Source organism: Herbaspirillum lusitanum, from assembly GCF_046025995.1.
In the GTDB taxonomy this organism is placed as follows: domain Bacteria; phylum Pseudomonadota; class Gammaproteobacteria; order Burkholderiales; family Burkholderiaceae_D; genus Herbaspirillum; species Herbaspirillum lusitanum_A.
On the sequence record NZ_JAQQFM010000010.1, the window covers coordinates 57,672 to 115,342 of the forward strand.

The 57,671-nt window shown below is 61.9% G+C and carries 46 protein-coding genes and 4 pseudogenes (2 of these 50 cut by a window edge); 25 read left to right on the forward strand and 25 right to left on the reverse strand.

The features are described from left to right. Positions 1–594 carry the end of a putative bifunctional diguanylate cyclase/phosphodiesterase gene (locus PQR62_RS21160; RefSeq protein WP_408160016.1) on the forward strand. 1,425 nt of this gene lie to the left of the window's left edge, so 594 of the gene's 2,019 nt are visible here — the last part of the coding sequence; its start codon lies beyond the left edge, outside the window; it ends in the stop codon at positions 592–594. Between the two features lie 162 nt (positions 595–756). On the opposite strand, the gene PQR62_RS21165 is transcribed toward PQR62_RS21160, so the two are convergent. Further along, complete coding sequence (locus PQR62_RS21165) at positions 757–1,743, reverse strand: aldo/keto reductase (RefSeq protein WP_408160124.1); 987 nt, start codon at positions 1,741–1,743, stop codon at positions 757–759. A 328-nt stretch (positions 1,744–2,071) separates the two neighbouring features. Between PQR62_RS21165 and PQR62_RS21170 the strand changes: the two genes are divergently transcribed. Continuing rightward, positions 2,072–2,983, forward strand: a complete 912-nt coding sequence (locus PQR62_RS21170) for a LysR family transcriptional regulator (RefSeq protein ID WP_408160017.1) — start codon at positions 2,072–2,074, stop codon at positions 2,981–2,983. A gap of 100 nt (positions 2,984–3,083) precedes the next feature. Here the strand turns inward: PQR62_RS21170 and PQR62_RS21175 are convergent, their stop codons facing one another. Together PQR62_RS21175 and PQR62_RS21180 are read right to left on the reverse strand one after the other, a co-directional pair. Then, positions 3,084–3,437, reverse strand: coding sequence for a hypothetical protein (locus tag PQR62_RS21175; RefSeq protein WP_408160018.1), 354 nt, complete (start codon positions 3,435–3,437; stop codon positions 3,084–3,086). 79 nt (positions 3,438–3,516) lie between these two features. Continuing rightward, positions 3,517–3,792, reverse strand: a complete 276-nt coding sequence (locus PQR62_RS21180; RefSeq protein ID WP_408160019.1) for a helix-turn-helix domain-containing protein — start codon at positions 3,790–3,792, stop codon at positions 3,517–3,519. Positions 3,793–4,015: 223 nt separating this feature from the next. Between PQR62_RS21180 and PQR62_RS21185 the strand changes: the two genes are divergently transcribed. Then, positions 4,016–4,339, forward strand: coding sequence for a hypothetical protein (locus PQR62_RS21185; protein WP_408160020.1), 324 nt, complete (start codon positions 4,016–4,018; stop codon positions 4,337–4,339). A gap of 83 nt (positions 4,340–4,422) precedes the next feature. Here the strand turns inward: PQR62_RS21185 and PQR62_RS21190 are convergent, their stop codons facing one another. Then, complete coding sequence (locus PQR62_RS21190) at positions 4,423–5,820, reverse strand: aminotransferase-like domain-containing protein (protein WP_408160021.1); 1,398 nt, start codon at positions 5,818–5,820, stop codon at positions 4,423–4,425. 250 nt (positions 5,821–6,070) lie between these two features. On the opposite strand from PQR62_RS21190, the gene argE reads away from it, so the two are divergent. The 5 genes from argE to PQR62_RS21215 all read left to right on the forward strand — a co-directional run bounded on the left by argE (position 6,071) and on the right by PQR62_RS21215 (position 12,243). Next, entirely contained in the window at positions 6,071–7,321 is a 1,251-nt protein-coding gene (argE, locus tag PQR62_RS21195; RefSeq protein ID WP_408160022.1) for an acetylornithine deacetylase, read from the forward strand. Further along, positions 7,318–8,700: an MmgE/PrpD family protein gene (locus tag PQR62_RS21200; RefSeq protein WP_408160023.1), complete on the forward strand. Its 1,383-nt coding sequence runs from the start codon at positions 7,318–7,320 to the stop codon at positions 8,698–8,700. Before argE ends, PQR62_RS21200 begins: the two co-directional genes overlap by 4 nt. A gap of 126 nt (positions 8,701–8,826) precedes the next feature. After that, the gene (locus PQR62_RS21205; RefSeq protein WP_408160024.1) at positions 8,827–10,077 is read left to right on the forward strand and encodes an MFS transporter; all 1,251 of its coding nucleotides are present in this window, start codon (positions 8,827–8,829) and stop codon (positions 10,075–10,077) included. Between the two features lie 530 nt (positions 10,078–10,607). After that, complete coding sequence (locus tag PQR62_RS21210) at positions 10,608–11,021, forward strand: ribbon-helix-helix domain-containing protein (RefSeq protein WP_408160025.1); 414 nt, start codon at positions 10,608–10,610, stop codon at positions 11,019–11,021. Between the two features lie 22 nt (positions 11,022–11,043). Next, positions 11,044–12,243, forward strand: a complete 1,200-nt coding sequence (locus PQR62_RS21215; protein ID WP_408160026.1) for an extracellular catalytic domain type 1 short-chain-length polyhydroxyalkanoate depolymerase — start codon at positions 11,044–11,046, stop codon at positions 12,241–12,243. A gap of 24 nt (positions 12,244–12,267) precedes the next feature. Here PQR62_RS21215 and PQR62_RS21220 read toward each other — a convergent pair whose 3' ends face one another. Together PQR62_RS21220 and argC are read right to left on the reverse strand one after the other, a co-directional pair. Next, complete coding sequence (locus tag PQR62_RS21220) at positions 12,268–12,576, reverse strand: hypothetical protein (protein ID WP_408160027.1); 309 nt, start codon at positions 12,574–12,576, stop codon at positions 12,268–12,270. Positions 12,577–12,865: 289 nt separating this feature from the next. Beyond that, positions 12,866–13,867 carry an N-acetyl-gamma-glutamyl-phosphate reductase gene (gene argC / locus PQR62_RS21225; RefSeq protein ID WP_408160028.1) on the reverse strand — a complete coding sequence of 334 codons (1,002 nt, stop codon included), beginning with the start codon at positions 13,865–13,867 and terminating at the stop codon, positions 12,866–12,868. Positions 13,868–14,118: 251 nt separating this feature from the next. Between argC and PQR62_RS21230 the strand changes: the two genes are divergently transcribed. Next, entirely contained in the window at positions 14,119–15,006 is an 888-nt protein-coding gene (locus tag PQR62_RS21230; protein ID WP_408160029.1) for a LysR family transcriptional regulator, read from the forward strand. 119 nt (positions 15,007–15,125) lie between these two features. On the opposite strand, the gene PQR62_RS21235 is transcribed toward PQR62_RS21230, so the two are convergent. Further along, on the reverse strand, positions 15,126–17,255 hold the full coding sequence (locus tag PQR62_RS21235; protein ID WP_408160030.1) for a TonB-dependent receptor family protein: 2,130 nt from the start codon (positions 17,253–17,255) through the stop codon (positions 15,126–15,128). Between the two features lie 606 nt (positions 17,256–17,861). Next, positions 17,862–18,371 carry a fasciclin domain-containing protein gene (locus PQR62_RS21240; protein WP_408160125.1) on the reverse strand — a complete coding sequence of 170 codons (510 nt, stop codon included), beginning with the start codon at positions 18,369–18,371 and terminating at the stop codon, positions 17,862–17,864. Positions 18,372–18,739: 368 nt separating this feature from the next. Between PQR62_RS21240 and PQR62_RS21245 the strand changes: the two genes are divergently transcribed. The 5 genes from PQR62_RS21245 to PQR62_RS21265 all read left to right on the forward strand — a co-directional run bounded on the left by PQR62_RS21245 (position 18,740) and on the right by PQR62_RS21265 (position 24,380). Continuing rightward, positions 18,740–19,972, forward strand: coding sequence for an FAD-dependent oxidoreductase (locus PQR62_RS21245; protein WP_408160031.1), 1,233 nt, complete (start codon positions 18,740–18,742; stop codon positions 19,970–19,972). 129 nt (positions 19,973–20,101) lie between these two features. Then, the gene (locus tag PQR62_RS21250; protein WP_408160032.1) at positions 20,102–20,983 is read left to right on the forward strand and encodes a LysR family transcriptional regulator; all 882 of its coding nucleotides are present in this window, start codon (positions 20,102–20,104) and stop codon (positions 20,981–20,983) included. A gap of 234 nt (positions 20,984–21,217) precedes the next feature. After that, positions 21,218–22,534 (forward strand): MFS transporter, encoded by a 1,317-nt coding sequence (locus tag PQR62_RS21255; RefSeq protein ID WP_408160033.1) that lies wholly within the window; start codon positions 21,218–21,220, stop codon positions 22,532–22,534. Positions 22,535–22,628: 94 nt separating this feature from the next. After that, complete coding sequence (locus PQR62_RS21260) at positions 22,629–23,663, forward strand: amidohydrolase family protein (RefSeq protein ID WP_408160034.1); 1,035 nt, start codon at positions 22,629–22,631, stop codon at positions 23,661–23,663. A 42-nt stretch (positions 23,664–23,705) separates the two neighbouring features. After that, positions 23,706–24,380: an RraA family protein gene (locus PQR62_RS21265; protein WP_408160035.1), complete on the forward strand. Its 675-nt coding sequence runs from the start codon at positions 23,706–23,708 to the stop codon at positions 24,378–24,380. Positions 24,381–24,400: 20 nt separating this feature from the next. Here PQR62_RS21265 and PQR62_RS21270 read toward each other — a convergent pair whose 3' ends face one another. Then, on the reverse strand, positions 24,401–25,306 hold the full coding sequence (locus PQR62_RS21270; protein ID WP_408160036.1) for a LysR substrate-binding domain-containing protein: 906 nt from the start codon (positions 25,304–25,306) through the stop codon (positions 24,401–24,403). A gap of 149 nt (positions 25,307–25,455) precedes the next feature. Between PQR62_RS21270 and bla the strand changes: the two genes are divergently transcribed. Continuing rightward, entirely contained in the window at positions 25,456–26,361 is a 906-nt protein-coding gene (gene bla / locus PQR62_RS21275) for a class A beta-lactamase (RefSeq protein WP_408160038.1), read from the forward strand. A 29-nt stretch (positions 26,362–26,390) separates the two neighbouring features. On the opposite strand, the gene PQR62_RS21280 is transcribed toward bla, so the two are convergent. The 4 genes and pseudogenes from PQR62_RS21280 to PQR62_RS21295 all read right to left on the reverse strand — a co-directional run. Further along, entirely contained in the window at positions 26,391–27,716 is a 1,326-nt protein-coding gene (locus PQR62_RS21280) for an NAD(P)/FAD-dependent oxidoreductase (protein WP_408160039.1), read from the reverse strand. 52 nt (positions 27,717–27,768) lie between these two features. Then, entirely contained in the window at positions 27,769–28,497 is a 729-nt protein-coding gene (locus PQR62_RS21285; protein ID WP_408160040.1) for an amino acid ABC transporter ATP-binding protein, read from the reverse strand. Continuing rightward, positions 28,494–29,150 carry an ectoine/hydroxyectoine ABC transporter permease subunit EhuD gene (ehuD, locus tag PQR62_RS21290; protein ID WP_408160041.1) on the reverse strand — a complete coding sequence of 219 codons (657 nt, stop codon included), beginning with the start codon at positions 29,148–29,150 and terminating at the stop codon, positions 28,494–28,496. Before ehuD ends, PQR62_RS21285 begins: the two co-directional genes overlap by 4 nt. 177 nt (positions 29,151–29,327) lie before the next feature. Continuing rightward, positions 29,328–29,564: pseudogene (locus PQR62_RS21295) on the reverse strand (substrate-binding periplasmic protein); the annotation flags it as partial. On the opposite strand from PQR62_RS21295, the pseudogene PQR62_RS21300 reads away from it, so the two are divergent. Both PQR62_RS21300 and PQR62_RS21305 read left to right on the forward strand, forming a co-directional pair. Further along, a pseudogene (locus tag PQR62_RS21300) lies at positions 29,564–29,947 on the forward strand (Hcp family type VI secretion system effector); the annotation flags it as partial. The pseudogenes PQR62_RS21295 and PQR62_RS21300 sit on opposite strands and share 1 nt — an antisense overlap. Positions 29,948–30,246: 299 nt before the next feature. Continuing rightward, positions 30,247–30,531 (forward strand): annotated as a pseudogene (locus tag PQR62_RS21305) (DUF6396 domain-containing protein); the annotation flags it as partial. Between the two features lie 180 nt (positions 30,532–30,711). Here PQR62_RS21305 and glsA read toward each other — a convergent pair. Further along, positions 30,712–31,458: pseudogene (glsA, locus tag PQR62_RS21310) on the reverse strand (glutaminase A); the annotation flags it as partial. Positions 31,459–31,540: 82 nt separating this feature from the next. Continuing rightward, a complete protein-coding gene (locus tag PQR62_RS21315; RefSeq protein ID WP_408160042.1) occupies positions 31,541–32,164 on the reverse strand; it encodes an ABC transporter ATP-binding protein in 624 nt (207 codons plus the stop codon). Between the two features lie 348 nt (positions 32,165–32,512). Between PQR62_RS21315 and PQR62_RS21320 the strand changes: the two genes are divergently transcribed. The 7 genes from PQR62_RS21320 to PQR62_RS21350 all read left to right on the forward strand — a co-directional run bounded on the left by PQR62_RS21320 (position 32,513) and on the right by PQR62_RS21350 (position 41,466). Further along, on the forward strand, positions 32,513–33,451 hold the full coding sequence (locus tag PQR62_RS21320) for a LysR substrate-binding domain-containing protein (protein WP_408160043.1): 939 nt from the start codon (positions 32,513–32,515) through the stop codon (positions 33,449–33,451). 65 nt (positions 33,452–33,516) lie between these two features. Beyond that, the gene (locus PQR62_RS21325) at positions 33,517–34,437 is read left to right on the forward strand and encodes an ornithine cyclodeaminase family protein (RefSeq protein ID WP_408160044.1); all 921 of its coding nucleotides are present in this window, start codon (positions 33,517–33,519) and stop codon (positions 34,435–34,437) included. Between the two features lie 172 nt (positions 34,438–34,609). After that, positions 34,610–36,109: an FAD/NAD(P)-binding protein gene (locus PQR62_RS21330; RefSeq protein WP_408160045.1), complete on the forward strand. Its 1,500-nt coding sequence runs from the start codon at positions 34,610–34,612 to the stop codon at positions 36,107–36,109. A 489-nt stretch (positions 36,110–36,598) separates the two neighbouring features. After that, positions 36,599–37,657, forward strand: coding sequence for a porin (locus PQR62_RS21335; RefSeq protein WP_408160046.1), 1,059 nt, complete (start codon positions 36,599–36,601; stop codon positions 37,655–37,657). Positions 37,658–37,667: 10 nt separating this feature from the next. Further along, positions 37,668–38,768 carry an ABC transporter ATP-binding protein gene (locus PQR62_RS21340; protein ID WP_408160047.1) on the forward strand — a complete coding sequence of 367 codons (1,101 nt, stop codon included), beginning with the start codon at positions 37,668–37,670 and terminating at the stop codon, positions 38,766–38,768. Between the two features lie 61 nt (positions 38,769–38,829). Then, positions 38,830–39,804, forward strand: coding sequence for an ABC transporter substrate-binding protein (locus PQR62_RS21345; RefSeq protein WP_408160048.1), 975 nt, complete (start codon positions 38,830–38,832; stop codon positions 39,802–39,804). Positions 39,805–39,807: 3 nt separating this feature from the next. Continuing rightward, entirely contained in the window at positions 39,808–41,466 is a 1,659-nt protein-coding gene (locus tag PQR62_RS21350; protein ID WP_408160049.1) for an ABC transporter permease, read from the forward strand. A gap of 76 nt (positions 41,467–41,542) precedes the next feature. Here PQR62_RS21350 and PQR62_RS21355 read toward each other — a convergent pair whose 3' ends face one another. The 6 genes from PQR62_RS21355 to PQR62_RS21380 all read right to left on the reverse strand — a co-directional run bounded on the left by PQR62_RS21355 (position 41,543) and on the right by PQR62_RS21380 (position 51,798). Further along, entirely contained in the window at positions 41,543–42,376 is an 834-nt protein-coding gene (locus PQR62_RS21355; RefSeq protein WP_408160050.1) for an alpha-amylase family protein, read from the reverse strand. Positions 42,377–42,482: 106 nt separating this feature from the next. Then, positions 42,483–45,188 (reverse strand): NfrA family protein, encoded by a 2,706-nt coding sequence (locus PQR62_RS21360; RefSeq protein ID WP_408160051.1) that lies wholly within the window; start codon positions 45,186–45,188, stop codon positions 42,483–42,485. Between the two features lie 11 nt (positions 45,189–45,199). After that, a complete protein-coding gene (locus tag PQR62_RS21365) occupies positions 45,200–47,380 on the reverse strand; it encodes a glycosyl transferase family protein (protein WP_408160052.1) in 2,181 nt (726 codons plus the stop codon). Between the two features lie 17 nt (positions 47,381–47,397). Continuing rightward, on the reverse strand, positions 47,398–49,638 hold the full coding sequence (locus tag PQR62_RS21370; RefSeq protein ID WP_408160053.1) for a cellulose synthase: 2,241 nt from the start codon (positions 49,636–49,638) through the stop codon (positions 47,398–47,400). Between the two features lie 250 nt (positions 49,639–49,888). Continuing rightward, a complete protein-coding gene (gene wecB / locus PQR62_RS21375; RefSeq protein ID WP_408160054.1) occupies positions 49,889–51,076 on the reverse strand; it encodes a non-hydrolyzing UDP-N-acetylglucosamine 2-epimerase in 1,188 nt (395 codons plus the stop codon). 401 nt (positions 51,077–51,477) lie between these two features. Next, positions 51,478–51,798 (reverse strand): winged helix-turn-helix transcriptional regulator, encoded by a 321-nt coding sequence (locus PQR62_RS21380; protein ID WP_408160055.1) that lies wholly within the window; start codon positions 51,796–51,798, stop codon positions 51,478–51,480. Positions 51,799–52,008: 210 nt separating this feature from the next. Here PQR62_RS21380 and gstA point away from each other — a divergent pair, with 210 nt between their 5' ends. Continuing rightward, a complete protein-coding gene (gene gstA / locus PQR62_RS21385) occupies positions 52,009–52,611 on the forward strand; it encodes a glutathione transferase GstA (RefSeq protein ID WP_408160056.1) in 603 nt (200 codons plus the stop codon). A 180-nt stretch (positions 52,612–52,791) separates the two neighbouring features. Here the strand turns inward: gstA and PQR62_RS21390 are convergent, their stop codons facing one another. The 4 genes from PQR62_RS21390 to PQR62_RS21405 form a co-directional block, all read right to left on the reverse strand. After that, the gene (locus PQR62_RS21390; RefSeq protein WP_408160057.1) at positions 52,792–53,457 is read right to left on the reverse strand and encodes a DUF2325 domain-containing protein; all 666 of its coding nucleotides are present in this window, start codon (positions 53,455–53,457) and stop codon (positions 52,792–52,794) included. Then, on the reverse strand, positions 53,454–54,413 hold the full coding sequence (locus PQR62_RS21395; RefSeq protein ID WP_408160058.1) for a class I SAM-dependent methyltransferase: 960 nt from the start codon (positions 54,411–54,413) through the stop codon (positions 53,454–53,456). Before PQR62_RS21395 ends, PQR62_RS21390 begins: the two co-directional genes overlap by 4 nt. A gap of 328 nt (positions 54,414–54,741) precedes the next feature. After that, on the reverse strand, positions 54,742–55,353 hold the full coding sequence (locus PQR62_RS21400; protein ID WP_408160059.1) for a superoxide dismutase: 612 nt from the start codon (positions 55,351–55,353) through the stop codon (positions 54,742–54,744). Positions 55,354–55,573: 220 nt separating this feature from the next. Next, a protein-coding gene (locus PQR62_RS21405; RefSeq protein WP_408160060.1) for a TonB-dependent siderophore receptor crosses the window boundary here: on the reverse strand, positions 55,574–57,671 show its 3' portion. The gene runs 335 nt beyond the window's last position; 2,098 of the gene's 2,433 nt are visible here — the last part of the coding sequence; the start codon falls outside the window, past its right edge — the gene reads right to left on this strand; its stop codon occupies positions 55,574–55,576.

Here is a 57,671-nt window from a genome sequence, read left to right on the forward strand (position 1 = left end):
GAAGATCTCCTGCGCTTCATCCTGGATAAGGTGGTGGAGCTGATTCGCTTCCTGCACACCGCGCGACTCACCGATCTGCGGGTGGCGATGAACATTTCCCCGCGCGAACTGGAACGGATCGTGATCAATGATCTGGTGAGCTTGAAACTGAAGGAATTCAATCTGCCGCCGGAGATGCTCGAGATCGAAATCACGGAAGAGACCGCGATCGACCTGCAAGTGGCCACGCAAACGCTGGCGGCCTTGTCGGAGATGGGTGTCAGCATTGCCATCGACGATTTCGGCGTGGGCTATTCGTCCCTGGGGTTTTTGCGCCAGATGCGCGTATCGCGGGTCAAGATTGATCGCAGCTTCGTGACCGATCTGGCCTACAAGCTCGAGAACCAGGCGCTGGTGCAGGCCATCCTGCATCTTTCCGAATCGTTCCGCTTCCAGGTGGTGGCCGAAGGGGTGGAAAGCATCGACGATTTGCAGATGCTGCAGGAAATGAATTGCCCGGCCATGCAGGGCTACTATTTTTCGCCGCCTTTGCCCATCGCAGGCGCCATGGCCTGGATGAAAGGCCAGTCTGCTGCAGAGCAGGCACCGGCCTGACAGCGCCATCGTCGAGCATTGATGGCGCTGGCCGATGCCCTGGACCGGACGGTGCCAATAGACGTCTTGTTCATCAGCGATAGTGCGGTCATCGGCGCCACTACAACGTGATTGAACAAGAGTCCGCCGGGCAGAGGTTCCGACGCTGGAATTAATTCAGGATCAGATCGTGTAGTCGATCTGGCTCATATGCGCTTCGCCCATGCGGTCGCCAAATACCGGGTATTTGCCGAGCCTTGTGTCGATCTCCAGGATGTCCGCGGCCGTCAATTGCAGGCGTTTTGCGCCGAGGTTTTCAAGCAGATGGGCTTCGGTACGCGTACCTGGAATGGGAACGATATTCGGCCCTTTCGCCAAAAGCCATGCCAGCGCCACCTGCGAAGGTGTCGCCTCCTTTTGTGCTGCATAGACCTTCAGCCACTCGATGATCGGCATGTTCAATTTCAAAAAGTCTTTCGAGAAGCGCGGAAATCCCGCCCGGAAATCGTTCTTCGTATCGAACGTCGTGTTGGTATCGATTTTTCCGGTCAAGAAGCCTGCGCCCACCGGCGACCATGGTACGAAGCCGATTCCCAGTTCACCGCAGGTGGCCAGCACACCGTTCAATTCGACGTTACGGGTCCACAAAGAGTATTCCGACTGCACCGCAGCCACCGCTTGTACGGCATGCGCCCGACGGATGGTCTTGGCGCTTGCTTCGGACAGGCCGAAATGCAATACCTTGCCCTGTTTGATCAACTCCTTGAGCACGCCGGCGACTTCTTCGATCGGCACCGCCGGGTCGACGCGATGCTGGTAGTAGAGATCGATATGGTCGGTTCGCAGGCGTTTTAGCGACGCCTCGACCACCTTGCGGATATGGTCCGGCCGGCTGTTCAAGGCAATCGTGCCGTCAATCGCGAAACCAAACTTGGTCGCAATCTGCACCTTGTCTCTGAATGGCGCGAGTGCTTCACCGACGAATTCCTCGCTGACGTACGGGCCGTAGACCTCAGCAGTATCGAAGAACGTCACACCGTTTTCGTATGCCGTCCGGATCGTCTTGATTGCCTGCTCTTTTGGTACGGGCGTGTTGTAGTTACCTGCGAAGTTCATGCAACCGGCACCGATTTCGGACACCTTCATGCTTCCCAATGTGCGTTGTTTCATCTCTTTTCCTTGTGGAGGTTGAATAGTCTGCTGGCCTTCGGCGTAAGCGGCAGTTGCGCCGATCAGAGGAGCGACGGCGGCGGCTGCGCCAAGCAGAACCGAATGCTTCATGAAGGATCGCCGCCCGTGGTTCTCGAATGAAGAGCGCCAGAGTGATCGCGGCGCCCGGCCGGCATATTCGTTGTCTGTTGCCATGGTTCTAGCCCTTATCAAGTGGGGATGCGAATGTCAAAGTGGCTTCTGCGAAGCACCTGGCGACAATCTAACAGCGACTAATACATATGATTAGATGGGATAATTGTCTTGCGCTTATAGGCAGGAGTTATAAATGACAAAAGAAAGCATGGATGACCTGGTCGCCTTCGTGGCGGTAGCGAGGCAACGGAGCTTCACGCGCGCGGCGGCACAACTCGGGATCTCCCAACCAGCCTTGAGCGCAAAGATCACGGCGCTGGAGGCCAGACTTGGTGTGCGCCTGTTGACACGCTCAACACGCAGCGTTTCCACTACCGAGGCAGGAGAGCGTCTATACCGGTCGATTAGCCCGCACTTCGACGGTATCGCGTCAGGCTTGGATGACTTAAGTGAGCTACGCGACAAGCCGGCCGGAAATCTGCGGATTACCTCGGTTGAACATGCTTCGCAGACGATCCTGTTGCCGGCGCTGGCAGCGCTGCTCCCTGAATATCCTGATATCACGGTGGAGATCGTCAACGACTATGGTCTGGTCGACATCGTGGCCGAACGATTCGATGCCGGAGTGCGCCTCGGCGAACAGGTGGCGCAAGACATGATTGCCGTGCGTATTGGCCCGGACTTCAAGCAATGCGTGGTCGGGGCGCCGGCGTATTTCAAGAGGTACGGCAAGCCCAAGACGCCGCATGAGCTGACCAAACATCTCTGCATCGCATTGCGGCTCCCGACATCCGGAGGCGTCTGGTCGTGGCCATTTGAAAAAGAGGGACGCGAATTGAAGCTAAGGCCCGGCGAACAGCTGGCATTCAACACAATTACGCTGCAACTGGACAGTGCCCTGGCGGGCCTTGGGCTAGGCTACTTGCCTGAAGATGTCATCAAGGATCACGTGGCCGCCGGCCGGCTGGTCCACGTGTTGAAGGACTGGTCGGCGCCCATGTCGGGCTACCACCTATATTTTCCAAGCCGGCGCCAGCAGACGGCGGCTTTTTCGTTGCTGATCTCGGCCATGGGTTTTCGAGGCAGAAAACGTGGTGTCGGGTAAGAAGCGCCACTCGTCGAATACTGGTGTGCCGCCATGAGCGCAGCCCTTGCTGGCGGCGGTGGTGTTCATAGTTCACCGCGTATTCAGGCGGGTGTAGATCTCAGTCCCACTTTCCGCTTTCTTCCAGCAGCACTTTCTTGCCCTGCATGATGAGAAGGCCGCCGCCTTCTTCCACCCGGTAATAGGTGCTGCCGTTCCTGAACTCATAGCCCAGAAAGCGACAAGGCGTCACACCGTCGGCGCACATGCTGTGGATGGTCTTGCCGCGCAGCCTGATGCTTTTTCCGGTCTTCTTGCTGGTGCCGGTGTAAGAGACCTTGTCGCACGTCACTTCGCCCTCGGCGCAGTTTTCCTGGATGTCGATGACGAAGGACGGCGTGGTCAGTGTATCGGCGCCGGCTGTATCAACAGCAAGCAGCAGCAATGGCAGGAAGATGCGGAGAGAGCGTGTCATGTCGTCGTCGGTAGTCCGCAATGAAATGGGATGAGATGTCGGCGGGCCTGTAATGCCCTTGACTGCGTCGTGACCCTGATCAGTCCTGCAGACGGTCGGTGACCGAAGCAAACAGATCCGGATTGATCAGGTCGCCCAGACTGATCTCAAGCGCGAGGGCCAGCGCTTCCATGTTGTCGATGGAAATGTTGCGGCCGCCTCGTTCTACTTCACTCAAATACGTGCGACTTATATCCGCCCGAAAAGCAAGCTCCTCTTGCGAAATTTCCTTTAGTCTGCGAGCTCTTCGAAGGTTTTGCCCAAATATTTCGCGGGCGCTCAGAGATGGCTTTGTCTTTTTCATCGCTGAGAGCATCGGGCGTCTTAGAAAGACGGTCTATAAGCTAGATTTATCTACAAGGCAACTTTAAGAGACATTTTATCAAACTTATCCCATACCCTATTGTGGAATCGCATGCTACCTATCGAGGTTTGGCCGATGGCGGAGAATGTTTGCAATGGGGCACACACAGAGCGAGTTGAATCAGCGCCTGAGCGCAAGGTTGGCAGAGGTCAATCAGCTTCATCAAGCGAACTTCATGCAGGGATGCGCCTCCGGTTTTGCCGCCAGAGGCGACCATACGCTGTTCGATCCGGCCGCGCGCAAGATGCTGTTTCTCAAACTCGATGCGCGCATCTGGTGGGTCTTCAATTTCGACATGATAGGCCGCTGGCGTTTGCGCTCCAGGTATGTGCCGGCGAATGCCGGATCTGTACATCAGCCGCCCCGGGAAGAGTTCTACCTGCAGTTCCAGTTGCGCGCCGAGCGCCTGCCCTCGATCAGGATGGCGGTGGCGGATCGCCGCTCGGGGGAGGTGTGGGCGCATCGCCTGCCGGCAATCCTCGGACGCGCCTGCGACTAAGCCAGGCGCGGCCCATATTCCATGACCGGATGCGGCACCGCTGCTGCCGGTTTCCTCTGATCCGACAGCGGATGCCATGGCGCTCAACAAATCGATTTGAAAAACTTCAACAACGCCGGATCGGTTCCGTAACTGACGTTGAGCCGGAACCAGGGCGTCTCTTGCATGCCGCTGCGGAACACCTTGCCGGGCGCGACCACAATGCCGGCCTCGCCTGCCAGTTTCCAGATGTCGGAAGAGTTCTCAAAATCCGGATGACGGATCCAGACGAACTTGCCGCCCAGCGGCCGGCAAAAGAATTGGAAGCCAAGCGGCTTCAAGGCTTCTTCAGTCTCAGCCATGCTGTTGCTCAAACGCAGGCGCAACCGTTCGACCGAACGGCGATACAGGCCCTCGGTCAAGGCATGAAACACGAACCTCTCCGCCAGCTGCGCGCTGGTGATGCTGGTGATCATCTTCACATTGGCGAGATCCCTGATTTCCGTCGGCGAGGCGGCGACATATCCCACGCGCGCAGACACCGACAGCGTCTTGGAGAAGCTGCCGACGTACAGCACGCGTGCCAGCTGGTCGAGCGCGGCGATGCGTGGCACCGGCTCAGACAACATATCGGCGTAGACGTCGTTTTCCACGATGCGGAAGTCGTATTGTTCCGCCAGCCTTAGAAGCCGATAGGCATTGCCGGCCGAGATGGTCGATCCGGTTGGCGTCTGCAGCACCGACTGCGTGAACATCACACTGGGCCTGTGTTGCCGGGCCAGCTGTTCCAGCATATCGAGATCCGGTCCGTCGTGATTTCTTCGCACCGGCAACGGTTCTATGCCTTGCAACTGCAGATTGCTGAACAGATTGAAATAGCCGGGATCGTCGACCAGTGCTTTGTCGCCGGGCCGCAGCAGGTAACGGATGATGAGGTCGATTGACTGCGACGCGCCGTTGGTCAGCAGAACCTGATCGAGTTGGGTGTGAATGCCCAGATTGCCCAGCCGCGATTGCAACAGACTGCGCAAGGGCAGGTAACCGTAGGGATCGCCATACTGAAGCAGCCCGGAATCGATTTTGGACGACACGGATTTGAGACTGGCCTTGATCATGTCGGCATCCATCCAGTCCGACGGCAGTTTGCCGGAGGTCACGTTGAGCAAACCGTCTTCATTGATCAGATGAGAGCGCAGTTGCCACAAGTGATCGAAGGCTTTGGCAAAGCTTTGCGTGGGATTTCGTTTCTGTTCCGGCTGGTGCGGATTTCTGATGAAGAATCCGCTGCGCGGCCGAGACTCAAAATAACCCAGAGCGACCAGCCGTTCGTAAGCTTCAGCCACGGTATGTACGCTGACGGCATGCTGTTGCGCAAACAGACGTATCGACGTCATTTTGGTGCCCGCATGCAGCGTTCGTTTGTCGACCAGCTTGCGCAGCTGTTCCACGATCTGCTCCACGAGCGACAAGCGTGCGCTTGTCGATACTTGAATCAATGGCATCAATCTTCCCTCAATCTGTACTGTCGAATGACCTGAGCAGTGAAGCGAAAAAAATGAAAATCTGCCCATCGTCGCCGCTCTTCGCGCCCTCTACCATGTGTTCATTCTACTGAACCATCGGCTTTCTGCTCCATGCCAGCGCATCCAGGTTCTGACCTATCTGTCAGAACCAACTGCCAATCTGTCGGAGATCTGTAATGCTAGCCAGGTGTTTTCAGGATTGCAATATTCCATTTTTCAGGAACAGATCATGAATGCCGGAGCAACGAGTTTCAGAAACGCCCCTTCCGCAGACACGCTGCTGATGCTGTCCAGACTGATCGGTTTCAACACCGTGAGCCGCGAATCCAATCTCGGTCTGATCGAATGGGCGCGCGATTATCTGCAGTCCCTGGGCGCTTCCGTGCGGCTGACCTACGACCGCAGCAGCAAGAAAGCCAATCTGTTCGCAACCTACGGCGAAGGGCCTCATTTTGGCACCGTGTTCTCCGGGCACACGGATGTGGTGCCGGCGGACGATCAGGCCTGGGACAGCGATCCCTTCATTGCCACCGCTGTGGGCGATCGCATTCGTGGACGCGGCACCTGCGATATGAAGGGCTTCCTGGCGGTGTGCCTGTCGCGGCTGCCGCAGTTTTCGCCGGCGCAGCTGCACACGCCGCTCCATTTTTCGTTTTCCTATGATGAGGAACTGGGCTGCCTTGGGGTACGCGGCCTGCTCGATGATCTGCGCACACACGGCATCGCGCCGGTCGCCTGTATCGTGGGCGAGCCGACCATGATGCAGCCAGTGCTGGCGCACAAGGGAAAGCATGCTTATCGCTGCCGTGTGCACGGTCATGCCGCGCATTCTTCATCGCCGCAGCTGGCGATCAACGCGGTCGACTTTACTGCCGAACTGATCGTCAGGATCCGCCAGATTGCCGAGCGCGTGCGCGCCAGCGGGCCATGGGACGATGCGTTCGATGTGCCTTACTCGACCATAGTGACTACCCTGATCCAGGGCGGAAAAGTGATCAACACCATTCCGGACCGGTGCGAATTTGTGTTCGAACATCGTTTCTTGCCGGGCGTCGATCCGCAGCGTGTGATGGACGAGTTGCGCAGCTACATCAACGAAGAGCTGCTGCCGCGCATGAAGGTGGAATCAGCCTATGCCGGAAGCGCCGACGGACGCGTGGAGTTCGAGGTGCTTTCCGCCTACCCCGGGCTGGATACAGGCTCGTCCGACTTGATCGCGCAGCGCGCCATCCGCATCCTGGGCGGCGAGCGCGCGCGCAAGGTGGGATTTGGCACCGAGGCCGGCCTGTTCAGCGCGGCCGGCATTCCGGCACTGGTCTGTGGCCCCGGGGATATCGCCCATGCGCACAAACCTAATGAGTTCGTCACCTTGGCGCAGCTGGCACGCTGCGAGGATTTTTTTGATGCCTATGTGAGGGCGACCAGCATGCATCCGGACAGTGGCGGCCCTGCGGCTTGCGCAATGCGAGGTGCCGCATGAGCTACGGGAACAGCCTGAGTCGCCGTCTTGCCGGCTGGTGCGCCAACTATGACATGCACTTTCCCGAGGCTGCCATCGTTCGCGCCGAAACCGCCATCATCGACGTGGTCGGCTGCCTGCTGGGCGGGCGCAATGAGGCTGCCGTGGTCAATGTCGGCAAATTCCTGCGCGACGCGGACAGTGCGGGGCATGCCGGCGCCGTGACGCAAGGCGCCGGGGTTGGCGCGCCGTGGGCGGCACTGGTTAACGGTTGTGCGGCGCACGCGCTGGACTTCGACGACAATTTCTTTCCGGCGATTACACATGCCAGTGCCTCACTGATTCCGGCGCTATTTGCGCTGGCCGAAGAAACCGGCGCCAGCGCGTCCGCCATCGTGCATGCCTACATCGTCGGGCTGGAAGTTGAGGCGCAGATCGGCAAGCTGGTCAATCCCGCGCACTATGAATCCGGTTGGCATGCGACGTCGACCATCGGCGCAATCGGCACCGCCAGCGCTTGCGCGGTGCTTCTGAGGCTGGACGCACAGGGCGTATTAAATGCGATCAGCATAGGCAGCAGCCTGGCGGGCGGCAGCAAGAACCAATTCGGTTCCATGGTCAAGCCGCTGCATGCGGGGTTTGCGGCCATGCACGGCATATTGGCTGCGCGGCTGGCGGCAGCCGGCGTCGCAGGCGTGGCGGAGACGTTGCAAGGGAAATGGTCATTCGCCGAGCTGTATGCCGGCGCATCGGCCGGCGAGGGCTTTGTGCCGGTATTGTTTCCCGAGGCGCCGCTGGCCATCGACGAATACGGGCTGGTGGCCAAACTCTATCCTTCATGCATGTCGTCGCATCTGGGTATCGATGCGCTGCTGGCCTTGCGCGCAAAACATGTCTTCGATATTCAGGACATCGTCAGCATCGACCTTCACATGCCTCAGTTCATGGTGGACAACCTGCGCTATCAGTATCCAGAAAGCGGAGCACAGGCGCGCTTCAGCATGAACTATTGCGCGGCCGTGGCGCTGATGGACGGCGTGCCGCGCATGGCTCACTTCACCGAAGACGCCATCGCCAACCTGTCGCCGGCCATGACCAGGCTGCTGTCGCTGGTTCACATGCACCCGAAGCAGGCCGCGCCGGCTGCCGCTGCCCTGCCATGGGGCGGGGATTGCATGGCACGCATTACGCTTGCCGGTGGCCGTCAGATCGAGCAGCAGGCGATGTACCCCAAAGGCTGTCAGCAAAACCCACTGACCGAGCAAGAACAGCGGGAAAAATTCCTCGACTGCGCACGCGGCAAGGCGTCGAAAACCGATGCCGACGCCTTGTTTGACAAGCTAAAAAGTTTTTCCCGGGCAGAGGTGCTGCAGGACGTGTTTTCCTCCATGCGCGCCTAGAAGGCACATGCGCGGCGCACCGTTTGCCTTGCGATCAGGATTTCAGCATGCCGGCCGGCGTGTAAGGTGTTTCCATCTGCCGACATGGGATGGAATCTTTCATGTGGTTCTTTGTTAGGAATAGATATGTCTCAACTTACAGACCAGAACGCGGCCATCAGGTCGATGCCGATGGCCGGACCAGCGAACTCCTCCGCGGCCTACTATAGCCGCCGCCAAAAGATTTTCGTCCTCGTCACACTCCTGATTTCCTGGATTCTCGCGAATGCCGATCGCATGGCAATGAGCGTGTCCATCATTCCGATTACCAAGGAATTTGCACTGGATGCGCAAGCCGCCGGCATGGTGCTCGGCTCTTTCTACATCAGTTATGCATTGATGCAACTGGTGGCCGGCTGGCTTGCCGATCGTTTCGGATCGCGCAGAGTGCTGGTCTTTTGCGTCGCCTGCTGGTCGGTATTCACCAGCCTGACCGGCGTGGCGGGCAGCTTGTTTGCCTTGATTGCCATTCGCTTGCTGTTCGGGCTGGGCGAAGGCGGATTCGCGCCGGCCAGCACCGTGACGATCGCAGAAGCGTTTCCGAAGCCGGAACGGGCTCGCGCAAAATCGCTGATCATTGGCGCCTCCTTCCTCGGCAGTGCGGTCGGCACCGGGGCCATCGCGGCCTTGATTCACATCTACGGCTGGCGGGCGGCCTATCATGCCTTCGGCCTGGTGGGTGTGGTGGTGGCCGCAGTGCTCTGGTTCGCCGTCAAGGAGTCGCCGATGCGTCAGCATGGAACCCGCCCGCAAGGTTTGTTTCGTACGCTGTTCGGCAAGATGGTGCTCAAGAAAACCATGTTGATTTTCTTCTGTAGCAATATCGTTTATATCGGCCTGATTTCGTGGATGCCGACCTTTCTTGTGAAGACGCGCGACATCGATATCGTGCATGTCGGCGCCGCTTCGGCCATTCCCTACGTGGCGGCTTTCCTTGCGCTGAACATCGTCGGTTGGCTGCTCGACAAGGTCGGCCGGGGGCGTGAGCGCCTGTTCATGGCGACCGGCGCAGCAATGGTGATCGTCTTTCTGGGTCTGATGGCGGTAGCAACCAGCCTGCCATGGCTGCTGGCATTCTGGACACTCAGTCTGGTAGGCTACACCGCCATCTACGGCACCGTATTCGCGATTCCGCTCAAGCACCTGCCGGACGAGTCGGTCGGCACTGCTTCCGGCATCATCAACTTCGGTGGCCAGGTCGCTGCGGGTATTGCGCCGGTTGTCATCGGCATGCTGGTGACTGCAGGCAAGGGATCGTTCACCTGGGCTTTCGGCTTCCTCATCGCCGCCGGAGCAGGTGCACTGGCGATCGCATTGACCTGGAAGCCGGACCAGTAAGCCAAGTTTCAGGCCGCCCGTGCAAGCCGGTACGAAGCGTCGTTGGCACCGGCTTCTGCGCGCAGCTGCAACTGCGGGGATGCATGCACGAACACCGGTTGCTCGTCAGCCAGCAGCATGATCATCACTGCCACATCTCTGCCGTTGAGCGCAGCCTGGAAGCGCTGGATCAGCTTGCGGCAGAGCTTTTCGTCTGGCGATGCATTACGAGCTTTTCCGGCGGGCTTGAAGAGCAGCTAGCTCTTTTTCTAAGGCTGGCACGGCTCCGGCCGTTCCCAGGCGCGTCACAGTCCCGCTCGTCCTGAGCGGGATCCTCCATTCTGCCGTTCCCACCTTCCTTTCCTCGCCTTCAAAAAATATTGCGCCGCAACGCAAAATACGGCCTATACTGCAAATAACATCCATATGGATGGTATATGGATGTTGTTGGGATGGCGTTCGCTTGTCTGTGTGATGACGCAAACGCAGGCACAAGCACTCTGTTTCATTGCAGCGACGGGTCTGGATCAATAAAAAAAGGATGGAAAAGCATGTCAGTGACGGAACTGAAACCGCGTGTCGGCGATAGCGAAAAGATCACGATCAATCTTGGCGTGGTCGATCTCGGCCAGATCGATCTGCTGGTGCAGGAGGGCTTCTACGCCAATCGCACCGACCTGATCCGCACCGCGATCCGCAATCAACTGACGGTGCATTCCGATGTGGTCAGGCAGACCATCATCCGCAAGAGTTTTGTTCTGGGGCTGCAGACCTATTCGCGCCGTGAGCTGGAAGACCGGCAGCGCGCGGGAGAGAGGCTTCAGATCCAGGTGGTCGGGCTGGCCTCGATTGCTCCGGATGTAACACCAGAGTTGGCAGCAGCCGTGATCGATTCGGTCACGGTCCTCGGCGCCTTCCACGCCAGTTCCGCAGTCAAGGCGGCGCTGGCCGGTCGGATCCATTAGCTTTACCCCTTCAAGGAAATCTATGTCCCAGCTTCGCGATCTACAGGCACGTATGGCGGAAATCACTCGTCTGCTCGGCACCCAGGGCGCCGGCAAGGCGACGCAGGCGATTCAGGATGCGCTGGCCGCAGCCGGGCTGACGTCAAGGCCCGGTCCGACGGGCAAGCGCGAGGCTGAGCCGGCGCAAGCGCCTGTCAGCAGGCCGCGCAGTGCGACGCAGGGTTTCGTGACCAACTTGCTGGCCGGCTTGGGTGGCTTGGGCGCAGGCTCAGCGCAGCCGGCCGCCGACGCTGAACCTGAAACGGCCGGGGTACCGCGGCCCGCCGGCAGCTTCGTGAACGGGGTTTACAGCAATGGCGCCGGCAGCCGTCGCTACAAGGTCTATGTGCCGTCCGCCCACGTCGCAGGCCGCGCCATGCCGCTGCTGGTCATGCTGCATGGCTGCACCCAGGACCCCGACGACTTTGCGCGCGGCACGCAGATGAATCGTCTGGCCGAGGAGCAGGGCTTTCTGGTGGTGTATCCGGCGCAGGAGGCTTCGGCCAATTCGTCCAGGTGCTGGAACTGGTTCAAGTCCATCGACCAGACGCGCGACCAGGGCGAGCCGTCTCTGATTGCCGGCATCACGCATCAGGTCATCGAACAATACGGGGCCCATCGCGATGAAGTCTATGTCGCCGGTCTGTCGGCCGGCGGTGCGATGGCGGTGATCATGGGCACTAGCTATCCGGATCTGTATCGCGCCGTCGGTGTCCATTCGGGTTTGCCCTATGCCGCAGCCAGCGATCTGCCGTCGGCCCTGAGCGCCATGAAAGGCGGCGCGCGCCGGCCGGCATCCGGCGCAGGCAAGGCAGGCGCGGCGCTGGCGGCGATTCCCGTCATCGTGTTCCACGGCGATCGCGACGCCACGGTCAGCCCGGCCAATGGCGAACGCGTACTGAATGACTTTATGGCCGGCTATCAGTCCGGCGCACAGCTAGGCAATAGCGGAGCGCCGGGGGCGATCAGCACCATCATGGATGAAGGCAGCGTCGAGGGCGGCCATCGCTTTTCGCGCACCTCGCTGCATACGGAGGGACGACCGGTGCTGGCGGAACACTGGCTGATTCATGGCGCCGGGCACGCCTGGGCCGGCGGCAGTGCGCAAGGCACTTACACCGACGCCAAGGGGCCGGATGCTTCCCGAGAAATGCTGCGTTTCTTCAAAACGCAAGGCACCTGAAACCGGCTCGCGGCTCGCTAGCGTTCAGATTTCCAGAATGTCTTGCCGGTCGAACGGCTGGCCGCCCGATATCAGAGACGTTTCGTCCTGCTCACTGTCTGGCAGCGGGATGTCCGGGTTTTCGCTGACCTCTGCCACGTCCACGTTCTTGTCGCTGATCCAGGTTTCGAGATGATTGCGCCGCCGGACACTGAAGGAAAAATCTTCAGGGCGCTGATCATGCCAGAGGCTGAAGTTGGAATTCTCAAGCTTCTGCACATCGTTGTTATGCCAGCGCCAGCTCCCATAGCGTTGCGTACTGCCTCTCGGAAAGTCATCGGGACGACTGGACATGTGATTCTCCTTGCATAGAGATCGTGAGGACCTGCTCAAAGGAACCCGGGTGCAGGGACGCGGCACAGCGCATCAACTGAAATGCCCGCAGGGCGCGGGCAGCGGGGCACGCCATCGGGTGCTGCAAACCTTGGATGGCACCGCGACTACGCTACGCCGATGCGCTGACTTAGCAATAGCGCCTGCACTTATATTTATCTATCTACCTGCACTTGCTCATAGCCGAGTACACAAATGAGAACCGGGCGCAGTGAGATGCCGCCCGATGTCCACTGCCGCTCGCCAGTTCTTAAATGCCATGCGCGCCCGTACCGCCCGTTGCGCGTCGCCATGGTTTGAAAAAGTTGAAGCGCGATGCCGTTTGCGCTTCCAGCATCAGATCGAGATTCTGTACCGCTGCGCCCGAGGCGCCCTTGCCGAGATTGTCGAACACGGCCGTCAGCAAGACCTGGCCCGCTGCTTCATTGGCAAACACGCCCAGGCGCAAATCATTGCTGCCGTTCAGCGCCTGCGGATCGAGCCGATCGATGCTCCTGCTTTCTTCCGCCGTCAGCACTTGCACATGCTGCGCGCCGGCATAGTGTTGCTGCAGGCACGCCAGCAATGCCACACCGTTTGCATGGGCCGGCAGCAGCCGCAGTTGCAGCGCGATGGTCAGCGCAATCCCCTGACGGAAGGCGCCGTAGGATGGAATGAAGGCCGGACGTTCCAGCAGCCCGCTGTGCTTGACGATCTCCGGCGTGTGCTTGTGTTTGAGTTGCAGGCCGTAGACCTGGAAGGGGGCAGCGCCGGCGGCTTGCGCCCCCTCATATTGTTGCACCTGAGCACGGCCGCCGCCGGAGTATCCGGACACCGCATGAATCGCCAGCGGATAGTCGGCCGGCAGCAGGCCGGCCTGCACCAGCGGATGCAACAGCGCAATGGCGCCGGTCGGATAGCAGCCGGGATTGGTCACGCGTTTGGCGTGGGCGATGCGCTGCGACTGGCCGGCCGTCATCTCGGGGAATCCATACACCCAGTCGGCATGATTGCGATGTGCCGAGCTGGCGTCGATGATGCGCACCGCCGGGTTGACCACCGCCGCCACCGCCTCCCGTGCCGCGTCGTCGGGCAGACACAGCAGTGCGATATCGCAGGCGTTGATCGCTTCCGCGCGGCGCGCCGGATTCTTGCGATCCGCCTCGGGCAGCGTCAGCAATTGCAGATCGCTGCGGTCGCGCAGACGCTCGTGAATCTGCAGGCCGGTAGTGCCCTGGTCGCCGTCGATGAATACAAGGGGTGAGGTGCTCATGCTGTGCTCCTGTCTCTGAAAAATGGCTGCTCTTGAATGATCCTGCGGCGGGCCGGATTGCTCCGGCGTCGGCTTTGGGGCGGGATGTCTTCCGCCGTTGATGACAATCTTGGGGCAGGTCTTATAATTCGAAAAGTTGAATTTAACAAACGTGAAATTCATTATTTCTGAACATCAGTCCGGGCTGTCGCAGATTGCCGGACCGCACGATCAGGCTGCCTGGATTTCGACGTCGCCCTTGAGGATTTGCCATGCGTGAACTGAATCTGGACCGGCTGCGCACCCTGGTCGCGATTGCCGACCTCGGCTCCTTCGCCGCCGCCGCGCGCGCCCTGCATCTGGCGCCGCCCACCGTCAGCCTGCACATCAGCGAGCTGGAGCAGCGCGTCGGCGCCGAGTTGCTGTTGCGCAAACGCGGGCAGGTGCGGCCTTCCGGCGTCGGCGAAACACTGGTGGCGCGCGCGCGCCAGTTGCTGGCCGATGCCGAACATGCGCTGGATGAAGTGCAACGTCAGGTGCAAGGGCTGGAAGGTCGCGTGCGGCTGGGCGCTTCCACCGGCGCCATCGCCTATCTGTTGCCGCAAGCCTTGCAAGCCCTGGGGCAGGGTTACCCCGGCATCGACGTGCAGGTGACGGTGCTGACGTCGGAAGAAACGCTGTCGAAGCTGGTGGCCGGCACGCTGGATGTCGGGCTGGTGGCCTTGCCGCAATTGTCGGTCGAGGGTTTGAATGTACGCGCCTGGCGCCGCGATCCGGTGATGGCCTTTCTACCCGCCGGCTGGACCGCACCGCGCACGGTCACGCCCGAGTGGCTGGCGGAGCAGCCGCTGATTCTCAATGATCCGCACACTCGCTTGTCGCGCCTGACGACTGAATGGTTCGCCGCCGCCGGTCACAACCCGCGTGCGCGTATCCAGCTCAACTACAACGACGCCGTCAAAAGTCTGGTGGCGGCCGGCTACGGCGCCACGCTATTGCCGCACGAAGCCAGCAGCGCGGTGCCGGCCGACCCGCGCATCGCCATGCGCCCGCTGCGCCCGAAATTGTGGCGGCCGCTGGGCATCGCCCATCGCGCCGGCGAAGCCGAGCCGGCTACGCAGCATGTGCTGGATGCGTTATGGGAGTTGAAGCAGGTTTGATGAGCTGTGTCTGAGAAGGGGCGCAATCGGGGCGGAAGGATGCCGCGCAGGATAGCGGAGGAGCGCGCAGCCCGGCGCTAACTGCCCGGGCTGCGTCTGGTGCTAGCCGTGCTGCGGATTCAGAACGAGTAACGGCCCTGGACATATACGGTGCGTGGCGCGCCGACCAGCCGGCCGAGATTGCCGTCGGTGGTGCGTGTGAAGTAGCGGCGGTCGGTCAGGTTGTTGACGCCGGCGTAGACGTCGAAGCCCTTCGCCTTGGGCACCTTCCAGCCCATCTGAGCATTCCAGATACGGTAGCCCGGGATTTCGCCGATGCTGCCATCGGCGCTTTCAGCGACGGTGTTCGCCGCATCCGCAAACTGCCGGCTCTGATGCGTGGTCGACAGATTGAAGTTCCACGGGCCGACTTCATAGCGGGTACCGATGGTGTCGGTCGTGCGCGAATAGAAAGGCAAGTCCTTACCCGAATTCACGCCGGATTTCTGCAGCGCGCGAGTATAGGTGTAATTGGCAAACATGCTCCAGCCGCGCAGCGCGCCGTCCTTGTCGAAGGCATAGTCCACCGCCAGTTCAATACCGTTGTGCTCGGTCTTGCCGAGGTTGCGGAAGATTGTCGGATTGGCTGTGCCCGGCACGCTCTCGATCTGATTGTCGAACTTGATGTTGAACACGCTTGCTTCAGCCGACAGATTGCTGCCCTTCCAGCGTGCGCCTGCTTCAACCGTCTTGGCCAGTTCCGGCGACAGCGGATTGTTGGCGGTCTGGGTGTTGAGCTGGGTGTTCTGTACGATACCGAATGAAGTGTTGTAGTTGCTGAACAGGGTCAGTTCCGGCGTCAGCAGATAGGCGACGTTGATCGACGGCAGCGGCTTGTTGTTGGTGATATTGAACGTGCCGCCCGAGGTCGTGGACGTGTCGATGCGGGTGGTCTTGATGTGTTCAAAGCGCAAGCCCGGTGTAATGCGCCACGCACCGATCGCGATCTTGTCGTCGATATACGCCGCATGTGCATCGGTCGAATTCAGTTGTTTCGAAAAGCCGCTCAGAACGCCGGTAGCAGGGGATTCAGCGTATTGATTGTCATCGCCGCGCTCGCGAATGTAGCGATAGCCGACCGTGACGTCATTGGTGAACTTGCCGGTGACGAAACGCTGGGTGTAGCGCGGCTCGATGCCGAAGGTTTCGTAATTGCGCGGTTGATGTGCCAGCGAGGTGCCGGCCGCGTTGATCAGCGTGCTGGCCCGCGTGCTGTCATTGAAATAGGTACGGATCTCGAATTCCTGATTATCTGAAATCGTATTCAGATAGCCCAGATCGAAGGCCGTGCGATTGCCGCTCCAGTAGTCGCGCTTGCGTGTGTTCTGGAACGGATCGCGGTTGTATTGCGCCACCGTCAAGCCGCCCGGCGTGTGCGACATCACATCGTAATAAGACACCTTGCCGTAAATCTCAGAAGTCGGCGTCAGCTCATAGCGCATCTTCAGCGCGAAGTCGTTCAGACGTTCATTGCTGTCGGCGCGCCAGCCCGAACCTTCCTGACCGGAATACAGGAAAGCCATGCCGAAGCCGTTGTCGGCCTGACCGCCGGCGAAGGCGGTGTATTGAGTATTGGAACCGCCCTGGCCATAGCTGTTGTAGCGCACGCTGGCATCGCCGCTGATGCCAGCGGTGTTCGGAATCGAGCGCGTCTTGAAGTTGATGATGCCGCCCACGTTCTGCGGGCCGAAGCGTACTGCTCCGCCACCGCGAATGACGTCCACCGATTCGATGTTGTTCAGGCTGATCGAGGTGAAAGACAGCTGCGGCTGGCCATAGGGTGCCGATGCCAGCGGAATGCCGTCCAGCAGAATCGTCGAACGCGGCGAGTAGCGACCAGCCAGACCGCGTACGCCGATGTTGAGCGCGATGGCGCTGCCGGCGGTGCCGGAATTGTCGCTGGCCTGGACGCCGGGAATGCGGCGCAAGAGATCGCCGATGCTGACCGCGCCGGTGTTTTCAATCTCATCCTTCTTCACCACGGTGCGCGCACCCGGATAAGTCTTCACGCTGTTTTGCAGACCGGTGCCGAGCCAGTCGCCGCTGACCTGAATGGTCTCGAGTCCGGCCGGCTGTTCAGCCTGCGCAGAGACGGCGGTGTTGCCCTGCTGTGCGATTGCTGCGCCATGAAAAGCGAGCAAGGCCAGGGAAATGGCGGCAGCGCAAGGTGCGCGCCGGCCTTTGAAAGAAGGGGGCGTGATGGAAGTCATCTGAATATCGTCGAATGAGAGGGGCGGCCAGGAAATTGTCTTCTATGCGAACGGAGGCTCTATCTGCGTGTCCGCTTTGTAAAAATAAGTCATTAATAATAATCGTTCTTATTCTCACAAACAAAGCAAGTTCACATTGGATAAGGATTTGCAGCATTGGCGCAACGTTGTCGGAAAGAACGCATTGACAGAAATGTCACGCGTGCGCAGTAAAGCGCAGGACGCTCAGGCATGAGCTGATATCCAGCAAATCAAGGAGGGCGGGAGCAGCGAGTAACGGGGGACAGGAGACCGTTTCAGAAAAGCTGCGTAGATTGATGATGCGAGCCCAAGCGCAAAATTCAATCTCCATCATTCAGGCAAGCTTACCGATGCGGGCAGAAGCAGAACGCTCGAGGAGGGCAGATCAACTCGTCACGTTAAACGTAACGACGTACGTTCGTGACACGGAAATGCAGCAGCGAACGAACACGCACGACATGCGATTCATTCGCTGCTGCGCCGAATCAATGGGGGATCATCGGAGGATTATCTGACTGCGATGCAGGCGGGAAAGGTTCAGCCAGTCAATTCAGGCAAGACCTGATTTTCCAGTTGCTTGCTGGTTCAGTTGTTCGGCATCAGCACATGATCGATCACCTGGATCACGCCGTTGGATTGATAGACGTCATAGGTGCTGATGCTGGCGACGCCGCCCTTTTCATCCTGGATCACGATGTTGTGCGGGCCGTTCATCATCGCCGTCAGCATGCCGCCGCTGACTGTCTTCAGCTCAGCCTTGCCGCCTCCCGCCTTGATCAGTTGCGTCAGCTTCTTCATGTCGATTTTTCCGGGCACGACGTGGTAGGTCAGGATTTTGGTGAGCGTGGCTTTGTTCTCCGGCTTGAGCAAGGTATCGACGGTGCCGGCCGGCAGTGCTGCAAATGCTGAATTTACCGGTGCGAAGACGGTGAAGGGGCCCTGACCCTTCAGGGTTTCGACCAGACCCGCCGCCTTCACAGCGGCCACCAGCGTGGTGTGGTCTGCAGAATTGACGGCGTTGTCGACGATGTCCTTGGAGGGCAGCATGCTCTGGCCGCCGACCATCACGCTCTTGTCCATACTCATTTTGGCCATCTGCGCCTGCGCACCGTTGGTTCCTGCGATACACGCGAGCAAGACCAGGCTTGCCAGCAGGGGCTTCTTGATTGAAATCGTATTCATTGCCATCTCCTTGAGTAGACGCACGGCAAAATGCCGGAACGCTGAGTCTTATACGCGGCCGCTACGCGGATGGATGCAATAAATCTTCAGTCATTTGTTTCGACTTGAAACAGACATGGCGCGCCGGCAGCTGTGCAGCAAAAGAGCTTCGCAGCGTTTGCTGATGGATGCGGTGATCGCGCGATGACGGCGCATGACGGTGCATGACTGCGCATGAAATAAAATGCATAGTCACGCATTGATCACAACAACGCCGTAAAAAAACAAGAAAGGTCTTCCCGGTGCCGCGCATCAAACCACTCGATATCGCCATCGCCGGCGCCGGTCCGGCCGGACTTGCCGCCGCACTCTATTTGCATCGCGCCGGTCATCGCATCACGCTGTTTGAACGGTTTGCCGAGCCATCGCCGGTCGGATCGGGACTGATTCTGCAGCCGACCGGGCTGACGGTGCTGGATGATCTGGGCTTGTTCGAACAGATCGCCGCGCTGGGCAATCGCATCGACCGCCTGGCCGGCACCGATGCGCTCTCCGGTCGTACTGTGCTTGATGTGCGCTATTCCGCCGTCAAGGGCGGACGCTACGGCATCGCCGTGCACCGCGCCGCCTTGTTTCATGTCTTGCACGCCGCGGTGCTGCGGGCAGGCATGGCAATAGAAACCGGCATTGACATTGCAGACCTTGAACGCAGTGGCGGCAATGCCTGGCTGAAGGGCGACAGCGGGCAACGTCTGGGACCGTTCGGTCTGGTGATCGACGCCAGCGGGTCGCGCTCGCGTCTCAAGCGTCACGCCTTGCGTCCTTGCGAGAGTCGCCCGCTGCCTTACGGGGCATTCTGGGCCTCGCTTGAAAATGCAAAGGACGCCGCGCCCAACACTGCGCTGGTGCAGCGCTATCAGCGTGCGACCACCATGATCGGCGTGCTGCCCATCGGCAGGCCGGCGCCCGGGCAAGCGGACATGAGCGCATTTTTCTGGAGCACCAAACCGGACCATCTCGACGCGCTGAAACGCGCCGGCATTCAGAGCTGGAAAGACGGCATCCACCAACTCTGGCCGGAGTGCGCGCACTTTATGAATCAGATCCACGGCTTTGACGACATGACGCTGGCGCGCTACGGCCATCACACGCTGCCGGTGCCGGCCGGCGTCAATCTGGCGATCATCGGCGATGCTGCGCATTCAACCAGTCCGCAACTGGGGCAGGGCGCCAACATGGCCTTGCTGGATGCGCGGGCGCTCAGCCATGCGCTTGCGCAGGAGGCGGATGTCGGCACGGCATTGTCGCGTTACGCTGCCTCGCGACGCCGCCATGTGCGCAGCTTTCAGATGCTGTCGCTGGCCTTCACGCCCTTCTATCAATCCGATTCACGCCTCTTGCCCTGGATCAGAGATCGCCTGGTCGCGCCGCTATCGGCATTGCCGCCGGCCCCGCAAATACTGGCAGCGATGGTCGCGGGCACCTTGATTGACCCGTTCTCGCCTATCGGCCTGAAAGAGAAAATCTGGATCTGAAGATTGTTCGCCATTCCATGGCATCACCCCCAGGCAGCGCAACGGCTTCGGCCGAGTCCGAATTGTTGTACAGTCAGGCGAATAAATTTACTCAACACTGCGGCCGAGTCGCCGCCTGAGCTGATGTCCATGAACCTGCGCGCCCTCCAATGCTTCGTCGTGCTCGCCGAAGAACTCAACTTCAGCCGGGCGGCGGCACGGCTGTACATCGCGCAGCCGGCCTTGAGCCAGCAGATACGTTCGCTCGAAGAGCGCATGGGCGCGCAGCTGGTGGATCGCGGTTCGCGACCTTTGCGCCTGACCGAAGCCGGCAGTTATTTCTGCATCGAGGCGCGGCAGATTCTCAAGTCCTGCGAGCAGGCGACGCTGGGCGCGCAGGCGATTGCCTCCGGCACGCATGGCTGGCTCAACATCGGCTTCACGCGCTCGGCCATGTACAGCGTTCTGCCGCCGGCGCTCAAGGCTTTTCATGCGGCCTATCCCAAGGTCGAACTGAAGCTGCAGGAAATGCTGACCGAAGTGCAGAGCGAGGCTCTGCGCGATGCGCGGATTCACGTCGGCATCGGCCGTCAGGCGCGCAAGATGCTGGATTGCACCACCCGCCCCGTGCTGTATGAAAAGATGATGGTGGCGATGGCGCCGGAGCATGCCATGGCGCGCCGCAAGAAAGTGGCGATTGCCGATCTGGCCGAGACGCCGCTGATCACTTACTCCGGTTATCCGAGCTCACAGTTCACGCGCTTTGTCGAATCGCTGTATCTGGATGCCGGCGTCACGCCGCGCATCGCGCAGGAGTGCCATGAAATCCAGACCGCGCTGGCGCTGGTGGCCGCCGGCCTGGGCGTGGCCTTTGTCGGCGAGTCGGTCGCCATGCTGGGGCGGCCCGACATCGTCTACAAACATCTCTCCGGGCCCGGATCGGCGCAGGTGTCGACCCTGAGCGCGAGCTTTCGCAGCGATGATGCATCGCCTCATTTACAGGCCTTTCTGGAGTTCTTGCCAGAGGCCTGAAGGTCTTTGTGCACAGCCGCACAGACCGCATTGCCCGCGCACACTATAAGCAGAAGCTTATAAAAGCATAAAGAATCGCTCTTGGACGTGCGGCGATTCCCCTTCCTACAATGATCAGCATCCGCAACAAGTGTGCCGGGCCTTTGCGCTTGTACGCTGTTCTGCGGACTGCCGTTCCACGCCACATGACAATCACAAACGACGCCGGTCCGAACCGGCGCGATGGAGACAACGATGACCGAATCTATCGAAAAGACCACCATGCGCAAGGTGTTCCGGCGCCTGCTGCCGCTGCTGTTCGCGATGATGTTCTTCAACTATCTGGATCGCATCAACATCGGCTTTGCAGCGCTGGAGATGAACAAGGAACTGAGCTTCACGCCTGAGGTGTTCGGCTTCGCCGGCAGCATCTTCTTCGTCGGCTACATGCTGCTCGAAGTACCCAGCAATCTGATGCTGCACAAGGTCGGCGCGCGCCGCTGGCTGGCGCGCATTCTGATCACCTGGGGCGCCATGGCGGTCGCCAATGCCTTCGTCTTCAATGCCACCAGTTTCTATGTCGTGCGCTTCTTGCTGGGCGTGATGGAGGCCGGTTTCCTGCCCGGTGTCGCGGTGTATCTGACCAAGTGGTTTCCGGAGCGTTATCGGGCGCGCGCGGTGGGCGGCTACATCATCGCCGGTTCGTTCTCGGCGGTGCTGGGCGGCCCGCTGTCGACGGCATTGATGACCTACGGCGACGGCTATCTCGGCATGTCGGGCTGGCAGTGGATGTTCGTGCTGGAAGGTCTGCCGACCATTCTGCTCGGCCTCTACACCTGGCGCTCCATGAGCGAACGTCCGAGCGACGCCGCCTGGCTCAGCGCCGACGAACAGCGCTGGCTGGAAAGCACGCTGGAGTCCGAACGCAAGGCGCTGGGCGACGACGGCCATGTCTCGATCCGCAAGGTGGCGGGCGACCCGCGCGTCTGGAGTCTGGCGGCCCTGTTCGGCTGTGCGCTGGTCGGCATCTACGGCCTGTTCATGTGGCTGCCGCAGATCGTCAAGAATTTCGGTCAGCTCAGCAATCTGGAAGTCGGTTTTCTGTCGGCCGTGCCGCCGCTGCTGGGCGTGCTGGGCACCTTCCTCATCAGCCGCAGCGGCGAGCGCAAGAAACATCTGGCCTTCGTCTACGGCATGAGCGCCCTGGCGATCACCGGCAGCGCCTTCGCACCGACACCTATCCTGGCGTATGTGATGTTGTGCATCACCGGCCTGTTCATCTATGCCGGCAACCCGCTGTTCTGGAGTCTGGCCGCCTCGTTCCGTACCGGCGCGGCGGGCGCGGCGACCATCGCGCTGATCAACACCATTGCGCAGTTCGGTGGTCTGGTCGGCCCCTGGAGCATCGGCCTGGTGCGCGGCGCCACCGGCAGTTTCAAGTTCGCGCTGGTGACCATCGCCGCCTTTCTGGTGCTGGCCACCATCATCGCCTTGCTGATGCGGGTGAAGCCGCCTGAAGCGCGCGCTGCAAAGTTTGAGGGCGAGCACAAGGGCGTGCATAACGGTGCCTGAGTCAAGCGGGCGAGCGGGCCGGATGCATCGTTGCGGCCGGCAGCTTTGCCCACAGTTTTATCCGATCTGGAAATGAAGAGAGAAGGAATTGAGCATGATCATTGATTGCCACGGCCACTACACCACTTCGCCGCAGTCGCATCAGGACTGGCGTACGCGCCAGATCGCGGCGCTCAGGGACGGCGCATCGGCGCCGCCGCGACCGCAGATCAGCGACGATCAGATTCGCGACAGCATAGAGAGCGGCCAGCTGCGCATACAGCGCGAGCGCGGCACCGACCTCACCATCTTTTCGCCGCGTGCCGCCAGCATGGCGCATCACGAGGCCGATGCGGCGGCCAATGAAGTCTGGTCGGCCGCCTGCAACGATCTGATTCATCGCGTGTGCGGCCTGTATCCGCGCAACTTCATCGGTGTATGCCAGTTGCCGCAGGCGCCCGGCGCCGATCCGGCCGACTGCATTCCCGAGCTGCGCCGCTGCGTGGAGGAGCTGGGCTTCGTCGGCTGCAATCTGAATCCCGATCCTTCCGGCGGTCACTGGTCGGGGCCGCCGATGACCGACCGTTCCTGGTATCCCCTGTACGAGGCGCTGGTCGAGCTGGATGTGCCGGCGATGGTGCACGTCAGTTCCTCCTGCAATCCGAATTTCCATGCCACCGGTGCGCACTACATCAACGGCGACACCTCGGTCTTCATGCAGCTGCTGGAAGGCAATCTGTTTGCCGACTTCCCCACGCTCAAGCTGATCATTCCGCATGGCGGCGGCGCGGTGCCGTATCACTGGGGGCGCTATCGCGGTCTGGCGCAAGACATGAAACAGCCGCTGCTGACCGAGCATCTGCTCAACAATGTGTTCTTCGACACCTGCGTGTATCACCAGCCCGGCGCCGAATTGCTGGCCAAGGTGATCCCCGTGAAGAACATTCTGTTCGCCTCGGAAACCATAGGCGCAGTGCGCGGCATCGACCCTGAGACCGGCTTCCATTTCGACGACACGCGGCGCTATATCGACGGCATTCCCTGGCTCGATCAGCACCAGCGCGCACAGATTTTCGAGGGCAATGCGCGTGCGGTCTACGGCCGGCTTTCCAGCCAGCTGGAACGTCAGTCTGCCTTGCAGACTGCCTGATTTTTAACTTGCAGATTGAAGCTTCGATGAAAGAGGTGTGAGATGAATTCCAACGGATGGCGGCGCAATCCTTCCGCGCCGCAAGTCAGTCCCGAGCAGCTTGAGCCTTTGCGCGAGCTGGCGGTTTCGCTGCTCAGCGACAACATGGCGCGCGTCAGCGGCACGCTGGGGCTGACGCCGTATCACCGGCCCACGCCTGCGCCCATGGTCGGTACGGCGGTGACGGTGCGCACGCGCGCCGGCGACAATCTGGCGATTCATCGCGCCTTCGACTTCTGTCGGCCCGGCGACGTGCTGGTGATTGATGGCGGCGGCGAGCTTTCGCAGGCCTTGATGGGCGACATCATGGCCAGTTACGCCGCCAGCATCGGCATCGCCGGTCTGGTGATCGATGGTGCGATCCGCGATGTGGCGGAAATCCGTGTCCGCGATTTCCCGGTCTATGCGCGCGGCGTCACGCATCGCGGCCCTTACAAGAACGGCCCGGGCGAGGTCAATGTGCCGGTCACCGTGGGCGGCATGGTGGTCCATCCGGGCGACGTGATCGTCGGCGATGAAGACGGCGTGCTGGCGATTGCGCCGGACGATCTGCAACGCGTGATCGCAGCGGCGCAGAAGCAGAAGGACAAGGAGGCCGCCTCGCTGCAGGCCATCGCGGAAGGGCGTTTTGATCGCAGCTGGGTGGCGCTGCAGGAAGAAAAGATGATGGCGGGCTGAGCATGGCCCCGTCGCCGGCTTCAATTGAAGGATGCTGAAATCTCTTCGCCGTCCTGCTCTTGCGCCGCGGCCTGTGCCGCAATCCATTGCTGAAACAACTGCATGGCCGGCGACGGCTCGCGTGATCTCAGGCGGCTCAGCCAGTAGCTGCCGGTGCGCACTTCGGTCTCGAAGCAGCGCACCAGCGTGCCGTTCTGCAGCTCGCGCGCAAACATGCGCGCCGGCGCCAGCGCAATGCCGGCGCCTTGCATCGCCGCCTCCGCCATCAATCTTGAAGAATCGAATACCGGGCCGTTGACCGCGCGCGGCGTCAGTCCGGCGGCGGCATACCACTGGCTCCATTCATCGGCGCGATACGAACGCAGCAGCGTTTCCTGCGCCAGATCCTCCGGCCGGCCCAGCCTTCGGGCGATCTCGGGTGCACACAGCACCGCCAGCGGCGCGTCGAACAGACGCGTGTTGTGCAGGCCCGGCCAGTTTCCCTCGCCGAAGCGAATCGCAAAATCCAGCCCCTCCGCCGCCAGGTCCACCAGATTGTTATTGGTGAGCAAGCGCAATTCCACAAAGGGATGGGTGGCGCGAAACAGCTTCAGGCGCGGAATCAGCCAGCCGACCGCAAAGGTGCCGACCACGCCCAGCGTCAGCACCTCATGAAAACGCCCCCCTTCAAATTGCTTGAGCACGGTTTCGATGCGGCCGAAGGCTTCGCTCAGCACCGGCAGCAGCGCCTGGCCCTCGTCGGTGATGCGCAGGCCGCGCGGCAGGCGCTTGAACAGCGCGCAGCCCAGACGCTCTTCCAGCATGCGTACCTGCTGGCTGACGGCGGCCTGCGTCACATTCATTTCCTGCGCGGCGCGGGTGAAGTTAAGATGGCGGGCCGAGGATTCGAAGGCGCGCAGCGCGTTGAGCGGCAGGTGAGGACGCATACGAGACAATAGATTTTCTTTTGACGGAACCTAATTATCGTCGATTGTGGTCGAACCGGATTGCGCCTACAGTGCACTCCTGCCTTGGAGCTGCAAGCGCATACTCTTCAAGAGCGCCTGACCAAACGTAAAAGAAAGACAATAAACCTATGACCTACTTTTCCCATCGTCGTGCATTATTGCTGGCCGCTGCTGCGGCTCCTTTTTCCTTTGCCCTGGGCGTGCCGGCCCGGGCCGCTGTCCCGGCGACCGAGGCGCCTGAGAATGCCGCGCTGAGCGCCGAGTTCGCCGCGCTGGAAGGTGCCGCCGGCGATCGTCTGGGCGTATGCGCCATCAACACCGCCAACAGCACCCAGATCCGCTATCGCGCCGATGAACGTTTCGCTTTCTGCAGCACCTTCAAAGTGATGCTGGCCGGCGCGGTGCTGGCGCACAGCAATGAAGTGCCGGGCCTGCTGGCCAAGCGCATCAATTATGCGCAAGCCGATCTGGTGAATTATTCGCCGGTGTCGTCCAGGCATGTGGCCGATGGCATGACGGTGGCGGAGCTGTGCGCCGCCGCGATTCAGTACAGCGACAACAGTGCCGCCAATCTGCTCATCAAATTGCTGGGCGGGCCGGAAGAAGTGACCGAGTTTGCGCGCTCCATCGACGACCCGCAGTTCCGTCTGGATCGCTGGGAAACCGAACTCAACAGCGCCGTTCCCGGCGACCCGCGCGACACCACCACCCCGGCGGCGATGGCGCACAGCTTGCAGGCGCTGGCGGTCGGCAGCGCGCTGGCAGCGCCGCAGCGCGAGCAGTTGCAAGCCTGGCTGCGCGGCAACACGACCGGCGACAAGCGCATACGGGCAGGTTTGCCGTCCGGCTGGAAAGTGGGCGACAAGACCGGCACCGGCGACTACGGCACCACCAACGACATCGCCGTGGCATGGCCGCCGAGCGGCGCGCCGTTTGTGATCGCGCTGTATTTCACCCAGCGCGACCCGCAAGCCAAGGCGCGCGATGAAGTGCTGGCCGCCGCTGCAGGCATCATCAGCAAGGCCTGGCGCTGAGTCCGTCCTGCTTCAAACCTTGGGGAAACTCAGGAAAACTTGTCCAGCAGCCGGTAGTAAGCCACGCCGGCGGCGATGTAAAAGCGCTGCAATCCGTGCAGCGGAATCGGCTGTATGGTGCTGATGGGGAAGGGGAAAGCGCTGTCCTTCTTTTCTCCCTTGCCCGCATCGCTGCCCGGATTCGCTAGGCGCTGCGCCAGACAACGGCCCATGGTGCTGGCCATGGCGATGCCGCGGCCGTTGTAACCGAGCGCGATGGTGAGGCCGGCGGCCGGCTCATGCACATGCGGCAAGAAATCGCGGGTAATCGCCACCCGGCCGCCCCAGCGGTATTCAATATCGATCCCGGCCAGTTGCGGAAACAGCAGCGCCATCGAACGTTCCAGATGTGCAAAATCCTGCGGCCCCTGCGGATCGGCAAACGGCCCGCGCCCGCCCATCAGCAAACGGCCGGTGGCATCGCGCCGGTAATACAGCAAGAGCCGGCGCGAGTCCGACACCACTTCGCCGCCCGACAGAATGCTGGCGCCCAGTTCCGGCGGCAGCGGCGGCGTGGCGATGATGAAACTGTTGGCGGCGATCACCGATTCCTGCAGGCGCGGCCATAATTTTCCGCTGTAGCCGTTGGTGGCGATCACCATCTGGCCGGCGCTGATTTGCGGCCCCCGTGCGGTGTGTGCAATCCATTGCGTGCCTTGTCGTTCCAGTCGCGTGACCGGCGTGCGGCCGTGAATCACCACGCCGTTTTGCAGCGCCGCGCGCGCCAGTCCGCGGCAATACTTGAGCGGATGAATGCTGCCGGCACGCTGGTCGATCCAGCCGCCGACATAGCCCTTGCTGCCGATGCGCCGGGTCACGGCGGCGGCATCCAGCAATTCCACGGCAGCGCCTTGCTCGCGCCATTGCGCGGCGCGCTTTTCCAGCGTGCGCAGCACGGCTTCCGAATGCGCCACCTGTATCCAGCCCTGGCGTCGCGCATCGCAATCGATGTGGTGGCGCGCGATCAGACCGAACACCGTGTCGGCGGCCGAACCTATGGTCTGGATCAGACTTTCGGCGCGCGCCGCGCCGAACATCACCCGCAATTCATCGGGATCGTATTTGAGGCCGGGAATCACCTGCCCGCCGTTGCGGCCGGAGGCGCCCCAGCCTGGTTCGGCGGCATCCAGCACGCACACGCGGGCGCCGGCCTCGGCCAGATGCAGTGCGGTGGACAGCCCGGTAAAGCCGGCCCCGATGACGACCACGTCGTAACTGGCCGAGGCCGCGCAAGGCGGCGTCGACAAGTCCGGAGCGCCGGCGGTGGCGGCCCACAGTGAAGGGGGCAATGAAAGATCTGCGGGATGCGGTTTCATGGGGTCTCGATGTTCCGATGCTGCTGTGGCCGGCAGCGATTCATTTCGCGCTTCATTTACCGATCACGCGTCGCAGAAAGTCCTGGGTGCGTGCATGCTGCGGCGTCTCCAGCACCTGCTGTGCCGGGCCTTCTTCGACGATGGCGCCGCTGTGCAGAAAGCACACGCGGTCGGCCACTTCCTTGGCGAAGCCCATTTCATGCGTGACCACGATCATGGTCATGCCGTCGGCCGCCAGTGCGCGCATCACCGCCAGCACTTCGCCGACCAGTTCCGGATCGAGCGCCGAGGTCGGCTCATCGAACAGAATCGCCTGCGGCCGCATCGCCAGCGAGCGGGCAATCGCCACGCGCTGCTGCTGACCGCCCGAAAGCTGATGCGGATAGGACGAGGCGCGCTGCGCCAGGCCGACCTTGTCGAGCAGGGCCAGCCCGTGTTCGCGTGCAGCTGCCGGGCTTTCCTTGTTGACGAAGATCGGTCCTTCGGTGACGTTCTCCAGCACCGTGCGATGCGGGAACAGATTGAAGCGCTGGAACACCATGCCGACCCGGGTGCGCAGGCGATGGATGCTGGCGGCAGTGTTGTCGACCTTCTGGCCCTCGATCAGGATCTCGCCGGCGTCGTAGGATTCCAGCCCGTTGATACAGCGCAGCACGGTCGACTTGCCCGAGCCGGACGGCCCGATCAGGCACACCACCTGACCCTGCGCCACCTGCAGCGACACGCCCTTGAGCACTTCATGTTCGCCGAAGCTCTTGCGGATTTCGCGTACCGCGATCATTTCTTTCTCCCTTTGGCGCTGCGGATTTCCAGACGCCGGATCAGATACACCAGCGGCAGACTCAGCAGCAGATACAGCACCGCCACCATGGTGTAGACCGTCATGTTCTGGAAGGTGGACGAGGCAATCATCTGGCCGGCGCGCGTCATTTCCAGCACCGTGATGGTGGACACCAGCGACGAATCCTTGAGCATCATCACCAGCGTATTGCCGTAAGGCGGCAGCGAAATGCGGAAGGCCTGCGGCAGGATCACGCGGCGCATGATCAGCGCATTGCGCATGCCGAGCGACTGCGCCGCTTCAATCTGGCCGATATCGATGGCTTCGATGCCGGCGCGGAAATTCTCGGCCTGATAGGCGGAATAGGCGATGCCCAGCCCGATCACGCCGGCCTGAAACGCGCTCAGTTGTATGCCCATGTCGGGCAGCACGAAGTAGATGTAGAACAGCTGCACGATGATGGGCAGGCCGCGAATGATATTGACCAGCGTTGCCGCCGACCACGCCACCGAGCGCCAGCGCGACATCTTCAGCAGCGCCAGCGCCAGACCCAGCACCGAGCTGAGAATGAAGGCATACAGCGTGACTTCAATCGTCACCAGCGCGCCGCGCAGCAGGATGGGCAGGAAATCGAGCAGGGTCTGGATCAGCATGGGCGTAAGGCTTCCCGCCTGGTGGCGAATGCGGTTTCGGTGGAGGTTGAAGGTGTAGCGGTTTAGGCCAGGGTCTGCAGGTGCTGCAAGTCATGCCTTGCGTGATGCATCTTCATGCATCCGGATTGCAGCACCTGTCGGATCTTGCTCAGAGTCCGCGCGCAGAAAGGCCGCGTCTCAGTTGAGGTTCCATTGCTGGACGATGCGCGCCAGCGTGCCGTCGGCCCTGGCGGCGGCAATCGCCTTGTTGAGGCGTTCCATCAGCTTGGCGTCGCCCTTGCGGATCACCAGGCAGACGTCGCCCATCAGCGTCGATTCGTATTCCTTGACCAGCCGCACCTGCGGATTGGCGCCCTGCGCCAGCTGATACGCCACGATAGGGCGGTCGCCGAAGCCGGCCTTGATGCGGCCCAGACCACACCATCGAAATTCCCAAGAGCCCGCAAAACGGCCTGCCGACCGGCAAGCGCATTCACTGCCCGATGACGCTGACCAAGGAAATCGACAAGGCCTCGCCCAAGCTGTTCCAGGCCCTGACCTCGGGCGAGCAGATGAAGGACGTGACGCTGGAGTACTACCGCATCTCGCCCAAGGGCACCGAAGAAAAGTATTACAGCGTCAAGCTGTCCAATGCGATTGTCACCAACATGAAGGCATGGACGCCGAACTGCCTGACGCCAAGCAATCAGCAGATGGGTCATATGGAAGACATTTCGTTCACCTACGAAAAGATTTCCTGGACCTTCGAACCGGACGGCATCGAAGCCGAAGATTCCTGGCTTGCTCCGAAGTCCTGATGGACGCCGGCTCTCATGGCCGAATCCGCAACGCCAACCGCTCAGTCTGAAACTGAGCGGTTTTTTTTTCACGTCGCCATTGCGACGGCGCGCATCACCGTAAAACCTCAATAAATCTACAGTCTTCGATTTACCGCCGCGCTTTGCAACTGCTGTAATGCCCCACGTTTTCCGCGCACCACGCGTACCGCGTACTGCTCCGCGCATTTCCCGTGTATGGAAAGAGTGCTGGTATTTTAGGAATAAATCTACAGGGGAAAAAACTGTATCCTGATGCCGTTGCAGCATTTCAAAGCGGTGTGAAAGCAGGCGACCCACTTTCGACCCTCGCGTTGGAAGATGGATTTGGGCCTACACGATCTGACGATGAACTTGATTATCTGGATTTGAAAGTTGATACCGAGCGCTCGTGGCGCTACAAGCTAATACGCGAATTCATCAGCCGCAACGAAGGCCGCAACCCCAAAGTCCCCGACATCGACCAGATCGTTCCGCTGCCACCGGCAAAGCTTCCTGATTGGGACGGCACTTTCCAGTGGCAAAAGGAACAGGACGCTGCGCCGATTCCCGAAAAGCCCTCCGACGAACTGATCCAGCGTCTTTGCAAGGAAAAAAATCTCGACCCGGCTACCGGCCTGCCGCTGCCCGCGCCGGAAAAGGCGGCGCAGGAAAAACGCAAACAGGCGCGTAAAAATCTGGTCGTTGCCGCCGCCGACGCCGCTCTTGGCCGGCAGGCCGATGCGGAAGGCGAAGTCTCCCGCCGCGTCGTAGGTGCCGCAGGTCAGCAGGATGGAGGTGATGCGCTTGACCTCGCTTGGCGTGAGCACTTTGCGGGGCTCTTCCTCGTCGGGCAGTTGCATGCTGCCGTAGTTCACCAGCAGCAGCGCGGCTTTGGCCAGTTCGGCGCAGCTCATTTCGATCGAGCATTGGCGGAAGTAGGTCTGCAAGACCGTCTCCACCGGCGCATGCAGATTGCCGAAGCTCTTGATGAAATTGGCCATGGCGGCGTTGCGGAAACCGTGCGCCGCTTCCGAACGTGAGACGCGCGAGTTGAAATTGATGTCGTCGACGCCGCTGATCTGGCGGATGAAGCCGAGAATCGCCGGGTCGGGATGCGCATACTGGCTGCACAGGACGTCGGTCACCACCAGTGCGCCGGCGTTGATGAAGGGATTGCGCGGAATGCCGCGATCGCTTTCCAGTTGCACCAGCGAATTGAAGGGCGTGCCGGAAGGCTCGCGGCCGACGCGCCGCCACAGTTTGTCGCCCTGCCGGTGATACGCCATCATCAGGGTGAACAGCTTGGAAATACTCTGGATCGAAAAGCGCTCATGCGCATCGCCGCTGCAATGCGTGCTGCCGTCGGGAAAGCACAGCGCCGCACCAAGCTTGTTGCGGCTGACCCGGCCCAGCTCGGGGATGTAATCGGCGACCTTGCCCTGATGCGTCAGCGGGCGCACATCGTCGAGAATTTCACTGAGCAATGCTTCGTAGTTGATCTTCTTGTCCATCCTGCGGCGTTCCCCCGTTTATATGCAGCTGATCTGATGCGTCCTGCGCAATGGCTGTCTGCCAGCCGTGAATTTTATAGGGCTAGTCGCCCAGATCCAGCGTCTGCGCCAGCGGCACGCCTTGCGGCGGCTCGTACAGTGCAATCACCCAGGCCTGTTGCGGATTGAGGGCGGCGGCGTTGAGGGTCTTGACGACGAAATTGATCGAGGCCTGATCCAGTCCGGCAAAGGGATCGTCCAGCAGATTCAGCGTGGCGCCGGCGGCGAAGGCTGCAGCCAGCCAGACCTTGCGCTTGCTGCCGGTGGACAGCATGAAGAGCTTCTTTTCCACGTGCGGCGTCAGCGACAGGCCTTCGATCAACGCCGGCAGCCGGCTGGCGTCGAAGCCCGGGAAAGCGGCGTGTACCGAGGCGAAATATTCGGGCACATTCATCTGGTCATAGGCTTCCGAACGCAGCTCCATGCAAAAGATCTGGCGGCGATAGGCTTCGCCTTCCGTGTGCAGATCAATGCCCTTGAGTTCCAGACGGCCGGCCTGCGCCTGCATTCTGCCCGCCAGCAGTTGCAGCAGCGTGGTCTTGCCGCGGCCGTCGCCGCCTTGCACCAGCGTCACGCCGGAGGGGATATTCAGCGAGAGGTCGCTGAACAGTTCGCGCTCCGGATAGGCAAAGCTGAGGCCGGAGACTTGCAGGATGGGTGTGCTCATGAATTCGCTGCGCCAAAAAGGTGGTAAGGAAGCCGGGCGCCGATGATGGCCGGGCAGTCGCGTATTGTGCGGTTCAGGCTGCCGCCTGACAAGTTTGTGGATGCAGCAATAGCGCCGCTTGCCGGGCCGGGCATGCGAAAACAGCCATGCCGCAATGGCATGCAAGTCTTTTCAGGGAGCAAAAGCCTTGTCGGGCGCGGCTTGCGGCGCCGATGCCAAAACGGCATAAGACATTTCCATGCTGAATTTGTATATTGAAGCTCCTGAAAATCATGCCACCTGGCATACCAGCAATTGCAGCGGCGCAACTGCAGCAGCGAGAGATCGGCAAGCAAGACGAAAGCGGCGATGGAAATCAAATGGGTGGAAGACTTTTTGTCGGTGGTGGAGACGCTGAATTTCAGCCGCTCTGCACGGTTGCGCAATGTGACGCAGCCAGCCTTCGGCCGCCGCATCCGTTCGCTGGAAACCTGGCTCGGCGCCGAACTGTTCGATCGCTCCACTTATCCCTGTGTGCTGACGCCGGCCGGTGAATCCTTCGTGCCGATCGCCAGAGAAATGCAGAACCAGTCGGTGCAGGCGCGGCTGGTATTGCGCGGGCAACTGGCCGGCACCCAGGCGGCGATCCGTTTCGCCATGCCGCATACCTTGCTGCTGACCTTGTATCCGCGCCTGTTGTCGGAGATCGAGCGCGTCACCGGCGCCATGTCGACCACCGTACAGGCGACGAATGTGCATGATGCCGTGATGGCGCTGGTCGAGCGCAACTGCGATCTGCTGATCTGCTATCACCATCCGCAGCAGGGCATCGCGCTCGATCACGAACGTTACGCCATGCTGTCGCTGGGCAAGGAGCCGCTGCGGCCCTACGTCAAAGCCACGGCCAGGGGGCTGCCCAAATATGCCTTGCCCGGCACCGCTTCCGAGCCGCTGCCGTTTCTGAGTTATTCGCCGTATTCATCGCTGAGCCGCATCGTCGAGAAACAGCTCAGCGCCAGTCCGCGCGCCGTGCATCTGTTCCGCCGTTTTGAGTCGGATCTGGCCGAAGGTCTCAAAAGCATGGCGCTGGAAGGCCACGGCATTGCCTGGCTGCCGGCCAGCGCGATCACCCGCGAAGTGGCCGAGGGCAAGCTGACGCTGGCGATTGCGCCGAACGACCGCGAAGCGCTCGACGCCGCACTGTGGTGCGACGAAATGGATATCCGCGTGTATCGCCGCATCGACGATACGCGCCCCGAGCTGGATCGCATCTGGGCCTGTCTCGGCGCTCAGCATGCAGGCGGCTGAATCTGCCTGAACACTTTGCATCAACATTTGCAGTATCTGCATTCACTCACTTTGAAGAGGCCCACGTGAAGATCATCACCAACCAACAGATCAGCGAACTGGTCACCACCGAAGAGGCTGTGCTGGCCATGCGTCAGGCCTTCGCCGCCGCCGGCACCGGCGCGCAGCAGGCGCGTGTGCGCACCACGGCATCCAACGGGGTGATGCTGTCCATGATGGGTGCGGTGCTGCCGGATGAAGGCATTGCCGGCGCCAAGGTCTATACCACCATCAAGGGCGCATTCAAGTTCGTGATCGTGCTGTTCTCGACCGAGACCGGTCTGCCGCTGGCCAGCATCGAAGGCGATGCCATGACCGGCCTTCGTACTGCTGCAGCCACAGCGGTGGCCTGTGACGCGCTGGCGCGCAAGGATGCGGAAATCCTGTCGGTGATCGGCACCGGTGTTCAGGCGCGTTCGCACGTGCCGGCGCTGCTGCAGGTGCGCAAATTCAAGGAAATCCTGGTGGCGGGGCTGTCCGGTCAGCAGGCCTTCGCCGATGAAGTCGGCGCCGCCACCGGCATTCCGGTGCGCGTGGTCGAAGTCGAGGAAGCGGCGCGTCAGGCCGATGTGCTGCTCACCGTGACCCGCTCGGCCACGCCGCTGTTTTCCGGCGAGCTGTTGAAGGAAGGCGCCTTCGTCGCCGCCATCGGCGCCAGCAAGGCCACCGTGCGCGAGCTGGACGACATCGCCATCAAGCGCGCCGCTGCGCTGGTGGTGGAATGGAAGCCGCAGGCGCAACAGGAAGCCGGCGACCTGATCCAGTGCGCGCCCGGCACCTTCGACTGGGACAATGTCTGGGAGCTGGGCCAGGCCGTCGACGGCAGCATGAGCTATCAGCGCCGGGACCAGGACATCGTCATCTACAAGGCCATCGGCATCGGTCTGGAAGACGTGGCGCTGGCCGGTCTGGCGTATCGCAAGGCTTGCGTCAAATACGGTTGGTGATACGTGCGATGCAGTGAGCGATGAGACGAGCCCGGTTTCCGAACCGGGTTTTTTTATGGCGCAGTGGTTCGCGCGCATAAAATTCAGCGCACCTCGATAGCTTGAAGCGATCGGTTAGAATGCGCAAGGAAGCCGCAAAGCCACGTCCAGTATGCGTTTTGCGGATATTTAAATGATAAAAACGCATATCGGAATCGCCTTGCAGACTGACCCGCAAACCAACTCCGCGCCGGCGCGCATCGTCATTGTCGGCGGCGGCTTTACCGGCGTGGCTTATGCCATTCACTTGCTGCGTCTCAGCACGCAGCCGCTGGCGATCAGCATTGTCGAACCGGCGGCCGAACTGGCGCGCGGCATCGCCTATGGCACCGACGCGCCCGAGCACCGCATCAATGTGCCTAGCGACCGCATGAGTCTGTTCGGCAGCCATGCGACGCATGCCACCGAATGGTTTTTTGAGCAGGGCATTTTGCCGGATGCGCCCAGCACCGATGCGCGCGGCCATCATTATGTTTCGCGCGCCAGCTATGGCTTGTATGTGCAGGATATTCTTCGCCAGACGCTGGCCGCCGCCGGTGCGCGCGTGCAATGGCGCCATCTGCGCGATCAGGTGGCATCGATAGCCGCCACGCCCGAGCAGGGCAGCCGCTATCAGGTGCGATTGGCGGGCGGCGAGTGGTTGCCGGCAGATATCGTGGTGCTGGCTTTCGGTCATGCCACGCCGGCCTTGCCTTGTCCGGTGTCGTCAGCGGCACTGGCGCATCCTGGTTTCTTCCCCAATCCCTGGCAACCGAACGCGGTGTCCGGCGTCGATGCCGACGCCGATGTGCTGCTGGTCGGCACCGGGCTGACCATGGCTGACGTGTTTGTATCGTTGCTGCGCGGCGGACATCGCGGCGGCATCACGGCGATTTCGCGCCGCGGTCTGCTGTCGCATGCGCACGGGCAATTCATCGACAACATCGATTTTCTGGAGGGACAAGCCGCACCGCAAACCGCTCGTGCGCTGCTGCGCCTTATCCGCCGCCGCGTGCAGCGCGATGCGCCGGCCATGGGCTGGCATCCGGTGCTGGATTCGGTGCGCTCGCAGCTGCACAAGCTGTGGCAGGCGCTGCCGCCGGAACAACGGCGCCGCGCCGTGCGGCGGCTGTTGCCGTTCTGGGAAGTGCATCGCTTTCGCGCCGCGCCGCAAGTGCATGGCGCTGTGGCCGCGGCGCGCGACGGCGGCCGTCTGGCGGTGATCAAGGCCGGCATCGGCGGCATCGAGGTCGCGCAGCAGCGCCTGCTGTGCACCTTGCAATTGCGTGAAGGCTCAGGCGCGCCGGTGCAGCAAGGCGAACGCAAACAAGCCTTCGACGCCGTGATCCTGTGTACCGGGCCGGAAAAGAATATCGCACGCAATCCGCTGATCAGTTCCTTGCTGGACGCCGGTCTGGTGCGGCTGGACGAAGTCGGCATCGGCCTGGACGTGGATGCGCGCAGCCGCGTGCTGAACGCGCAGGGCGAAGTGGTCGAAGGTCTGTTCGCCTACGGCCCGATGACACGCGGCACCTTCGGCGAAATGACCGGCGCGCCCAATATCACGGTGCACATCGAGCAACTGCTGCGGCGGCATGATCCGCTCAGCCGCACATCGTCGCAAGATGTGCGGGAAGTCCTTGCGTGTGAATAGGAGAACGCGCAATCGAAGGCAGACCGGTTTTTTACGGCCTGCTGTTTCCGGGTATTTCGTGGTGCTCGTGACTTCTCCACATTACGCGTCACCTCTTCACGCACAGGCTTCGTCAGCCAGTGCGTCTCCTCGCATTTTCAAGATCAAGTAATTTAAACGCAAGGCTTGGCTTCAAGCCCAGACAGCAGCGATTTTCAATCGCCGGCAAGCTGCCGGCCGCCTCTTTCATCGCCTGCTCTCCGCCCGACTTCTACTCGTATTTCGCGGCCCGGCCTGAACGCATGGCAAGCGCTGCAAAGGCGAAAAAAATCATCGTATCGCCCTGCCCTCAGATGCAATCCGATGTCATGAACAAGACATATTTCTTCACTAATCTCCCCACCTTCGTTTGACCGTCGCCTCTCGACACCGGGGCATTGCGGCATTTCGGCAGAGACAGATGCCGACCAATCGATCGCCAGATATTTTTAAAACAGGGGATTACCAGACATGCAGTTCAAATCATCCAGCGTCGCCATCGGCGCCGCCGTCGCAGCGCTCTTCATGTCCGCCAACGTGGCGGCACAGACCAATGTCACTATCTACGGTATCGTCGATGCCGGCCTCGAAGTCATCAATCACGCCGCCAGCACCGGTTCGAATCTGGCGCGCATCAGCTCCGGCAATCTGTCCGGTTCGCGCATCGGCTTTCGCGGCACGGAAGAACTGGGCGGCGGTCTGCAAGCGGTATTCGTGCTGGAAAACGGCTTCTCGGTCGATAACGGTTCGGCGCTGCAAAGCAATCGCCTGTTCGGCCGTCAATCGTATGTCGGTCTGCAAGGCAGCTGGGGCAGCCTGCTGGTCGGGCGTCAGAACAGCCTGATGCTGGAATGGATGAGCAAGTACAACACCATGGACAACGCCACCTGGTCGTCCAAGGTGCATGACGCGGCATTCTCCGATCGTATCGACAACGCCATCAAGTACACCGGCAAGGTCGGCGCCTTCGAACTGTCGACCTATTACAGCACCGGCTTCGACTCCACCAAGGGCGGCGAAGTGGCCGGCAGCACGGCCGCCGGCCGCGAATACGGTTTCGGCGGTCAATATTCCGGCGGCGCCTTCAAGGCGGCCCTGGTGTACGACCAGAAGAACGGCCAGACCGCCGCGCTGTCGGGCAACACCGACAAGCACCTGACTTTCGGTGCACGCTACAAGTTCGGCGACGCCGAAGTGCTGGGCGGCTATCTGGTGCGTCGCCAGAACACCGCGCCCTCCACCAACATCCGCAGCGACGTCAGCTGGATCGGCATGAGCTATCAGGTGTCGGCGCCGCTGCAACTGAGCGCCTCGCTGTATCACACCGACGTCAAGAATTCGAATCAGGATCCGAGCTCCATCATCACCATGGTCAAGTATTCCCTGTCCAAGCGCACCGACCTGTATCTGATCAATTCCTACGTGCAGAACAAGAACGGTTCGAACCTGGGCGTCAACGGTTTCGGTTCCGACGTGGTGGCCGGGCAGAACCAGTTCGGCACTATGGCCGGCATCCGTCACACTTTCTGATCAGCGCGCAATGACTGATTTGTTCGATCAAAAGCGCAGCGGCACCTCGATCACGATTGAGCGGCTGAGCCAGCGTTTCGGGCAAAACACCGTGCTCGACGGCATCGAAGTGCAACTCGATGCCGGTCAGGTGCTGGCCCTGCTGGGGCCTTCGGGTTGCGGCAAGACCACCCTGCTGAAACTGATCGCCGGCCTGCTGCCGGTGGAAAAAGGGCAGGGCCGCATTCTGCTGGGCGACACGCTGGTGGCCGGCGACGGCCATTTTGCGCCGCCCGAGGCGCGCGGTCTCGGCATGGTGTTTCAGGACTACGCGCTGTGGCCGCACATGAACGTCGGCCGCAACGTTTCCTTCGCGCTGGAGATGCGCGGCATGGGCCGCAAGCAGGCCATGCTGCGGGTGGCGCAGGCGCTGGAAATCGTCGGTCTGAAGGGCTATGAAGCGCGTAATCCTTCCAGCCTCTCGGGCGGTCAGCAGCAGCGTGTGGCGCTGGCGCGCGCCATCGTGGCGCGGCCGCAAGTGCTGCTGTTCGATGAGCCCTTGTCCAACCTCGACCGCGATCTGCGCGAAAGCCTGTGCCATGAAATCGGCGCCTTGCTGCGCGAAATGGGCACCACCGCCGTCTACGTCACGCACGATCAGGAAGAAGCCTTCGCGCTGGCCGACCGCATCGCCGTGATGCAGGGCGGACATATCCGGCAGCTGGCGACGCCGGAGCTGCTGATCAGCGAACCGGCCAGCGTGCTGGTCGCCGAGTTTCTCAAGCTGGGCACCTTGCTGGAGGCCCGGCATGTGCCGCCTTCATGGCATCCGCTGATTGCGCCGGTCGTCAATCCGCAGCATCTGTTCATTCCGCAATCCGCACTCTCGTTTGCACACGGCCAGGCCGCGAATCACGATCTCAGCCCGGAAACCCGGCAACTGCTGATGAGCGAACTGCGCGGAGAAGTGGTGGCGCAGCGCTTCCGCCATGGCCGCTTCATTACCCAGGTACGCACCACTGCTGCCCCGGAGGGGCTGGTGCTGGCCACCGATGCCCGTCTGCAGACCGGTCAGATCATCGATCTCGCGCTCGACTGGCAACGCTTGCGCTGGCTGCCGCAGGCGGCGTGAAGCCGGCTCAGATATTCCGGCGGGCCTCGGCCGGCCGTCATCCATCAAGACAGGAATTGTCATGCTGAAAAAATTTCCCTTGCTCGCACTGAGCACCTGCGCGGCGCTCTGCGCCGTCTGGACTCCGGCGGCGCAGGCACTGACGGTGTACAGCGCCGGTCCCGGCAAACTGATAGAAACGCTGGCCGCCGATTTCAAGGCCGCCAGCGGCATCAGCGTTGAGGTGTTCCAGGCCGATACCGGCAAGGTCATGGCGCGTCTGCAGGCGGAGTCGACCAACCCGCGCGCCGACGTGCTCATCTCGGCCTCGTGGGACAGCGCCCAGGATCTCGACAAGCGCGGCTGGCTGCTGCCGTATCAGAGCCCCAACGCAGCGCAGGTGCCGGCACGCTACAAGCAGCCGGCCTACGTGGCGCAAGGTTTGTCGGCGCTCTCCATTGTCTGGAACAGCAAGAGCGGCACGCCGCGTCCCTCCGACTGGAACGATCTGACCCAGCCGGCGTTCAAGGACAAGGTCACCATGCCCGATCCGGCGCAATCCGGCGCTTCGCTGGATCTGCTGTCCGGTCTGCAAAGCCGCCAGAGCGACCGCGCCTGGCAGTTGTTTGCTGCGCTCAAGAATAATGGCATGGTGATTGCAGGCCCGAATGCGCAAGCCATGAATCCGGTGCTGCAGGGCGCCAGGGCGGCGGTGTTCGGCGCCGTCGATTATGTGGCGCTGGGCAATCAGGCCAAGGGTGAAAGCATAGAAGTCATCTTCCCGAAAAGCGGCACAGTGATCGCGCCGCGGCCGATGATGATCCTGAAATCGTCGAAGCTGCAGGACGATGCCCGCAAGTTCATCGACTACGTGTTGTCGCCGCAGGGCCAGGCACGCGTGGCAGAGGCCTATCTGATTCCGGCGCGCGCCGATATCGCCATCAAGCGCACCGCCCTGAAAGACATCAAGCTCTTGCCCGAGCCGACCGATGATGCCGGCTATGCCTCGCGCGCCGCGCTGCTGCATCGTTTCTCAACCCTGTTCGGACGCAAGTAAATCGTGTTGGCAAGAAATGGATTGCCGCTGCTGGCCGGCGGCGCGACGGCGGTATTGCTGGTGGTAGTGGCGCTGCCGCTGGGCTTCGTGTTGCTGCAGGCGATTTTCCCGGGCTTGTCGGACGGCTCGCTGGCGGCGCCGCTGTCGCATCTGGGCGCCATCTTCAGCGATCCGGACATGCTGGGGCTGACCTTCAACACCCTGCGTCTGGGTGGCTGCGTGGTCTTGCTGAGCGCCGCTATCGGTATTCCGCTGGGGGCCTTGCGTGGTCTGTTCAAATTGCCGCTGGCGCCGCTCTGGGATTTGCTGTTGCTGGTGCCATTCATGATTCCGCCGTATATCGCAGCGCTGGGCTGGATCATGCAATTGCAGCCCAAGGGCTATGTTGAACAGCTGCTGGGCCTGCACGCGGCAGGCTTTCTGTTTTCCTTCAGCGGCGTGGTGTTCGTGATGACGCTGAATGTCTTTCCGGTGGTGTATTTCGCCGTGTCGCGCAGCATCGCCACCTCCGGTTCGCGGCTGGCCGACGTCGGCCGCGTGTGCGGCGGTTCGCCCTGGCAATGCTTCTTCCGCATCACCTTGCCGCTGGCCACGCCGGGCATTGCCGCCAGCCTGTTGCTGGTATTTGCCATGGCCATCGAGGAATACGGCACGCCGGCGGCGCTGGCTGCCAACGCCGGATTCTTCGTGCTGGTGACCGGCATCGAGCGGCGTTTTTCGGACTGGCCCATCGATCTGCCCGGCGCCTCCACCTTGTCGGTGGTGCTGGTGCTGCTGGCCATGACGGCGTTCTGGCTGCAGCGCCGGATTCAGGGCCGCCATGTCTACGAAACGCTCAACGGCAAGCCGGGCGACGTCAGCCTGCGTTCGCTGGGCGTTTGGCGCTGGCCGGTGTGTTTGCTGTTTGCGCTGGTGACCGGCGTCTCCACCGTGGCGCCGATCTTTTCGATCACCGTGACCGCGTTCATGCGCACCTTGTCCGGCGGTCTGCATGCCGACAATCTGTCGCTGATCAACTTCAATACCATTCTCGGGGGCGACGCAGGGGCCTTGCACGCATTGGCCACCAGCCTGGCGCTGGGGGGCGCTACCGCTTTGATCACGGGCGTGATCGGGCTGCTGGTGGCCTATTGTGTGGTGAAGACCAGAATACGCGGCCGCGTGCTGCTGGATGCCTTGTCCATCATGCCCAATACCTTGCCGGGCATCGTGGTCGGCGTCGGCCTGATCCTGGCGTGGAACCAGAAGTTCTGGCCTGTCACGCCTTACAACACCTGGGGCATTTTGCTGCTGGCGTATTGCTGCCTGCTGTTGCCTTATCCGGTGCGTTACGCCAGCGCCGCTTTCGCCCAGATCGGCGACAACATGGAAGCCGCCGCGCGCGTGCACGGCGCCAGCCTGCGTCAAAGTCTGTTGCGGATTCTGCTGCCCTTGTTGTTTCCGAGTCTGCTGGCGGCGATGCTGCTGGTGTTCGCCGTGGCCTCGCGTGAACTGGTGGCGTCCTTGCTGCTGGCGCCGACCGGCGTACAGACCGCCTCGCTGTTCATCTGGCGTCAGTTCGAGCAGGGTTCGGTCGGGCAAGGCATGGCGATGAGCGTGGTGACCATCCTGATGACGACCACCGTGATGGTGGCGGTGACCTGGTGGCGGCAGCGCAAGTGATCTGAAGGCAGAGAGAGCACAGTGCGCGGGGGTGTAGCCATTCATCCGCTGCCTCTGCATCGGCTGAGGTTGGCGCTTACTTGAGCTGCTGCACCAATGCATCCGGCAGATAATGCGGGCCGTCGAAGACCGACACCTTGTAGCCCTTGTAGAGATTCACCTGCGGCCGGATTTCATCGGCGGTGGCGCTGCGAAAGCCGCCGCCCGGCATCGGCCGGAAAGCCTCGGCGATGATGCGCACGCGCTGCTTGCCGAGCCGCTGCGACAACACATTCGCGTAATGCAGCGCAATCTTCGGTTCGCGCGCATAGACGCCTACCCCATCCTGAAAGAACACGCCGACGTCGGGCGGCAGCCATTTCATCAGGCCGTCGGCCAGCGCATCGGGGCCGACGTTGGCGCTGTCGTAGACGGTGATCCACAGCGGTCGCGGCAATTGCGCCAGCAAGGCCCCCAGCCTGGGGGCTTCGGCCCAGGTCGGATCGATCTCCACCGGAAAATACCAGCCGGTCACATGCAAGGGCGTGGGCAATCTGGCCAGCGCGGCGGAATCGGCGGCCAGTTTGTCGATATCGGCGCGCGCGGCTTTTTCATCGAAGCGGCCGGCCAGGCCGACGATCACATCGCGCGCCCAGGGTTCTTTGGCGATGCGTTCCCAGTCTGGCAGTTTTGGTGCGGCCGGCAAGGCGCTGCCGGGCACGAAAGCCATGCCATCCACTGCCGTCCATTGCACCAGCAATTCGCTGGCGCCCAACTGATCCCATGTGCCGCGCGGCATCACGGTCGCATTGTCCGGCTGCCACACCACGCCATCGATGCGGATCGGCTGCTGCAACTGATTGCAGCCGGCGCAGGCCGCCAGTGTCAGCGCCACGCTGATCGTCAGAGCACGCTGCAGCCAGCCGCGCAAGTAATGGCCGGTGACATGCGGGCGGGGGCTTCGGTACGCGGGCTTCAATCGGTCTCCATGGCAAGGCGCGAAATGGACTCGCGCAATAATGCGCTCATCAACCGCATCAATAAGACAGCGTGGTGGTCATGAACAAACCGCGTGCGCGCTCGTCGCCGCTGATCGTGAAGCGGTATTGCAGCGACAGTTCAAGATAGGAGCGCGGCGCATGATAGGTATCCTCGCGGAACCAGTATCGCAGATTCACGCCCGGTCCAAAGCCGGTTGCCATGCGCGTGCTGTTGAGTGAGTTGTAGTCGGTGTTGAGCGTGACATGCGGGAACACCACCAGCCTGGGGCTGATATCGTCGAGGCGGAAACTGCGGCCGGCCTGCAGCGAGGCCAGGCCATAAGTCTGCGGATGCTGGAAGTAGCGCCCGGCTTCTGCATACCACTGGGTGGTCCACCAGGAGGGGCGATCCACGCGCAGGTCGGTGCCGATGCCGTCGGAATAGGCGATCTGTCCCAGCCAGTCGCTGCTGGCCTGCGAGCCGATCGGGATCAGGCGGCCAAAGGAGACCACCACGTTCTGGCTGGTGAAGGGCTTCCAGCGTGCGCCGACCGTGGCTTGTGCGGTTTGCGTGCCGGTGCCGCCGCCGGATTTGTCTTGCAAGGTCTGGAACACGCGGCCGAAGACTTCAAAGGTGCGTCCGTTCTGATAACCGAAGGGCCGCCAATAGGCTTCGGCGCCGGCCTGCAGACTGCTGCCGCCGCCCGATACGCCGGGGGCGCCGGCCTGCGTGCTGCTGCCGGCCGCCGGGCCGCCGCCGCTGCGCGTGAGCGAGGCGATGAACCCCCATTCGCGATCCACCGTGGACACCGTGCGGCGCGTGTCGAATTGCTGCTGCGGGGTCTTGTCGATGGCGCCGGCATTGGCGGCATCGATACTGCGTTTGAAATAGCCCAGCGCGCTGCGGTCGTCGCTGTTGCGGGTGGCGCTGAAGGCGGCATCTTCCAGCGCCGCATCCGGCAGCTTGCCGGCCTGGTCGGCGCGCCGGAATGCGCCCTGCGCCAGTGCATCCTCACCGGCGCGGCTGGCCAGATAGGCCAGTTCCAGATCGCTCAGATCGTCGAAGGCATGCGCCTCGCGGCCGGCGTTGAATTTGTCGCGCGCTTCACGCTGGCGGCCGAGGCGCGCCAGCAGATCGATCTCGGTCGAGAGCGGCAAGCCGCCTTGCGTCAGCGCGTCGCTGAAATCGGCACGCGCCTCGTCCGGTTTGCCAAGCTGATCACGGATCGCGCCGCGCTGCGCCAGCAGAGGGCCGGCGCCGGAATCGCCCTGACGCAAGGCAGCGGTCGCGGCCTGCTCGGCCTCCGGCAGGCGTCTGGCCGCCAGCAGCGCATTGAGCAGCAGCATGCGGTAATCGGGATTCTCCGGCGACAGCGCGATGGCGTCCTGCGCGTTGCTTGCCGCCGCCTGGTAGTTTTTTTGCTCCATGGCCTGATAGGCGATCACCGCCTTGTCGTAGCCGCGATCGCGCGGAATCTGGCCGGGTATGACATGGCAGACGGTGGCCGCGACCGGTTGCTGGAGGTCGCCGCTGCCGGCCTTGCCCTCGGCGCGGCAGTCCAGCGCAGGCACCGGGAACTGGCGTACCTCGAGGCGCGGGCCTGATTCCTGAATGTTTTGTTTTTCCGATGACGCCGCTGCCAGACTGGTGCGCCGCATGCGGCCCAGCGCCTGCTGCGCGGCCAGCCGGGTCTGCTGCAGTTGCGCCACCTGATCGGCGTCGCGCAGTTGCGTGCTGTCGATGCCGTTCAATACCTCCAGCGCGCGCTGCGGCTGGCGCATCGCCAGCGCCGAATCAGCCATCAGCAGACGGGCGCCGGTCTGTTCTTCCGGCCGCGCCAGTTCTGCCGCAGCGGCAAATTCGGCGAGCACTTCTTCTTCATGACCAAGGCGCTGCTGGGTGTAGGCGCGCAGCAGCAGCGGGCCGGCCTGCAAAGGGTCCAGCGTTTGCGCGGCGGCGCTGGCGCTGAGCGCTTCATCCAGTTGCTCGTTGTGCAGCAGCGCGATGATCAGCATCAGCCGGTACGACATATTGCCCGGCGCGTAGTCCACCGCCTTGCGCGCAGCATCCAGTTCGGCCGCCGGGTTCTGCTCGCTCTGCGCGCGGAACACGCGCGCCGCCTGCAGCGCCGCCAGTTCACGCCGCACTTCGGCCTGACGTTTCTGCAGCGGCGATGCGGCCTCATCCTTGTCGTCGCTGCCGGTGATGGCGATGCCTTGCGCCAGCACGCGTTCGGCGTCGTCGTATTGGCGCGTCTCGATCAGCGCATTGCCCAGCAGCAGCCAGTAGTCGTCATTGTCCGGCGACTTGCGCACGGCTTCGCGCGCGCGCTGCACGGCGCTCTGGTAGTCGTGCCGGCGGTAGGCGCGGAAGGCCGCATCGGCATCGTTGTAGCCGGCGTCGCGCGTCGTGCTGCGCAGGGATCGCAGGCCTTGCTGCTGCTGTTGCTGCTGCTGAATCTGGCGCAGTTGCGTTTGCAGAGCGATCGCATCCGGGCGCAAGCGCATGGCCTCTTTCAGCTGCGCCATCGCGCGCTGATAGTCGCCGCGCGCAGAGGCGCGATAGGCATCCTGCGCCAGTTCGTAGGCCGGGCCGCTGAGCGGCAGCGGGATCACTTTGGTCTGCGCCTGCAGCGCTGCAGGCGCCAATATCAACGCCAGCGCCGAACTGGCGCAAGCGATCCTGACGAACGGCAAAGTGCGCGACGCCGATGCTGATGCTGCATGCCTGGTGTTTTTGTTTTGATTTTGGTGCTGGCTCATCTTGTTTTTATTCACGCGGTCTGGCCGCCCGATGGTTGGGAATGTTCAAACTGCAGGCGTTGCTGTTGCACCGCCTGTTCAATCGCTTCGCGCGAGATCACCGATTGCTCGACCAGATAATCGCCGATGCGGCCGTGCCGCTCGGGACGATAGCGGCGCAGCGCGGCGTCGAAGATTTCGCGTGTCAGCAGGCCGCTGCCGATCAGCAGATCGCCCAGCAAGGGCACGCGCGCTTCGGTGCGATGCTTGTCGAAGGCGTTGTCCTGGCCGCTCAGCAGGCGCAGACCGGCGGCGATTTCGGATTCGCGCGCGATCATGGCGAATGGCGGCGTGCCCAAAGCTTGTTGCAGCTCAGCGCGCGCTTCGTCGCTGAGCGCGCTGCCCACGGCAATGCGCACCAGGCCGGCGGCCGGGCCGCCTGCTTCGCCGGGGCCGATATACAGCGCCCGCAGGCGGGTGCAGATTTCGGGCGCGAGCACGCCTGCATGTTGCTCGACCAGCGCCTTGGTCAGGCGCACGCGCGGCAGGCGCTCCTGATAGGCCAGCGCTTCGGCCAGGGTTTCTTCATCGAGCCAGCCGTGCGACACCATCACCGTACCCAGCGGCAGATGGGTGCGCTTCTGCTCTTCCAGAGCGCGGCTCAGCGTGGCATCGTCCACCGCCTGCCAGGTGCGCAGCAGATCGCCCAGACGCTGACGTGGTCGCGCCATCTGGCCGTCGGCCGGGAAGTCGTGCATGGTCTTGTCCCAGGCCAGGCTCTTGCCGGCAAACAGATACAGCAGGAACAAACGCCAGGCGCGCGCCACCGCCATGAAGTTGACGAAGTTGGACACCACCATGCGCGGCAGCGACATCAGACCGTGGCGCCAGCCGTAGATCTGCGCAGTGAAATAGTAGCGATGCGCGGCGCGGTTGATCATGGCCAGCGCATTGAGCAGCAGCACCGTGCGCCACCAGCCGTCGCTGGCCAGCAGCGGCGGATAGAACACTTCCCACAGATTGAAGGTGGTGGCCGCCGAGAACACGATGAACTGCAGCGCCAGCACATAGGCCAGCATGCTGACGAAAGCGGTGATCACGCCCTTGCGGTCGTGCAGCAGCAGATAGCGGGCGGCGAATGAGCCCTTCCAGCCGATCTGCTCCCAGCTTTGCAGACCGATGCCGAGTACCCAGCGCGCCTTTTGCCGATAAGCCTGGCGGAAGGTGTCGGGGAAGAATTCACGCACCGCCAGCGGCAGCTCCAGCGTCAACTCCGACGCGCGTCCGCCCTTGCTGAAGAACCAGGGTTCGCGGCGCACCTTGAACTGCACCGGGAAGCGCGCAAAGATCGTGCGCATGCCCATCTGCGACAGCCGGGTACCGACTTCGTAGTCTTCGGTCAGGCTCGATACATTGAAGGGCTCGCCGCCGGACTCCGCCAGCAGGCCCTTGAGCGCCTGCCGCGAAAAGCAGGTGCCGACGCCGGCCGAAGGCACGGTGCCGGCCACGCTCTCGCGCACCATCATGTCCTTGGCGTGGCTCTCGGCGAACTCGTCCATGTAAGTGCCGGCCACCAGTTCGTACCAGTGACGCTCAAGCGAGGCTACCGGAATCTGGATCATGTCCTTGCGCGGCAGCAGATAGTTGAAGAACTTCAGCTCCAGCGGATGCAGCACGTCTTCGCTGTCGTGCAAGACCACGCCGGCGAATTCCATGCCTTCCTCGTTCTCGTGCGCAAAGATCGACTTGACCACCCAGTTCAGGCAGTCGGCCTTGCAGGTCGGGCCGGCATGCGGCACTTCCACCCGCCGCAATTGCTTGTAGCGCAGCCGCATGCGTTCGACCTGCGCGATGGTGGCCTGGTCGTTGACGTAGGTGCCGACGAAGATCATGTAGTTGCGATAGTCCAGCGTCGCCACCATGTTCTCTATCATCTGCGCGATGACGTCGTATTCCAGCCAGGCCGGCACCATGATGGCAATCGGCTGCTCCTCGCGCTCCCGCAGCTGGGCCGGCGTCAGCGGCGTGCGGGTGCGCTCGATGGTGAAGCGCCGATAGATCCGGCGCGTCCAGTACCAGATGTCGAACAGCAGATCGTCGGCGGCCGAGATCAGGATCAGGATCGCCACCACGGCGGCTGCGACCTCCAGCGCCGCATAGTAATTCGCGGTGATGAAGCTGAGCTGGGCCGCAGCGTTGGCAGTAGTGAACATGTCAGATACTCCGCTGATCAGCTTGGCTTGCGTGGATCGGGATCATTGCCGCTGTCGGCGCTGCGGTCGAGCGAGCGTTCGGCTTCCCGTTCGGCGGCACGGCGGCGACGCGCCCGGCTTGCCAGCACCATCATCAGCACAAACAGCATGATGATGAACAGCGGCACCAGCCACCACAGAACGTCCCTGATCGTGAAATCCGGCGCATCCTGCACCGAGTCGCGACCGGCGCTGTCGTTGGTATCGATTTCCGACAGCAGGCCCGAGGCGCCGACGGCCGCCACGTTACCGCTCGACAATGCGAAGGTCTTGCTCAGTTGCGGCGGTTGATCGCCGACGCTGCGATAGATCACGCCATATTTACCGGAGACCTTGCCCACTTCAAGAATGCCGAAGCGGTTGAGGCCGCTGATGTCGAGCATCGGCTTTTGCGAACTGTCATTGAGCACCAGCGCATTGCCCTTGACCTCGATCAGGCTCTTGTCGCCCTTGAAGGGAATATCCAGCGCCAGGAAGTTGTTGTCCGGCGTGATCTCCTTGCCGTCTTCGGCCACCTTCATCGTCGTGCGTGTGGCCGAGAGACCGGTGCTGGAGGCGATCATGATCACGCGTTGCAAGGTATGGCCGGCATCGCTCAGATAGGCCTTGGGCACCAGCAGATCGGCGCCCGCCGCGAAGCGGCGCACCATGCCGGTAAAGTTGTCCTCGGTCGGCGCCTTGTCGAGCTTGAGGTGGCTTGATGCCAGCACGGCGACCGGGAAGGCTTGCGGCGTTTCGCGGCACTCATCACTGGATGGCTGGCGCACGAAGGAGACCCTCAGCTGATTCTGCGCCGCCAATGCATGGTTGGGAATCCTGGCGCTGATGCGTTCGCGCTTGCCGTCGGCGCGCAGATGCGAGGCGCCCAGCAAGACGTCGTTGAGAAACACCGACGCCACCGGCGGCGTGCGGCCGGCGCCGGGCGCGGCCGATACATCCAGCAGCAGTTCGGTCGGCACCCGGCCGTCGCTGGCGACTTCGGCGATATTGAATGAGGCAGTCCAGTCGGCGCGGCTCATGACGTCGAAACTGCCGGGCGAACCGCCCAGGTTCTTCAGCAGGATCACCGGCTCGTCCGATACCGGGCGGTGCGCAGCGCGCACGGTCAGCGCCTGCGAGCCGCTGATGTTGCGCCAGTATTCGTCGAACAGGCCGGCGAAATTGACGCCCGCTTCCGCGCCGGCCAGGATCACCGGACGACCGAAGGCCGACACCAGTCGCAATTCCTTGGCGCCGAGGCCGTCGACCTGGGGCTCAAGCCGCTTGCGCCATTGGCCGAAGGCATCCAGCGCATCCGGTGCATTGCTTTTGACTTGTTCCTGCAGCGCATTGAGCGCACCGCTGATGGCGCTCAGCAAGACCTGGTCGCCGACCAGAATGTCGCCGCGCAACGGGGTGTCCGAACCGTTCTGTCCCAGCGCCAGCAGCGCGCCGACCTCAGACGCATCCTTCAGGGTGTGTTTGCCGCTGCCGCTCAATGCAGCGAAGGCGGGAATCACGCGCAGCTCGGCCGGCACGTTCAGTCGGCTCAGATCGATGCTGTCGCCGGCCGCCGGCATGGTGGTCACGGTGCTGTGCTTGCCGGCGCGCTCCAGCGCCACGCCGATGCGCCAGGCGCTGTCATACGACTGCGGCGACAACTGTTTGCCGGCCACCATGATCGAGGTTTCCGCAGGCAGCGCGCCCCAGGCGGTGCGCAAGTCCCTGATGGCGCTGCTGTCGTAGCGATAGCTGAAGCTGGAATCCGGCGCCACGCGCAGCACATTGCCCGGCGTGCGCGGATCGGCGCAGACGCTCAGGCCCGAGAGCATGGTGGTCCAGTTCACACCCAGCCGCACGAAGCCGCTGGTGCGCGGCGCGCCGTCGATGCCCAGCGTCAGGCTGGCATCGCCCTGATCGGCAGTCATGGCGCGCGCGGCGGCGGGATAGGTATCAATCGCCAGCACCATGGTGGTACGCCCGCCATCGGCGCGCAGATAGTTGGCATTCATCTTCAGCGTCGCATCCGACAGCGGCACATTGGCCGGCACCGGCAGATAGATTTCGCGGCTGCTGTCATTCGAGGCCAGCACCAGCGGCGTGCTGAAGCCCAGCGTCGACAGCGTCTGCTTGCGACTGATCCAGGTGTCGGCAGTCAATTGGCGGAAGGCGCTTGCTACCTTGCCCGAAGAGCTTGCTGCCGGGTTACTCTCCGGCGCTGCCAGCGCAGGCGCCGGCATCAAAAAAGGCAGGCTCAGCGAGAGCAGCGAGAATGTGTGTAAGACACTGCGGTGTACCGGTGTAGGACGACGTGAATTTATCATTTCTTTTGACGTGAAAACCAGGTTAGTTTTTATTGCGCAAGCCTCATGTTCAATGCCGGCAAGCGTTTTCGGGACGCAAGAAGTCTGCGGGGCAGCCGCAAATTCGAGCGTGAAGCTCAGCGATTGGTTGCAGTTTTTCTTTGCGCTGCCTGAAGAAAAATGCGAGTCAGGAAGCGAATTGCGTGAAGGGCCGGTCCATGATGGCGTTCACAATGCGTTGACTGGCGTGGCCGTCTCCGTAAGGATTTTCACGCAATGAAAATGCGTGCCGGAGACTATCGTTTTCGAACAGCGTGCTGACTGAATCCACGATGCTATGTACCTTGGTGCCGACCAGTCGCACCGTGCCGGCATTGACTGCTTCCGGTCTTTCGGTGACGTCGCGCATCACCAGCACCGGCTTCGACAAGGACGGCGCTTCTTCCTGCACGCCGCCGGAGTCGGTCAGAATCACATGGGCCTGCTGCATCAGTCGCACGAACTGAAAGTAATCCAGCGGCTCAATCAGATGCACGTTATCGAGCCCCGACAATTCAGCCAGCACCGGGCCGCGCACCTTGGGATTCAGATGCACCGGGTAGACGATCTGAATGTCGTCGCGTTGCGCCAGTTGCGCCAGCGCACGGCAGATGTTTTCAAAGCCGCCGCCGAAATTTTCACGCCGGTGGCCGGTCACCAGCAGCAACTTGCGATCGGGCGCCAGCGGCGGCAATTGCGCATCCAGCCCGGCGCGAAATGCCGGATCGGCTTCAATGCGCGAGACCGTCAATTGCAGCGCGTCGACCACCGTATTGCCGGTGACCAGAATGCGGCCGCACAGACGTTCGGCCTGCAGATTTTCGCGGGACGACGCCGTCGGTGCGAACAGCAGATCGCTGGCCACATCGATGGCGCGCCGGTTCATTTCTTCCGGCCATGGCTGGCCCATATCGTAAGTGCGCAGGCCGGCTTCCACGTGCGCCACCGGAATCTGCCGGTGAAATGCAGCCATCGCCGCCACCATCGCGGTAGTGGTGTCGCCGTGCACCAGCACGCGGTCGGGCGTGGTGTCGGCCAGCAGCTCATCAATGGCGACGAACAAGCGCGCACTCAGCCCGTTGAGGGTCTGATCGGGCACCATGACATCGAGATTATGGTCGGCCTGAATTTCAAACAGATCGAGCACCTGCTGCAGCATGCTGCGATGTTGGCCGGTAACGCAGACACTGGATTCGATACCAGGTTCGGCCGCCAGTGCACGCACTAGCGGGGCCATCTTGATCGCCTCGGGACGGGTCCCGAAGATCGACAGAACTTTGGTTTTGGCGTGAATGATAGTGCTCCTCGAAGAACGAGGAATTGCCGTGCATCGCATGTCGATGCCGCGCATTTTTTTATTGTGATCAGCACGGAGCAACTCCGTTATAGGAATCACCGCGCCGGCAGTTTAAGTCTCGATGAGGTATGGAATTTTGCGAATGGCCGGACGCGGTCTTGAGTTTGCTGCAGGGGTGTGAGTGGCAAAGCTGACTTTGGTTTCCATTTATTTAGAAACAGTTGTTACGGTTCAGACGGCTTTGCGCCATTGATCAATGGAAAGAAAAATCAAAAGATGGCGTGGGGAAATTTGAGGCTGAGAAAAATTCGGGGGCTGTGATCGCGGGAGCGCGCGGGCGGGATACTGGAAGGCGGTAGCAAATGATCGTGGCGGCAGCTGATGAGTTTCCCGCTCATCAGCGATTTGAAAATGATAAGGACGAATTTACAGCGCAGCCCTCAGACGTCGCGCTGCTTCAGCCACAGACCGAACTCCTGAAATGCGCCGACCACCGCGCGCAATCGCTGGCCTTCTTCGGTCAGCGCATATTCGACGCGTGGCGGCACCTCGGGAAATACGGTGCGGCTGATCAGGCGCGATTCTTCCAGCGCACGCAGATCAAGCGTCAGCATGCGCTGTGAAATGTTCGGCAATGCGCGCCGCAGTTCATTGAAACGCTTGGGGCCGTCGAGCAGAAACCAGATCAGCAGCAAGCGCCAGCGACCGCCGAGCACGCGCATGGCTTCTTCCACGGGACAACCTGAAACATTCTCTTTCACACGGGCTCCGGTATATTTTTTGTGACTGACGCACAAAATTTTGCGTTCTTTACGGCCTTGCTTGCGGCCGCCAGAATACAGGCTTTTCGCGTGCTTCACAAAACACCGGCTGCGCTTCGCGCCCTTGCTGCTCGTACGCCGCACATTCTTGTTCTGCGCATCCGTCCATCGGAGTTTTGGCGGGCACTCTTAACGATCCCAGAGGAAAACATGAAACTGTATTTTGCCCCGCATACCTGCTCCCTGTCGCCGCACATCGTCTTGCGTGAACTTGGCATTCCCTTTGAACTGGTGAAGGTCGACAACCAGAGCAAGCGCACTTCAAGCGGCGAAGATTTCCTCACGATCAATCCCAAGGGTTATGTGGCGGCCCTGGCGACCGATGATGGCGAAATCCTGACGGAAGGCCCGGCCATCGTGCAATACCTGGCCGATCTCAAGCCGGAATCCGGATTGGCGCCAGCCAACGGCACCTGGGCGCGTGTACGTCTGCAGGAAACGCTGAATTTCATCACCAGCGAATTGCATGCCGGCATGGCGCCGCTATTCAATCCTGCTTTGCCGGTGGAGGTCAAAACCATCTTCATTGAAAAATTGCTGCGCCGTCTGGGGCAGATCGAGACCACGCTCGCGGGCAACAGCTATCTGCAGGGCGAGCGATTCAGCGTGGCTGATGCTTACCTGTTCACGGTACTGAGCTGGACGCGTTTCTTCAAGATCGATCTGCAGCAATGGCCGTCGATCGCTGCCTACATGGATCGCATCGCTGCGCGGGCCTCGGTGCAGGCCGCACTGGCAGCGGAAGAGGTCTGAAGCAGCCGGTGCGATATCGGGCAAAAAAATGCCGGCATGGCCGGCATTTGAATTGATGATGGTTCGAATTTCATCTTCTGCGAAAAATGAAAACGGTCCGGCTTTTCTCCAATGCCTTTTTGAATATCTCCATCGGCGTTGATCGACCATGCTCAATGCCGGTCTGTGCCAGTTTTGCAATCACTCCGGCGTGGAGTGATGATGACTTTCAGCTCCTTGGGCGTCTCGCTGTTCCACGCTGGTGCTGTGCGCGCCGCTCTCGTTCTGATGGATGCGCACAATGCGCACACTGGCCGGCTGCGCCACCATCATGCAGGTCTTGCCGGTGCGCTTGCAGTGATCCTGCACGCGCCAGTAAGCGCCATGGCTGAGGCAGCCGGTCTGGCAGATCACCAGGTCGGCGGCGACGATGCTGGCTTCCAGCGCCGAGATTTCGCCGGCGTCGGCCGCAGCTTCTTCCTGCGGCGTTTTTGCGGCAGGCACGGCGCTCACGGCGTGGGCGGATTGTGCGGCGGCGGGCATGGATACGGTCGGACGCAGCTTGTCGCGCATCAGGTCTTGCAGGCGTTTGCTCAGTTCCTTCACGCGCCGCGCCAGGGTGGCGCGTTGCGGCAGGTCCGGGATCGCCGCTTCCAGCGCGGCGCGGTCTTCATAGGCCCAGGCCAGCGCGGTGTCGCGCGCGATGATGGCGGCGCGCATCTGCATGGCCTGCGCCCTGAGCTGCGCGATTTCGGCCGCCTGTTCCTGTATCACCGCGCTGCAGCGCAGCTGTACCCGCGCCAGATGCGACACCATGGCGCGCTGCTCCTGCTCCAGTCGCTCCACATCCTGAATATGCATGCTCATGCCTTGACCTCCTTGTAGCTTCTTGTATCGCGCAGACCGACGTCGGCGCCGAGCAGATAGACCGCGTAAAACGGTACGCCGATCAGGCTGCGGAACAACGGGCCGATCAGCGAATAGGGAAAACCGTAAGACTCCATCACACGGTAATTGGTGATCAGCTGCAGGCGCGGATGCGGCTGCGTCAGTTCGCGCACGCGCCGTACGCCCCAGTGGAATTGCGCGCTGGTGTATCGGACCGAGGGATGGCGTCGCGCGCGGCCGGCCGCCAGCCAGCACATGGCATCGAAGGCCAGCACCGAACCGGCCGGTGCGCGTTCGCCGAAGGTATGCAGCACCTGGCGAATGACGTCGGGCTTGAGATACATGCTCACGCCTTCGCTGAACAGGAACACCGGCCGCACGCTGTCTTGTGCATCGTCCGCGTCAGGCAGCGCCAGTGCATTCCACCAGCCGGTGCCGTTGAGGTCGAGTTCGCGCAGGCGATGGCGCGGATTGCGCGGCGGCAGCAGCGTGCGGCGCAGCGCGATGACTTCCGGCAGATCGGCATCGATCATGTGCGAGCTGCCGTTGTCCAGCCATTGCAGATAGTCGGACAGGCCGCAACCCAGATTGACCACGTGGCCTTCCGGATGGCGTTGCAGAAACGCCTGTGCCAGCGCGCGGAAACGGCGCGTGCGCGCCATGCTGCCGTAGACGCTGTGTTTGTCGCTCAGCCAGCGGCGGCCGTCGTCGCCCAGCGCGGCGAGCGTGCCGGCGGCATAGCGGTCGTTCAGGCGCAAGGACGGGAACAGTGCTTCGCCCAGGGCACGCGCTGCCAGCGGAATGCGCAGGGTAGAGGGCACCGACGCCAGGCTGGCGTAGCGCGCGGCCAGCTCGGCGCGCTCGGCACTTTCGCCGACGCCCGGCAGCGCGCCGGTCAATGCTGAGGGTAAAGGCGGGACTGCGTGATCGTTCATCAAAGCCTCCTGAAGCGGCTTCGCAGCGCATGTCTTTGCATGGGCTTGCGAGGGCTTACGATTATAGATGAGAACTATTGTTATTTGTCCCGGTGCGCAGGAGGGGGATTAGCTGCACCCAGCTGCACCTTCGCAAGGATGTGAGAGGCCGGGCTTGAGGGCGAGATGGCAGACAGGCTTGCCTTGCGGGAAGCTGAGCCATTCGCTTGTCCCCGCGTGCACGGGCGTGGATTGCCGCGTCAAGCTTCGTGAGCAGCGCCAAAAACAAAGCCGCCCGGCGTGCGCGCGGGCGGCTTCATGCGATGGCGAACGTGCGGCGATGGCGAACTTACTTCAGCGCGGCTTCATAACGCTTGCTTACTTCCGGCCAGTTCACCACGTTGTAGAACGCGCCGATGTATTCCGGACGGCGATTCTGATAGCGCAGGTAATACGCGTGCTCCCACACGTCGAGGCCGAGGATGGGGGTGTTGCCGTTCATCAGCGGGCTGTCCTGATTGCCGCTGCTTTCGACCACCAGCTTCTTCTGCGGCGTCACGCTGAGCCAGGCCCAGCCGCTGCCGAAGCGCGAAATGGCCGCCTTGGTGAAGGCTTCCTTGAAGGCATCGAAACCGCCGACATCGCTGTCGATGGCCGCCGCCAGTTTGCCTTCAGGCTTGCCGCCGCCGGTGGGCGACATGACTTCCCAGAACAGCGAGTGATTGGCGTGACCGCCGCCCTGATTGATCACGGCGGCCTTGATGTTGTCCGGCACTTCCTTGACGCGCGCCACCAGCTCATCGACGCTCAGCTTTTCCCACTCGCTGCCGGCGACTGCGGCATTGAGATTGTTGATATAGGTCTGATGATGCTTGGTGTGGTGGATTTCCATGGTCTGGGAATCGATGTGCGGTTCCAGTGCGTCGTAGGCGTAAGGCAGGGCAGGCAGGCTATATGGCATGGTGTTCTCCGGTAATGGACATGGCCGGCACAAGGGCCGGATCAGGATATAGGGAGGCTGCCGGATAGGTGGCTGTATTCGCTGGAGCGGGGTCCGGGGCATGCGCGCACCAGACCTATGGAGCGCATGCAGAAACGAAGGATTTCGATTTTAGTTGAGAATCGCGATGGGGTATCCCTACACTTTGCAGGGGAATTTTGAGCGGAGCCAGGCCGTCAGTTCAAAACGTATATTTCGCCGTCAGACTGAAATTGCGCGGCTCGCCGAAAGTATTGCCGCTGACCGTGTTGTATACGGTCTGGTAATACCGCTTGTCGAACAGGTTGGAGATGCTCAGGCGCAGCTCCAGATGGCGGTTGATCTGCCAGCCCGACATCAGGTCGAACAGCGCATAGCCGCCCTGCCGCACCAGCGGGCTGCCGCTGACATAGGTCTCGCTCTGCACGCGCAGGGTGCCTCCCACGCGCCACTGGCTGAGTGCGCCCGGCAGCTTGAGCATGCTGCTCACATGCAGCATGCGCACCGGCTGGTTGGGGGCGTTGAACTGATCGCCGGCCTTCGCGGTGGTCGCATCTCTGGTGTAGCGCGCATGGGTCAAGGCATAGCCGGCGCTGATCTGCCAGGCCGGCGTCAGCATGCCGGTCAGATCGAATTCGACGCCCCGGCTTTCGACTTCGCCCGAGGCATAGGCGCATGAGGCCGAGGCCTTGCACAGGTCGCCCTGCAAGGCCAGCGGCAGATTGTTCTGGCGGATCAGGAACATCGCCGCGCTGGCATTGAGCGCGCCATCGAAAAACTCGCCCTTGATGCCCAGTTCATTGTTGGTGCCGGTGACCGGGTCCAGCGGTCTGCCGCTGGCGTCGACCGAGGCCTGCGGCTTGAAGATGCTGGTGCGGTTGCCGTACAGCGAAAAATTCTTGCCGAGGTCATAGACTACGCCGATGTAAGGCGTGATTTCGCCGCGCACCTGATAGCTGGCCTGGCCGCCGCCGCCCAGGTAGCTGCGGTCGTCGGCGTAGTTATACCAATCGGCGCGCGCACCCACCAGCAAGGCCAGCGGCTCGGCCAGACGCAAGCGTGCGCTGCCGTAGACGCCGGTCTGCTCGACGTGGCTGATGCTGGAGTAAGACTGCATCGAGATGTCCGGCAAGGGCGCGCCGCTGCCGTTCCAGCTCAGCGCATCGAAGGTATAGCTGTAACCGGGCGCGGTTTTGCCCTTGTCTCTGGTGTCGCGCGTGCGATAGCTGGCGCCGGCCAGCACTTCGTGGCGCCCGCCGAGCAGCGCAAAGGGGCCGCCCAGCTGCACTTCCAGGCCGCGTTGCGTGCGCTGGTAATCGTAGATATTGGCCGAGATCAGGGTGAACAGATTTTCGCTGCTGCCGGCGCGGTCGGTGCCGGTCACGCGTGCGTTCGAATGATCCTCTATCCATTGCATCGACACTTTCAGCTTCCAGTCATCGGCCAGACGGGTTTCCAGCTCGCCGAACAGGCGCGTGTTGATCTTGTTCCAGTAGGCCCAGTCCGGCGCGGTATTGAGGCTGCGGCCGAGCGGCAGAAAACTGCCGTCGCTGGCGGCCGGCAGGCCGTACCAGCTGGCGCCGGGATTGTCTTCCTGGTTGTAGCTCAGGCCCAGGCTCAAGCTGGTGTCGCGGCTGAGGTCGGCATCCACCGTGCCGTACACCAGCGTGCGCTGATGACGGTAATTGTTCATGAAGGTATCGGTATCCTGATAGGCCACCACCATGCGCCCGCGCAGGGTCTGCGCCTGATTCAGCGCGCCGCCGGCATCCAGTTCGACGCGCCGGTTGTTCCAGCGCCCGAGGCTGGTGCTGAGCGACACCTGAGATTCGCGCGTGGGCCGCTTGCGCACCAGATTGATCAGCCCGGCCGGATCGCCGATGCCGGTCAGCAAGCCCGCCGCGCCGCGCATCACCTCCACGCGGTCATACATGGCCAGCGTGCTGATGCCCATGGAGTCGGTATCGGACGAGGCCGGCATGCCGTCCTGCAGGAAAAAGCCGATGGGGAAACCGCGCGCATACAGGATCGAGCGCTCGTAAGAGTTTTGCGACAGATTGACGCCGGTGGACATTGCGCTCAGGTCCTCGATCGATTGCATGTTGCGGTCATCGATCTGCTGACGCGTCACCACGCCGACCGCTTGCGGCGTCTCGCGCGGCGTCAGCTCCATGCGCGTGGCGGTGCTCATCGCGGCGATGGTATAAGCGCCGCTGCCTTCGCTCACCACGGCGTCGCGCGCGGCGTTGACGCGGACCAGCGGCAGCACTTCATTGCCGGTGGGGCTTGCGCGCTCGGAC

Excerpts from the sequence above, each read along its gene's own strand:
- PQR62_RS21165 (WP_408160124.1), bottom strand. The coding sequence starts at position 1,743 with ATGAAACAACGCACATTGGGAAGCATGAAGGTGTCCGAAATCGGTGCC.
- PQR62_RS21170 (WP_408160017.1), top strand. The coding sequence starts at position 2,072 with ATGACAAAAGAAAGCATGGATGACCTGGTCGCCTTCGTGGCGGTAGCG.
- PQR62_RS21175 (WP_408160018.1), bottom strand. The coding sequence starts at position 3,437 with ATGACACGCTCTCTCCGCATCTTCCTGCCATTGCTGCTGCTTGCTGTT.
- PQR62_RS21180 (WP_408160019.1), bottom strand. The coding sequence starts at position 3,792 with ATGCTCTCAGCGATGAAAAAGACAAAGCCATCTCTGAGCGCCCGCGAA.
- PQR62_RS21185 (WP_408160020.1), top strand. The coding sequence starts at position 4,016 with ATGCAGGGATGCGCCTCCGGTTTTGCCGCCAGAGGCGACCATACGCTG.
- PQR62_RS21190 (WP_408160021.1), bottom strand. The coding sequence starts at position 5,820 with ATGCCATTGATTCAAGTATCGACAAGCGCACGCTTGTCGCTCGTGGAG.
- argE (WP_408160022.1), top strand. The coding sequence starts at position 6,071 with ATGAATGCCGGAGCAACGAGTTTCAGAAACGCCCCTTCCGCAGACACG.
- PQR62_RS21200 (WP_408160023.1), top strand. The coding sequence starts at position 7,318 with ATGAGCTACGGGAACAGCCTGAGTCGCCGTCTTGCCGGCTGGTGCGCC.
- PQR62_RS21205 (WP_408160024.1), top strand. The coding sequence starts at position 8,827 with ATGTCTCAACTTACAGACCAGAACGCGGCCATCAGGTCGATGCCGATG.
- PQR62_RS21210 (WP_408160025.1), top strand. The coding sequence starts at position 10,608 with ATGTCAGTGACGGAACTGAAACCGCGTGTCGGCGATAGCGAAAAGATC.
- PQR62_RS21215 (WP_408160026.1), top strand. The coding sequence starts at position 11,044 with ATGTCCCAGCTTCGCGATCTACAGGCACGTATGGCGGAAATCACTCGT.
- PQR62_RS21220 (WP_408160027.1), bottom strand. The coding sequence starts at position 12,576 with ATGTCCAGTCGTCCCGATGACTTTCCGAGAGGCAGTACGCAACGCTAT.
- argC (WP_408160028.1), bottom strand. The coding sequence starts at position 13,867 with ATGAGCACCTCACCCCTTGTATTCATCGACGGCGACCAGGGCACTACC.
- PQR62_RS21230 (WP_408160029.1), top strand. The coding sequence starts at position 14,119 with ATGCGTGAACTGAATCTGGACCGGCTGCGCACCCTGGTCGCGATTGCC.
- PQR62_RS21235 (WP_408160030.1), bottom strand. The coding sequence starts at position 17,255 with ATGACTTCCATCACGCCCCCTTCTTTCAAAGGCCGGCGCGCACCTTGC.
- PQR62_RS21240 (WP_408160125.1), bottom strand. The coding sequence starts at position 18,371 with ATGGCCAAAATGAGTATGGACAAGAGCGTGATGGTCGGCGGCCAGAGC.
- PQR62_RS21250 (WP_408160032.1), top strand. The coding sequence starts at position 20,102 with ATGAACCTGCGCGCCCTCCAATGCTTCGTCGTGCTCGCCGAAGAACTC.
- PQR62_RS21255 (WP_408160033.1), top strand. The coding sequence starts at position 21,218 with ATGACCGAATCTATCGAAAAGACCACCATGCGCAAGGTGTTCCGGCGC.
- PQR62_RS21260 (WP_408160034.1), top strand. The coding sequence starts at position 22,629 with ATGATCATTGATTGCCACGGCCACTACACCACTTCGCCGCAGTCGCAT.
- PQR62_RS21265 (WP_408160035.1), top strand. The coding sequence starts at position 23,706 with ATGAATTCCAACGGATGGCGGCGCAATCCTTCCGCGCCGCAAGTCAGT.
- PQR62_RS21270 (WP_408160036.1), bottom strand. The coding sequence starts at position 25,306 with ATGCGTCCTCACCTGCCGCTCAACGCGCTGCGCGCCTTCGAATCCTCG.
- bla (WP_408160038.1), top strand. The coding sequence starts at position 25,456 with ATGACCTACTTTTCCCATCGTCGTGCATTATTGCTGGCCGCTGCTGCG.
- PQR62_RS21280 (WP_408160039.1), bottom strand. The coding sequence starts at position 27,716 with ATGAAACCGCATCCCGCAGATCTTTCATTGCCCCCTTCACTGTGGGCC.
- PQR62_RS21285 (WP_408160040.1), bottom strand. The coding sequence starts at position 28,497 with ATGATCGCGGTACGCGAAATCCGCAAGAGCTTCGGCGAACATGAAGTG.
- ehuD (WP_408160041.1), bottom strand. The coding sequence starts at position 29,150 with ATGCTGATCCAGACCCTGCTCGATTTCCTGCCCATCCTGCTGCGCGGC.
- PQR62_RS21315 (WP_408160042.1), bottom strand. The coding sequence starts at position 32,164 with ATGAGCACACCCATCCTGCAAGTCTCCGGCCTCAGCTTTGCCTATCCG.
- PQR62_RS21320 (WP_408160043.1), top strand. The coding sequence starts at position 32,513 with ATGGAAATCAAATGGGTGGAAGACTTTTTGTCGGTGGTGGAGACGCTG.
- PQR62_RS21330 (WP_408160045.1), top strand. The coding sequence starts at position 34,610 with ATGATAAAAACGCATATCGGAATCGCCTTGCAGACTGACCCGCAAACC.
- PQR62_RS21335 (WP_408160046.1), top strand. The coding sequence starts at position 36,599 with ATGCAGTTCAAATCATCCAGCGTCGCCATCGGCGCCGCCGTCGCAGCG.
- PQR62_RS21340 (WP_408160047.1), top strand. The coding sequence starts at position 37,668 with ATGACTGATTTGTTCGATCAAAAGCGCAGCGGCACCTCGATCACGATT.
- PQR62_RS21345 (WP_408160048.1), top strand. The coding sequence starts at position 38,830 with ATGCTGAAAAAATTTCCCTTGCTCGCACTGAGCACCTGCGCGGCGCTC.
- PQR62_RS21360 (WP_408160051.1), bottom strand. The coding sequence starts at position 45,188 with ATGAGCCAGCACCAAAATCAAAACAAAAACACCAGGCATGCAGCATCA.
- PQR62_RS21365 (WP_408160052.1), bottom strand. The coding sequence starts at position 47,380 with ATGTTCACTACTGCCAACGCTGCGGCCCAGCTCAGCTTCATCACCGCG.
- PQR62_RS21370 (WP_408160053.1), bottom strand. The coding sequence starts at position 49,638 with ATGCCGGCGCCTGCGCTGGCAGCGCCGGAGAGTAACCCGGCAGCAAGC.
- wecB (WP_408160054.1), bottom strand. The coding sequence starts at position 51,076 with ATGCGATGCACGGCAATTCCTCGTTCTTCGAGGAGCACTATCATTCAC.
- gstA (WP_408160056.1), top strand. The coding sequence starts at position 52,009 with ATGAAACTGTATTTTGCCCCGCATACCTGCTCCCTGTCGCCGCACATC.
- PQR62_RS21390 (WP_408160057.1), bottom strand. The coding sequence starts at position 53,457 with ATGAGCATGCATATTCAGGATGTGGAGCGACTGGAGCAGGAGCAGCGC.
- PQR62_RS21395 (WP_408160058.1), bottom strand. The coding sequence starts at position 54,413 with ATGAACGATCACGCAGTCCCGCCTTTACCCTCAGCATTGACCGGCGCG.
- PQR62_RS21400 (WP_408160059.1), bottom strand. The coding sequence starts at position 55,353 with ATGCCATATAGCCTGCCTGCCCTGCCTTACGCCTACGACGCACTGGAA.